Below are 56,940 nucleotides of genomic sequence, written 5' to 3' on the forward strand. Positions count from 1 at the left end.
CGATCAGCTCAGCCTTACGGTGTGTGATTTGAAGCTCAATCAAACCGTTGATGATGTCTGCGCAATAGCGGTTCAGGCTGTGCTCGTCCTGGGCCGGAATGCTGGTCACCGCCAACTCCGACACGAAGCTACGCAGCTGCTCTGGCACCTCATCGCGGATCACCTCGACCCATGAGGTTGCAGAAGCGCCGGCGCTGGAGGCCGCCACGATGCCATCATGCACTGCCGAATGGGCAGGAGCCATAAAACGTGCCTCGAAGAAGGCCTGCCACTGCTCATCGACCAAACGCTGTGGCTGCTGGATGACAACTTCCAGGGCCTGGCGCTCCAAACGCATCACGGGATCACGATGATCCGGGCGTTCAAAGGCAGGGGCTGACACCTGCTGCTCGTTACCCGCCGCCGGAACCGGAACTTGCTGGTCAGCATTTTTAGGTAGTCGGGCGCGCTTAATGGATGCGCCCACGGAACGGTTCACGTCCTCGTTGTTCATCCCTAGCCAGCCGGCCAGTTCTCGCGCGTACGCAGGACGGATCGCCGAGTCCTTGATCGCAGCAACGATCGGCGCGGTCTGCCGCAAAGCCTGCACGCGCCCCTCCACCGTATTGAGGTTGAACTTTTTCAGCTCGGCACGGATCGCAAATTCAAACAGCGGACGCTTAAGCTCAATGAGCTCACGCACTGCCTCATCGCCGCGGTGCAACCGCAGATCGCAGGGATCAGCTCCGCTGGGTTCAACACAGACATAGGTTTGGGCGATAAAACGCTGGTCTTCCTCAAAGGCACGTAGCGCGGCCTTCTGCCCAGCAGCGTCACCATCAAACGTGAAAATCACTTCACCGCCGGTACCATCATCTTGCAGCAAACGACGGGCAATTTTAATGTGGTCGGTGCCAAAAGCGGTGCCACAGGTGGCCACCGCGGTGGTGATGCCAGCCAAATGGCAGGCCATCACGTCGGTGTACCCTTCCACAACCACGATCTGCCTATTTTTGGAGATCTGCTTTTTGGCAAGGTCCAGGCCATAGAGCACTTGAGACTTCTTATATAGGGAGGTCTCCGGAGTGTTCAGATATTTCGGGCCCTGGTCATCGTCGTACAGTTTGCGCGCGCCAAAGCCGATGGTCGCTCCGGACAGGTCGCGGATTGGCCACATGACACGGCCGCGGAACCGGTCGTAAATCCCTCGGTTGCCTTCCGAGAACATTCCGGTCAGCTTCAGTTCCTCATCGGCAAAACCCTTGGAACGCAGGTGCTTAAGCAATGCGTCCCAGCCCTTGGGCGCGTAGCCTACCGAAAATTGTGTGGTGACTTCAGCGTCAAATCCACGACCGGTCAAAAATTCGCGGCCCTTGGCCCCTTCTTCGGTGGCTAGCTGGGCGCGGAAAAATTCTTCGGCGATCTTGTGTGCGTCCACCAGGCGCTGGCGTTTGCCGTAGTCTTCACGGCGCGGGCCTGGACCGCCATCTTCATAGTGCAGTTCATAGTTGATCCGGGCAGCGAGCAGCTCCACGGTCTCGGTGAACGAGGAGTGGTCCATCTTTTGAATGAAGGCGATGACGTCGCCCGACTCACCACAACCGAAGCAGTGGAAGGTGCCTAGTTGCGGGCGAATATGGAAGGACGGGCTACGCTCGTCGTGGAAAGGGCACAGGCCTTTATACGAGCCGATGCCCGCGGATTTGAGCGTGACATAAGATTCAACGACCTCGCGCAAGTCACTGCGGTTGCGCACCTCGTCGATATCTTCACGCTTGATCAGCCCTGCCATGATTCCCTTCTAAAACAGTTGTGCTTCAGGGGCTTCGCCCTTGACCAGATATGAGTGCCACTCGGTGGCTGAAATGTCGGTGAGCGAAGCGACCTGGTCGATCACAACGCGCAGCTGGGCTGCCTCATCGGCCGCATCTTCCCAGTCCGCAGCAAAAATTGGCTCCAGATTATCCCTACCCGTTTCAACAAGCAGTTCTACCAGCTGGGTCAGCAAGGTGCGCTGGTCCAGATACAGCGGCTGGCGTACCTCGGAGGTCATCACGTAGCTGGCGGCGATACCCTTCATCACCGCAATTTCATGCTGGGTTTCTTCGGGCACAATCAAGCTTGCGTTGTAACGGGTGAGGTTTCCGGTGCCGTAGCGGGCGCGCGTGGCATCCATGGCGGCGGCTGCGAAGCGACCAATAAACTGGCTGGTCATATCCTTCAGGCCAGCCATGGATCGCCGGGACCCATCAAAGTGTGAAACCCATTCGTCGCTGGACTCTAACCGGCGCAACGCCGCCTCAATGTCGGCCTCATCGGTCACCGGCAGGTACCAGTCCCTGGTGACCTGCAGGGCGCGTTCGCGTGGCAGATCCTGCTTGAGCCAACGAAGCTGTAGCTGGCCACCAACGATGGCGTCTTCCACGTCGTGCACCGAGTAGGAAATGTCATCGGCGAGGTCCATGACCTGGCCTTCCATGCAGACCACGCCGGACGCAGCTTCGGGCACATTGCGCAGCCAGTTGAAGATCGGGGCATCATCTTCATATACGCCGAACTTCTTGGTCTTTTTGCCGTTAGCTTCCGGCGCATCGGCCTTCAGCCATGGGTATTTGCAGGCCGCATCAAGGGAGGCCCGCGAAAGATTCAGTCCGGCCGAATGCCCGTTGTGCCTGAAGGTTTTTGTTTCCAGCCGGGTGAGCAGGCGCAGAGTTTGGGCGTTGCCTTCAAATCCGCCGATCCCGGCAGCCAATTGATCCAGCGCTACTTCCCCGTTGTGGCCAAAGGGAGGATGGCCTAGATCATGGGCGAGGCAGGCGGTATCCACCACATCCGGGTCGCAGCCCAAGGCCGCCCCGAGCTCTCGTCCCACCTGGGCAACTTCCAGCGAGTGGGTTAGCCGGTTGCGCACAAAGTCATTCTGATTTGGCGCGACCACCTGGGTTTTGGCGCTCAACCGGCGCAGCGCCGAAGAGTGCAGCACGCGGGCACGGTCGCGCTCAAAAGCGGTACGGTAGGACTTTTTAGCTGGCTCGGGCACCCACCGTTGCGAATCAGCTTCGGTATATCCGGGGATCTGAGTCATGTTACCTAGTCTAGTGACATTTTGGCCTGCACACTGCGTTATCCACCAGTGGCGATTAACCGCCGGAAACGTCGAGCTCTGCGGCCTTGATCATTTCGCGATGCGCATCGCTCATCTCGCGGTTATCCAACCAGCCGTCGGGCACGTGAGTCTTCTTGGGGTGACCGGCACGCCCACGGGTACCTTCGGCGGCATCCCCGGGGTATGGCAAGTCAAGATCCAGCTGGTCCAACAGCTCACGAAGCACTGCCAAGGATGGCACCTGGGCCAGCTGCGAACGGATTTCTCCGCCCACTGGGTAGCCCTTAAAGTACCAGGCGATGTGCTTGCGGATATCGCGCATGCCCTTGCCCTCATCCTCGAAGAACTCGCTCAGTAGCTGGCCGTGACGGTACACGGTGTCAGCTACCTTGCGCACGCCGGGACGGAAGCGATCCGCGCGGCCCTCAAAAGCGGCCTGCAGGTCACCAAAAATCCATGGTCGGCCCTGGCAGCCGCGTCCCACCATCACGCCGGCAGCACCGGTCTGTTCGACCATATTGATCGCATCTTCGGCGCTGAAAATATCGCCGTTGCCTAGCACTGGCATGTCATCCATGGCTTCGCGCAGCGTGGTGATTGCGTCCCAGTCCGAGTGGCCGGCGTAGTACTGGCCCGCGGTGCGCGCGTGCAGGGTTACTGCTGCGGCGCCATGATCGCGGGCGATCTTGGCGGACTCCAGATAGGTCAGGTGGTCCTTGTCGATACCGGTGCGTACCTTTACGGTCAGCGGTATATCGCCCTTGGCAGCCTCGGAGGTAGCAGCCTCAATAATCGAGGTGAACAAGTCGGTCTTCCATGGAAGGGCCGAGCCGCCACCCTTGCGGGTCACCTTGGGCACCGGGCAGCCGAAGTTCAGATCCACGTGATCGGCGAGGTTCTCATCCACCACCATGCGCACTGCCGCACGCACGGTTCCTGGGTCCACACCGTAGATCTGGATGGAGCGAATCTCTTCGTCCGGATCGTGCGAAATGATGCGCAACGACTCTGGGTTGCGTTCCACCAACGCGCGGGCGGTCACCATTTCGGTGACAAATAGCCCGCCGCCGTATTCGCGGCACAGCCGGCGGAAGGCGCGGTTGGTCACCCCAGCCATGGGCGCAAGAACCACCGGGGTATTAATGGTGAGCTTGCCCAGCTGCAAAGGTGGCAGCTTCAAAGTTGGGGTGTCATTCGGCGCATCAGTCAGAATCGTCACCTATCCATTATTGCCGATTTCCGCCCCGACGTAACTGAGATCTTCGTCAAGCCCCCAGCAGCACCGCCAAAATCACACTTATGAGCACCACAAGCCACGGGGTCAGCTTGCAAACTGTGAGCAATACAAAACCCAGCAGGGCCAGCACAAAAGCCAGCGAAGTGTGGATCGAGCTGGTGAACACCGGGTCGTACAGCGCGGCGGTGAGAATGCCCAGAACCCCGGCGTTCACCCCGCGCATCATCGCCTGCGCTTTGGGCTTTGCACCTAGTTGAGAGTAGAACGGCAGGACCCCAATCAGCAGCAAAAAACCGGGCAGGAAAATCGCCACTAGCGCGATGACCGCCCCGGCGACCGGTCCAACTCCCCCACTGGTGAACACACCCAAATAGGCAGCAAAGGTGAACAGCGGGCCGGGCATGGCTTGGGCCGCCCCGTACCCGGTGAGGAACGCTTCGTCCCCGATCAGCCCGGGGTCAACCAGCGCGCTGTGCAGCAGTGGCAGCACCACATGTCCGCCGCCAAAAACCAAGGAGCCACTGCGGTAGAACGCGTCGATAAAACCTAACAGTGGTGCGCCGGTGGCTGCGGCAGCCAACGGTAGACCCAGCAACAACAGTGCAAAGAGAGCCAAAGCGAGAATCCCAGTGGACCGCTTATGCGCAAAAACCAGCGTTCCACGTAAGGAACCGGCACCATCGCGGCAGAAAAAGTATCCGGCCACTGCGCCAGCGAGGATCGCTAGGATCTGACCAAGACCCCCACCAAGAAGTAATGCGCCACCGGCAGCCAGTACCGCAATCAGCGCTCGGGTCTTATCCGGGGCCAAGGATTTGGCCATGCCCATCACCGCTTGCGCCACAATAGCCACCGCAACGATCTTTAGTCCCGTTATGACCGAGGCGCCCACAGCGGTGTTAAACGCCGTCGCCCCATAGGCAATCGTGGCCATCAGCACCGCCGAGGGCAAAGTGAAGGCAATAAAAGCGGCCATCGCCCCGCGCCAGCCGGCACGGTGCAGTCCCAATCCAAAGCCCACCTGGCTGGAGGCCGGGCCGGGCAAAAACTGGCTCAGCGCCACCAGTTGCGCGTACGCTGACTCATCAACCCAACGTCGTTTGAGCACCAACTCGTCGCGGAAGTAACCCAAATGCGCCACCGGTCCACCAAAGGAAGTCAGCCCAAGTTTTAAGAAGACGCGGAAAACTTCTGTGGCTGTGCCGGGACTTTCTGCGCTGCATGCATGGATTTGAGCATAGGGCCACCAAGCAAACAGCAGGTAAACCAATGGGACCCAGTTCAAAAACTGGATCCCATCGGTAATACTTGGCTCTAGCCGTCGCTGGCCAAAATATGCGTGGTCGAAATGACCGTCGCCTGCTCAACGCCGGCCAACGCATCAATCAGCGAGGCAAGAATGAACATGGACGAATCCACTTCCAACTTCACCGGATACTGGTGGATCAGCATCGCGACCATATCGCGAACCGCCTCAGCCACTTCATCATCGGACAACGCCGGGTTGTGCCCAACCAGAACATCCGAAGGAGCATCCTCGCGAGCCGGAACGTAGCTGACTGCAAAGGCCAGCGGCACTCCGCCTTCACTCTTAGGCTTATCGCGCAACACCAATGCCCCCTGGGCGCCGGTGTGCTCGTCCAACAGCATGCGCTGGGCCGAACCCACGGTCATCTTGGACGGATCCCACTGCTCATGGACCTCGTTATAGAAGTCCATGACCAGCTTGGTCAGCTCAACGCTACCGGTAGACAGATCCTCGATCACCCGATCGTTGGTGTCGAACACCGGTTCCGCCAAGGCACCTGGCTCCAAGATCACGTCGCGGGACACCTGAATTTCGTTCAGCCCCAGCGCCTTGCAGAAAGCTGCTGCCGCCTCGGCCGGATCGCCCGGGGTCACCGTGTAGCGAGCCTTGAGCTGCTGGGCTTGATCGGCCGGAATCTGCTTGCGCAGCTGCTGAACCAACGCGGTGGCTACACCGCTTCGACGCTGCTCGGAGGCAACTTCGACGTAAAGCCACAAACGCTGTGGGTGCAACGAGGAGGCAAACACCACACCAGCGCCGATGGCCACGCCATCAACGGTGGCTACCAGCGTGCGAGAGAACGGCGCGTCGCTGTTCTCGCGCAGCATGGTGCGGTCCTGATGGGCCTGCGGCGAGCGCGGATCACCAAAAACCTGTAGCAGTTCCAGGTCATCGCCTATGCGCCAGTCACGGAATTCCAGTTCGTTCATCGGGCTCTAGGCTCCGTTCAGACGCTCGGAAAGGTAGGCGGTGACCTGGTCCAAGGAAACACGTTCCTGAGCCATGGTGTCGCGCTCGCGAATGGTCACAGCCTGATCATCGAGGGTATCGAAGTCCACGGTGATGCAGAACGGGGTACCGATCTCATCCTGACGGCGGTAACGGCGACCGATCGCACCGGCATCATCGAAGTCGATGTTCCAGCGCTTGCGCAGCTCGGCAGCCAGTGCCTTGGCCTTTGGCGAAAGGTTCTCGTTGCGGCTTAGTGGCAAGACGGCAGCCTTGACCGGAGCCAGACGTGGGTCCAGCTTCAGCACGGTGCGCTTGTCCACGCCACCCTTGGTGTTTGGTGCTTCATCCTCGGTGTACGCATCAACCAAGAACGCCATCATCGAACGGGTCAAACCGAAGGAAGGCTCGATCACGTAAGGGGTGTAGCGTTCGCCGGTGGACTGGTTGAAGTACGAGAGTTCAGCGCCCGAAGCTTTAGCGTGGCTGGACAGGTCGTAGTCGGTGCGGTTAGCAACACCCATCAGCTCGCCCCACTCTGAACCCTGGAAACCGAAGCGGTATTCAAAGTCGATGGTGCCGGCTGAGTAGTGTGCGCGCTCGTCTTCTGGCACGTCGAACTGGCGCAGGTTTTCTTCCTTGATGCCCAGATCCAGGAACCATGCCCAGCAGTCAGTTACCCACTGGTCGAAGAACTTCGGTGCGTCCTCTGGAGCGGTGAAGAACTCGATTTCCATTTGCTCAAACTCGCGAGTACGGAAGATGAAGTTACCTGGGGTGATTTCGTTACGGAAGGCCTTACCGACCTGGCCGATGCCAAATGGTGGCTTCTTGCGTGAGGCGGTAAGCACGTTGGCGAAGTTTACGAAGATGCCCTGAGCAGTCTCTGGACGCATGAAGGCCAGGCCAGCTTCGGTATCTACTGGGCCCAAGAAGGTCTTCATTAGGCCGGAGAAATTCTGTGGTTCGGTGAACTGACCCTTGGTGCCACAATCAGGGCAAGCAATCTCGCTCATGCCGTCCTTAGCTGGACGTCCCTTCTTGGCTTCAAAGGCCTCAATCAGATGATCCTGACGGTGACGCTTGTGGCACTGGATGCACTCGACCAGTGGATCGGTGAAGGTAGCGACGTGTCCCGATGCTTCCCAGACAGCCTTTGGCAAGATGATCGACGAGTCCAGGCCCACCATGTCTTCGCGTCCGCGGACAAAGTTCTGCCACCACTCGCGCTTGATGTTTTCTTTGAGTTCAGTACCCAGGGGTCCGTAATCCCATGCGGAACGGGAACCACCGTAAATTTCACCAGCCTGGAAAACGAATCCTCGACGCTTTGCGAGGGAAATTACCTGGTCTAGCTTGGACTGTGGCGCCATATCAACTCCAATGGAAATTACGAGGCCGCTGGTTGCGGTCCGTAGAAAAATACATACCGTTCAAGGGTATCGTTTCCACGGCTCTGAGACTAAGCGAATGTGGGTAACGCAAAAGTGAACTTCCCCGCTCTTGGCTTTGTTGGACGGCCGAAGCGTCAGATATAGGGAAGAATAGAAGCCATGAGTGCCAACGAAGCTTTTGACCTAGAAATCCGCGACGAAACCATCCGCTTGGGCCAGCTGTTTAAACTGGCATCCCTCGCCGAAGACGGCATCCACGCCAAAGAGCTTATTTCCGAGGGCGTTGTTACCGTCAACGGAGCTGTTGATACCCGCCGCGGTGCGCAGATCCGCCCAGGCGACGTTGTCTGCGTGAATGGCGAATGTGTAAAGGTCACCTCGCAACAGCAGTAATCTTTACTGCCCGAGTACAACCTTCTTGAGAAACGCGTCTACGTCCTCAAGTTCCTCTTTGCTAACCGAGTGACCGATCTGTGGATAGGTTTCGCTGGTCAGCTCGGTATGCTTCGAGACCCATCCCAAGGTGTATTCAACTTTGTCGCGGGTAATCACCGGGTCGGCGAGATCCCGTCCCCAGAACATCGGGATCGGATTTTCTTGCACCGTTGCGTCGTCAAAGATCTCTAGTCCCTGTGGCTCAACAGCGAATCCTGATAGACCTACGACTGCGCCAATGGCATCTGGCTGGAACCTTGCTAATGAGGTTGCCATGGCCATTCCTTGGGAGAAGCCGAGCAAAGTAACCGACGAGTGCTGCACGCTCAATGGCTCCAACAAAGACCACAGAGCCTGAACGCTTTGTCCTACCGCTTCGGTCGAATAATCGATTTCCTGAGACAGTGGGAACCAGCTGTAGCCGGACCCAGCAGGTAGCGGTGCTCGCACCGATAGATAAGTGAATTCCTCGGGTAAGTATCGAGAGAGTCCCATCAGATCTTGTTCGTTGGATCCGTAGCCATGAAGGAACACCAGCAAAGGTGTGCCGATACGAGAATCGTCGTTGCGAGAAATGATGGCGACCGGCGCAGTGTCTGATGAAGTCATGATTCTAAGACTAACTAACCGATCTGCACATTCAGTAGAGCACCAGTGATTCGTCGGCCTTGGGGAAAGCAGATTGAACCGATGAGGTCGGTTGTGGAATGAAAGAATTTTTCGTTCAGCCATGGTTTTGGGGTGCAGAGAATGTTGTGTTCTCTCAAGAGAATTCCGCAACGTCGTGAGCACTGACGCCGCAAGTTGAACCGCCTGAATTTTCTGCATAGCAGGGCACACCCTGGGCGACAGGAAGATGCCAATGATGCGATGCAACGGGCGACAGGCATCGATTAGTGAACGAAAATTTTTGTCATGATTAGCGCCGGGTGACGTAAGTACACGCTCTAGAATCGTTGACTCAAGATGTAGTGACTGAAAAAATTTTTCATTTGGAGTCGATGGCGGGCATCCCCGAATTCCAAGAGGCTAAATAGCGCAAGAAGGATCTAAGGCGGTCACCTTCAGGACCGTCGTTCGGGTTGAGGCTATAGGTATTGGGTGTTGCTTAGTGACTGAAAATTTTTGTCACTCAAGATTCCGTGCTGCGGGTAGGCCAGTCAGCTACTCTGGGTCGCCGGTTGTCCGGTGTTCATCGGATATCCCAGAACCCGATCTACCTCCGGATTCATTTCCACAAGTGGTAACGGGATTATGTGCGGTCGCTGGGAGCCATGATCATCGAGGTGGTCTCGTCCGCTAGCAATATTGACGCTTTCCGAAGTGACGATAGTGTTCACTCCGTGCGGTGATACCCATGATCTGGTGCCGTCGGGCCTGGCCACGACTTTCCAGCCCAGTGCGTGCTTGAACATTTGATGCTGCTTACAGAGCAGGTGCGTATTTTCCCGGTTCGTGTTGCCACCGTGAGCCCAATCATCAATATGATCAATCTCGGATCGGTCCGCACTACGCCGACATCCTGGGAAGCAACAATGCACATCCCTGAGACGAAGCAGGTCCTTCATCGCCTGCGAGGGGCGGTAATTCCTGCGCTCAACATCGATCACTGCGCCGGTCCATGGATCGGTGAGCACCCTCTGGAATGATGGCGCATCTTTTGCCAACTGCACTGCGAGCCCGACCGGAATGGGCCCGTATCCTTCTAAATCAGCCAATGCTTTGGTGGGATCCACCAACATCTCCAAGGCAGGAATGGTGATAGAGAGTCGAGGCTTCAGCGGTGTACCCTGAGCGCCAGGCCATCCGTTGATCATTGCATCGGCATATACATCCGCCAGGATCTGATCTTGCGTCCGCCCGTCTTTCGGGTCGTTGATCTGATCAGTAGCCCAGCGCAGCGAATGGGTGATCGACTCGATCACGTCGACACGGTGGTAGAGCTTTAGACATCCCATGCCGTTTTCTTCTTCCCACCAAGTGACTTTGCGAGCAGCTTCTGACTTCTTGTGTCGCTCCGCAGCTGCCTCTGGATTCATCCTGTCGTGATAACGGCGAGCTCGCTGATAAACAACATCGTCGTTTGCCGTTCTAGCCACCGGCAAAAGTACACGTTCCATAGTCGCGATCTGATCCGGTGAAAGGTCCTGAGCGAACTTGATGATGTGCTGGGCCGCTTTGCGGGTAATTTCACCCGCGGCCAGTGCGATCAGAGTGTCCTTACAGACGTGCCGTAGCCCCTTAGCAGTAAACATTCGCTTGCTGACTTTACGAGGGCTTTCACGCAGGACAATTGCGGCTTCCGCAATGAAGTTGGAGTTTATGACCTGGTCATCGCTCGGATCAACGCCATAGAATTCCGCACTCCTCTGGGCTTCGCGAACTTCTTCAGGCGAGGCAGCGTACTGGGTAGCCAGCACCTCGGCAAAGCTAGTCCCGACCTGCTCAACCGAGTCGGCTAGTAGCGTTGAGGTCAGCGCATCAAGGCTGCTCTTCAGTCGCTGCACCTTGCCCAGCCGATCCAGCGCATCGCCGGGACCGTTCACGGGCCCGGCATCAAAGAGTTCATTAGCCAACTTCTTCATCGGTCCGTTGTAGAGCTGATGGTCAACATGCTTACCAACGACGGAGTCCAGGTGGGATTCCCTGCGGGTGCCCGCAGGGTGCAACGGGAGACGATGTTCATCGTCATAATCTTCTACAAATTCTGGATTTCTCATGCTTAATTTTCCCACTCAGAGCCGACATTTTGTACTAGTTAATGCCTACCTGTGGATACTCATTAGTATATTTTTACGATTGTTTGCTCTTGCGAACTGAGCGTCCCACCCGGCACTCTCTGCGCCAACGGGCCACCTTCCATCAAGAGGGATGCGCACTGTGCCAAAGAAACCCTCAAGGGCATCAGGGATTCAGATAGGCGCAAGAAATTACAGATCGATAAACATTTCAAAATTCACTCCGCCATACCAAAAACGCGTATTTGACTAGTACAAAAGATTTCATTGCCTCACTGTGAGCGCTTCGCCAGTAGAGCAGATTCAGCCCAACCAGAATTAGGTTCCATGAAAAGTTTCGAAGTAATTGACGAATTCCCCGAGCTCGACACAACCGACACGTCAAGCTTCGGTTTTATAGAAGACTCTTCGTCCAGCGGATCAGGATTTATTGACACCGTATTCGGCGTAATGCCGGTTCTGACCGGTATTTTTGTCGGTCTCTTCCTGGCGGTCGTGGCCTTCATTATCTATTCCCAGGTGCGCAACTACCGCAAGATCAAGAGCGCTGGAATGGATCCACTAACCCTCGAGGCAGACTTGGCAACTCGGTTGGCACAATCAGATTTGCTCGCCCCCAAGAAGTCCCTGGAAGCAAAGTTGAACGAACTTGCCGATCTTCGCACCCGCGGAGTCATCTCCGGGGAAGAGTACGAGCAGGCCCGCCGCGACGCACTCAAGGAATAAATGGCACGGTGTTGCAGATCATCCCTGAGACTGATTGACGGAACGTTACCATACGGTAACAATATAAATTGTGCCTAAAGATTTTGATTTCGAAACCAGCAATTCCACGGAAAAGACGTTCCATCCTTGGCGCCGCTATGTTGCCCTAGGCGATTCGTTCACCGAAGGGATCGGCGATCCAGATCCCTCAAACGCAGGACAGCATCTTGGCTGGGCGGACCGTCTAGCCCAGGAGCTGAGCACCTCAGTCCCGGACTTCGCCTACGCAAACTTGGCGATCCGCGGCAGGCTGATCGGACAAATTGTTGCCGAGCAGTTGGCCCCGGCCGTCGAGCTGAAGCCGGACTTGATTTCACTCTGCGCAGGCGGCAACGACGTACTGCGCCCGGGCGGTGACCCGGATAAGATCGCGGACATTCTTGACGGCGCGGTCTCCAAGCTCAGCGCCACCGGTGCGACGGTGCTCCTTGTTACCGGTCCAGATATTCGCGATACTCCGGTGCTCGGAAGCATCCGCGGCAAGGTCGCGATCTACAACGAGAATGTGCGCGCCGTCGCCGCTCGCTACGACGCGATCGTGGGCGATATGTGGGCCCTGCGTGAACTGCACCAACCGCAGATGTGGGCACCGGACCGCCTGCACTTCTCCCCTCTGGGGCATCAGCGAATCGCCGCCATGGCGCTGGATTCACTCAACGTACCGCACACCTTGGATACCAAAGTGGAGCCGGTGCAGGATCTACGCACCTGGCGCGAGGCACGCTTCGAGGACCTACACTGGGCGCGCGAGCACTTGGCCCCGTGGGTGCTGCGTCGTTTACGCCACCAGTCTTCGGGTGATGGCATCAGCGCAAAGCGTCCGTCGGCCACACCATTTACCGTGGCTAAACCGAACGATTCCCTCGGCGCCGGCGACTGCGCACAGTAGAGGTTAGAAAACAGCAAAATAGTAGGGACAGCATCCACCGAAAACTGGTGGCGGCTGCCCCTACTGTTGTATGGGCTCTTGTATGGGCCGACTTCTTTAGCGGTTAAAAACCGTTGTGCGCAGAACACCATCGAGCTGATGCGCGTCGGTCAAAAAGCATCGTGCCCGATCGGGGAATCGATAAAGTGCACCGGCACCGGTGTTGGCAGTGCCGCGGCTAGCTTGTGCGATTGCTCCGGGAAGTACAGACGGTCCGAGCTCACAGCGACCACCAGTACATTCACATTTTCCAGCCTCGCTAAGGCGGAGCACAGCGAGTCGTGACCGCGAGCCACGTCGTGGCTCATCAGCGCTTCGGTCAGCAGCAGGTAGCTGTTGGCATCAAAGCGGTTGGCCAGCTTCGTGGCTTGGTGGTCCAGGTAGCTTTCAACTTGGTAGCGACCGCGCGGCCCCGAGAGTTTGCCCGTGGGCGCCTCGCCAGGTTGTGCGGTGCGACCAAAGCGCGCTTCAAGTTCAGCTTCCGAACGGTACGTGATGTGCGCCAGACGCCGAGCCAGGCCTAGCCCGGCATGTGGGCGCGCCTCGTTGGCGTAGTAGTCTCCGCCAGCAAAGTTCGCATCCAGCCTGATGGACTGGGTCTGCACTTGAGCGAAGGCGATCTGTTCCGCGGTGGCTTGGGCACTAGATGCCATCACCACCAAGTTTTTGACCTGCTCGGGGAATTCAACGGCGTACTCCAAGGCTCGCGCCCCACCCATGGAACCACCAATCACCGCATGCCAGGAGTTAATTCCTAGCTGCGCGGCCAGGCGCGCTTCAAGGCGCACCGAATCTTTGATGGTGACAAAGGGGAAACGCGACCCATAGGGCACACCGTGTGCGTCCGGCGAAGACGGCCCGGTGGATCCATTACAACCGCCGACCATATTAACGGCGAGAACGAAGTACTTTGTGCTGTCGATCGTGGCCCCGGGGCCGATAAAGCCGTCCCACCATCCGGGTAGGGATGAATGCCCCTGGGCGACATGTGCGTCGCCGGTCAAAGCATGCATCACCAGCACGGCGTTGGAGCCATCGGCGCTCAGCTTGCCCCACGTTTCGTAGGCGAGTTCTACCTGTGGCAGGTAGCCGCCAAACTCAAAGTGGTACTCCCCACAGCGCTACGGCGCGTCATGCCGTCTTGGCCGTGGGCGAGCGGTGTTTCTTCGTTGGTTGCAATGGATGCCATACCTAGAGCGTTTCCTGCAATTCCTTATTCTCAAGGGCTGCCACAGCGTTAAAGCCCAACTGGAGATCGGCCAAAATGTCCTTGATATTTTCTAGTCCGACGCTCAAGCGCACCAAGCCGGGGCTTACGCCCGCGGCAAGCTGATCGGCCTCGGAGAGCTGAGCGTGGGTGGTGGACGCCGGGTGGATGGCCAGCGAGCGCACATCGCCGATGTTGGCCACATGGGAGTGCAGCTCAAGGGCGTTTACAAAGGCTTGGCCTGCCGGCGCACCGCCAGAAAGCTCAAAGGCGAGCACCGATCCGGCGCCGTGCTGGCTGTACTTCTTGGCGCGCTCAAACCACGGTGAGGAGGCTAGGCCCGCATAGGCGACCTGCTGCACTTCATCACGGGCTTCGAGCCAGTTGGCCACTTCGCGCGCGTTTTCACCGTGGCGCTCAACGCGCAGGGACAGGGTTTCTAGCCCCTGGGCGATCAAGAACGCGTTAAAGGTGACAGCGCTGAACCCAAATCGCGCAAGAGCTGGACTCGCGTCTTGAGGATGTAGGCCAGGTTGGCGCCGAGGATGCCGTTCACGCCAAGATCGCGAGCAAAAACCAGGCCGTTGTAGGACTCGTCCGGGGTGTTAAAGCCCGGGAAGCGCTGCGGGTCCTTGGCAAAGTCAAAGTTGCCCGAGTCCACAATCACCCCGGCGATCGCGTTGCCGTGACCGCCCAGGAATTTGGTGGCCGAGTGGATGACGATGTCAGCCCCAAATTCGATCGGGCGGATCAGGTACGGAGTGGCCAGGGTGTTATCCACCAGCAGCGGCACTCCATTTTCATGGGCGATCTTGGCGATTTCTTCGATGTCCAGCACGTCTTGGCGTGGGTTGGAAATGGTTTCGCCGAAGAACGCCTTGGTGTTTGGGCGCACCGCGTCGCGCCAATCCTGCAGGTTATCCGGGTCGGCCACAAAGCTGACCTCGATGCCCAGACGCTTAAGCGTGTGCTTAAGCAGATTCTGGGTTCCGCCGTACAAACTTGGGCTGGCCACCAGGTGATCGCCGGACTCGGCGAGGTTCAGGATGGCCAAGGTGGTCGCGGCCTGTCCGGAGGACAGCAACAGCGCGCCCACGCCGCCTTCTAGATCGGCGATGCGAGTTTCTACTGCGTCGGTGGTGGGGTTGCCGATGCGGGTGTAGATCGGTTCCAGTTCCTGCAGCGCAAAACGGGCTGCAGCACTTTCTGCGCTTGGGAAGACAAAGGAAGTGGTCTGGAAGATCGGTAGTGCCCGGGCACCGGTGGTTGGATCTGGGGTCTGCCCGGAGTGGATCTGACGGGTTTCAAATGACCAGTTATTGCTCATGGTTTCCTCCAAAAATAGTTCTGTGACTTTTGGGGTAGACCACTGAGAAGACACCGACAGAAAGATCCTCATGAAGGCACTTCCAGGGTTACCCGCGCTTGTCCTTAGCAGCTTTTTGCTCCTAAGGGCCAGGTCTTCACCCGGGGCACCCCACCGCGGTTGGAGGGTTGCCGCCCAGTAAGCCGGGGCTTGTTACTGGGACTCATGACCTACTTCCAGTGTGCCCGAAAACCGAAGATTTTTGCAATGTGAGAGTGCAAAGGGGGTAGTAATCGGTCATATTTCGCGCCAGACGCGATTTGGGTGCAGAGAATTCGATCACCGATTAAAAATTAGGCTTGCCTAAGTAGAGACTGTCATCACATGTTGTCATGATGGGCACATGATGAGGTTAGATCACGTAAGTTATGCCTGCGGCCCAGATGGGTTGTTGCCAACCGCGCAGAGAATCTCCGAGGCCTTGGGTTTGGAGTTCGTTAAGGGAGGCGTGCATCCGCGCTTCGGAACACGTAATGTCATCTTCCCGTTGAAGCATGGTCAGTATTTGGAAGTGGTTGAAGTGCTCAACCACCCCGCCAGCGACAAGGCTCCTTTTGGCCAAGCGGTGCGAGCGCGTTCTGAGCTCGGCGGTGGCTGGATGGGCTGGTGTGTTTCGGTGGACGATCTGTCCAGCGCCGAAGAACGGCTGGGCCGCAAGTCGGTTCCGGGCAACCGCAAATTCCCCGATGGTCGCGAGCTGACCTGGCAGCAGATCGGCATTAAGGGTTTGATCGCCGACCCGCAGTGCCCGTACCTGATTTCCTGGGACGAAGAAGCTAAGGATCTGCATCCTTCCAAGGCACTTGAACCGAGCGGCGCGATCAGCGAGATCACCATTGCCGGCTCGCGTGATCGTGTGCTGGAATGGTTGGGGCAACCTGAAAACGTGAATCTGGGCCCAGTAGTCATGGACTATGAGGCACCCAACGGTACCCCGGGAATCATGACGGTGACCTTCGAAACCGATAACGGTCCGGTTGTGCTGTAACAACAACATCTTTCAAAGGTAGGCGGGGACAATGGCGTCCCCACCTACCTCTTTTTATGTGCTGGCATCCAGACGCTTGCCTAGAACCACAACGTTTTGGTCCACAAATCCCAGACGCTCATAGAAATTGAGCACGGCAGCGTTTTCATTACGCACCATCAACTGCACCTTGGGCACACCACGGTCCACTAGCCAGCTTGTTGCGGCCTGAACCATTGTGCTGCCAAGCCCGGTACCCTGCTTGAGCGGATCAACGGCCACATAGTAGAGCCAGCCACGGTGTCCGTCGTGGCCCACCATCGCAGTGGCAACAACTTTGTCTTCCTCGATCACGGCCAGCACCGTGGAAGTTGGGGTATCTAAGGCACGCTGCGCATCGGCGTATGGATCATTCCACGGCCGGGTCAGCCCGGTGGCTTCCCACAGTGCCACGGCTTGTTTTATCTGTTGCGCGGTCAGCTGTGAAATCTGCATGCCTACAGTTTAGGGGTTTAGTTGCCGATCCCGATCGCCGGACCGATCAGGGCATAACCGACAAAGCCGATGGCATCAAGCAGGAAGTGCGCGATCACCAGTGGCATCACTCGACCGTACTTTTGATAAACCCAGCCGAACACCACGCCCATGAGCATATTGCCGATCATCGGCCCCACTCCTTGGTACAGGTGGTAACTGCCGCGGATCACCGCCGAGCCGATGATCGTGGTCCACAATCCTAGGTTCAGCTTCTTTGCGTAGGTGAACAGGAAGCCGAGCATGAGCACTTCTTCCAGAACCGCATGGCGCACCGCCGAGAGTAACAACACCGGTACGCTCCACCAGTAGTCCCCTAGGTTGGCCGCCGAGATCGCGGTGGTGATCCCCAGTGCTCGGCCGGCTGCATAAACGCCTAGGGTGCCAAGCCCCATGGCCAGGAACAGGCCAACACCAAAGAGCGCATCTTTGCCCGGGGTGCGTAGGTCAAAGCCGATCTCGCGCACCCCTCGCCCGGTGCTGCGCTTCATCAGGTAAAGGGCCAGCAGCACCGGCACCAAGGCAAAGAGGATATCGAGTAGCTGGTAGGAGAAGTCAAAAAATTCGCGGTTGCTCAGTTGGTTGTTCAGCGACGTGGTCTGTTCGTGCAACGGTCCGCGGGTGAGTTTGTCGGCGAAGCTAAGAATCGAGTACACCGCGCTTTGACCCAAGGACAAAGCTAGGACCACAACGATCTCAAATTTCAGGATCTTTCGTGTTGGGCTTGGCCCAAATTCTTCGACACTCACGCAATAGATCATAGGCTGATTAGGCTGTGTTTGTGCTGAGGTAACCTAAAGGTAGTGAAGTAAAGGAGCATGTGTGAGTCGTCCTGCCACCAGCGAAGAACTGCGTATCGCCCGCCAATTACGCCCCGATCTTTCATGGGAAGATGCCGGAGTTAATGAGGGCGGCCAGTTCCACAAGGTAGTCATCGCCAATCCGCATTCGGTGATTCGTATGGCCCGCACTCCCCAAGCTAGCGCGCAGATGCCGCGTTCGGTGAAGCTGCTGGAGCAACTTTCCGGTCAACTCGAATATCAGATCCCGGTGGCGACCTCGCAGATTCTGCAGGTTGACGGGCTCAGTTCGGTGGCCATGAGTTTCGTCCCTGGCAGTGCCCACGAACCGCACTATGGGGATCCGAAAGTTTTGGGAAAGCTGGTTAATGATCTGGCTGCTGTTGAATTGGAACCTCTGAGCAAGTATCTGGCCGAGCCCTTTGCTTTCCGCGGTGAGTGGACCGAAAAACGCCAGCAGCAGTGTTTCGACGCCTTGCCCGATCAACTGCGTGGGGCTGCCAGAAGGCTTTGGGCACAGCTAGATGAGCTGGCCCAGGTCCCGCCGGGGTTGGTCCACGGCGATCTAGCTGGACACAATATGCACTGGGTGGGTGAAGAGCTGATCGGCATCCTGGACTGGGATCTTGCCGCGGCGTGGGATCCTGCGCTGAATACCGCGTACCTGAGCCTGTGGCACGGTCTTCAGATGGTGGATCTGATCGCACCGAATCGGGACGAAGCCTATCGAGCAACAATCTGGCTTGGCCTGATGAGTTTGGAGCGGCTCTCCGATACCCTTTTGCGCGCCGATGATCGGAACATCGACAAGCTGATAGACAAGATTGGGCCGCGAATCCTAGAGGCCGCGCAGGCGGTGAAGAACTGATGGTTGAACCTCTGGACCCCTGTCCCAACGAAGCGGCCCAACGACTCGCGCATCGCCGTGGAGCGCACAAACTGAAGCTCATCGGTGAAGGTGTCGAGTTTCTGTTTTTCAGCGCGGCCATCGGGACGCATTATGAAGGCTACCGTGTACCGCGAGCACGTGTTTATGACACCACAAACAATCCAGCTACTCCAGCTTTGGGCCTGCAACATAAGGAACTAGAGCTCAGCGTCTGGGCGCTTGGAACATTTGCGGGGTATCGCGCTGGGATTCCGGAATCTTCCGCACTCTACTGCACGGTCGTTGCTGGAGACCGGCAGCTTCAGGAAGGTTCTACACTCTCGATTGTGAAGAGCCCCATTGATGCGGTTAGAAAGTACTCGGATACCACACGCGTTCAAGGCAGGTTTTACATCTTCAAATGGCGCAAATACGCCTCAGGAATTATGATTTCAAGCGGATCAGAAACGGTGTTCTCTTCAAACGGAATCCAGTTTCGGGTCATAGCTTTCTAAACGAGGGAAATATTGAAACTGAAAGAGGCACTGCCACTCGCTTTCGTTGTAGGCATTTCGGTTGCACTCACAGGATGTTCGGTCAGCGACTCCAACGCTCCGACGCGGAAGAGTTCGGAGACTTTAGAACCGATGCAAAGCCACGAGCTCGTGGCGATCGCCACGACAGTTGAAGATGAGGACCAAAAGATATCTCTTGCTGTTCCACTTCAAGGTGGCAGCTATTCCGTGATACTTGAGTGCTCAGGCGAAAACAACTCGTCTGTCATCACATGGCAAAGCGATAAGAAGCAGAACCATGGCCAAATCACCGTTCCGTGCAACCGTGAAGGCGGAATGGTCCGCGAACAAATCACCCTCGACGGTTATTCAAATTCGCTGACTTTCGTCACGCGCAATTTGGTAGGACATGAACTCAAAGTATCTGTTGCACCGGTCGCATCATAGTTATTGTTGAGGCTGTCGTTACCCCGCTCGAACACGTTTTAGCGAATCAGCGGTTTGTTCGATAACTTCTGGGGAAGCAAGAGGCCCATCCAAACTTGATGTTCGGATGGGCCTCTTGTGCGCATCAGGATTGATGCGACAAGTGATTAGCTCAGTGCTGCGATAGCTGCATCGTAGTCTGGCTCGGTGGTGATTTCCGGAACAACCTGGGTGTAGGTCACCTTGCCGGTTTCGTCCAAGACGATGACCGAGCGGGCCAGCAGGCCAGCCAGTGGACCGTCGATCTGGGTTACGCCGTAATCCGAACCGAAGTCCGAACGGAAGACCGAAGCAGCCGAAACATTCTCGATGTTCTCTGCACCGCAGAAGCGGCCCAGTGCGAATGGCAGGTCAGCAGAAACGCACACAACGGTGGTGTTCTCTAGGCCAGCAGCCAGCTCGTTGAATTGACGAACGCTAGCAGCGCAAACGCCGGTATCAACCGACGGGAAGATGTTCAAGACAACGCGACGGCCAGCCAGCGAATCGCTGGTGAGGTCCGCAAGGTCGGTGTCGGTGAGGGTGAATGATGGAGCCTGCGCGCCTACGGCTGGCAGTTCACCAATGGTCTGTACGGGAGTTCCCTTAAAAGCAGTATTAGCCATGGTTCTTGTTTATCACGAATGCCTATTTGACTGCCAGATTTTCGACAATCCGGCCGGAACAAGTCGTGGGGTTATCGCCTCAGCGCACCAGCTGGCCTGCTTGATAAACACTGTGCGTCAGGTCCATTCCCGGCCGATAAGCCAGGTGTGCAGCCCCGGAGCATCAAGAACGTGCAGGTCTGCACGCTTGCCAACCTCGATGGAGCCCACCTGGTCGGCAATGCCCAGTGCCAGCGCTCCGCCATAGGTGGCTGCCTCGATGGCTTCGGCCAATGACAGGTTCATTTGCAACACCGCGGTAGCCACGCAGAAGTTCATGTTGCTGGTGTAGCTGGTTCCGGGATTGCAGTTACTGGCCAAGGCAATGTTCACCCCAGCGTCCAATAGGTCACGCCCTGGGGCCAGCGGCTGCCTGGTCGACAAGTCGCAAGCAGGCAGACAGGTGGCTACAGTTCCTGGCTTCCCAGAGCGAGTCTGGCGATCCCATTTGCTCCAGCTTCCGGCGAGCGCCTGGATATCCGAGTCGTCTAGGTAATTTACGTGGTCTACCGAATGGCTACCGAATTCGACGGCCAGCTTCACCCCAGGGCCTGCGCCCAGCTGGTTTCCGTGAACTTTGGTCGACAGATTTTTGTCTTGGGCTGCTTGCAGAACGCGACGGGTTTGCTCCTCGTTGAAGGCTCCGCGTTCGCAGAATACATCAACAAAGTCGACCTGCTCTGCCACTGCATCAAGCATGGGACCGGCAACCAGGTCGGTATATTCATCGGCGTCGGAACCGGCAGGAACCAGATGCGCTCCAAGGAAGGTGAGGGTATCAACGATTGGTCCGCCCAAGCGCGCATGACGGATCTCCTCAGTCAGCTCCAATCCGTAGCCGGTTTTGGTTTCCATCCATGTTGTTCCCATGGATAGGGCTTCGGCACGGCGTGAGGTGACTAAATTAGTAAGCTCGTCATCGGTCAGGTTTCTGGTGGCTGAGGTGGTGACCGCAATTCCGCCGGCTGCGTAGGACTGGCCGGCCATGCGGGCAACAAACTCTTCGGCTCGGTCTCCCCCAAAGAGCAGGTGACTGTGTGAGTCGACCCAACCTGGCAGCACGGTTTTTCCCGTAAGGTCGTGAACTGTATCGGCTGTTGGTGCTTCAGCCGCGGCGCCGATCCACTGGATTCGGTCCTCACAGATGAGTACTGCGGCGTTCTGCAACACGCTGCCGGTGGCATCAACGGTGACAAGTTGAGCGATATTCGTCAGCAATGTTGTACCCATGGGCTGGCCCTTCCAGTTATCTGCCGCAGCTCGCCGCGTGCAAGCGATTAACAATTTCCCTACTCTTCTTGAGCCTACGCGGTAGGGATGTGAAGTTTTTGTTCTCGCCCAGTTTCGAATCCGGGATTTCAGACGTGCGTCTCGAAGGGGCAGATATAGCAGCGGCCTCGGTCCCTACTGAGCATCTGCAAGTGATGTTCGGCAGGGACCGAGGCCGTTGGTGAGATGGTGATTCCAGCTTTGCTTTAGCCCTTGGTTGCTCCGGCGAGCAGACCTCGAACGAAGAAGCGCTGCAGCGCAAAGAACACTGCCAGAGGAACGATCATCGAAATGAACGCGCCCGCGGTGAGCAGCTCCCACGATTGTCCGTAAGTACCCGAGAGATCCTGCAACGCTTTGGTAATCGGTAGTTCTCCACCGGAGGTGAAGACCGTTGCCACCAAGAGGTCATTCCATACCCAGAGGAATTGGAAAATTCCGAAAGATGCAATCGCGGGCATGGACAAGGGAAGAACAATTCGCGAGAAGATCTTTCCATGACCAGCACCATCAACTCGGGCGGCCTCGATGACTTCGTTAGGGATTTCCGAAATGAAGTTGTGCAACATGAATATTGCTAGCGGCAAGGCAATGATGGTGTGGGCAATCCAGACCTTGGCATAGGCACCGTCAAGTCCATTGATGCCCAACCCCGGCAGGATATACAGCCCACCGATTTTCACTCCGTCCGAAAATAGCTGGAGCAACGGAACCAACACCATTTGGATCGGAACAATCTGCAGGGCAAACACCAGAACGAACAGCGTATTGCGACCTTTGAAATTGATCCAAGCAAATGCGTAGGCCGCGAGGCTGGCAATGATGATCGGTATAATCGCCGCCGGAATGGTGATGACCAGCGAGTTCAAGAATGCTTTGGACAACGGCAAGCTATCACCCGAAGCGAAGGCCTGAGCGTAATTGTCCAACGTGAATGACGGATTGGACAGGGCCGTCCACCAGCCCGAGGTCTTGATGTCATCTGCTTGCCTGAATGAGGAGACAAAAAGGCCAAAGGTAGGGATGGTCCATACCGCAGCAATGATAAATGCGGCGAGGGTAGCCCCGCGAGAAGTAGTGGCCTTACGCAGCTTCCCGCTGGTTTTTTCGGTGGCCTTGATCAGGCGCCGAGATGATTCGCTGACGGCGCTCATCAGATGCCCCTTTGTTTATTGTGCTGTCGAACGTTGTAGATGATGATCGGCAAAACCAAGATAAACAAGATGACTGCCAACGCCGAGCTGTAGCCGGTGCGGGCACCGAGTTGGAACTGGCGCACCATCTCGAAGGCGAGCACCGTGGTATCTGAACGGCCACCGGTCATCGATGAGACGATGTCGTAAACCTTGAGCGAAGCAATCGAAATGGTGGTCAAGACAACGATCACTGAAGAACGAATCCCGGGAAGAGTGACATTGGCGAAGCGTTGCCATGGGCTTGCCCCATCAAGGTCAGCTGCTTCAAGTTGCTCAGTAGGTACACCCTTGATCGCTGCGGAGAGGATCACCATGGCGAATCCGGCTTGTGTCCAGATCAAGATGATGACCAGGAACAGTGTGTTCCATGGTTCAAGCCCGAGCCAGTCAACAGGTTTAGCACCAAATGCGGTGATGATGGCATTCAGAACACCGATCTGGTCGCCTTGACGGGTGTCGTAGAAGAACTTAAAATGATCGATGCGCCGACAAATGAAATTGCCATTGGCATGAACACCAGAAGTTTGAAGAACTTCTCGCCGCGGCTCTTATCGATGAACACTGCATAGGCCAGGCCGATAATCGTTGACACCACGGGAGCTACCAGTACCCAAACCAAGGTATTGAGCAACGCGGTCACACCATCAGGGCTAGTGAAGACCCAGGCAAAGTTCGAAAGTCCGACAAAGCCGGATCCGTCATTGGCCATAAATGCGCTGAACGCGGTTCTGATGGTTGGGTAGATCAACCCGATGGCGAGCAACAACGCTGCCGGGGCCAAAAAGCCTGTGAGTTGAAGTAGGGAGCCTGCGCCGTGACGTGAGCGTCGGTCCATGAAAAAGAGTATCGCGCCGAGCACGGCAGCAATCGCGGCAACCCACATCACTGAGTTGTACAGCCCTAGGATCAGCAAGATGATGACCGGAACTAGTACGGCGGCGGCAAGCCGAACGATGGTGAAGGCGCGGCCTCGTTTAGTGGCTAGCTCTACAAAAGCCAGAATCACAAAGACCAGCACGCCGAAAACGAGAAGAACTATGGGTATTTGGCCCAGCGGTGGCACACCAGCAAGCCACTGGAAAAATTCAGACATAACAGACAACTCCTACAACGCCGTCAATGGCCGGCAGAACCGGCCATTGACGATGAGTTAATCGGTGACTAAGAGTCATAACCGGACTGAATGTTTTCAAGCACTTCCTTGGTGGACTTGCCATCAACCCAGTCCACTAGTCCCTTCCAGAAGGAGTCGGAACCGACGCTCTTTGGCATCAAGTCCGAACCATCAAAGCGGAAGGTGGTATTTGGATCCTGGAGAAGCTCAACAGCGGAGCGCAACAGGTCGCTGCTGGCATTTTTAGGATCCAGTCCGGAGTTTGCAGAAATGACGCCACCGAGTGAAACGCGGCTATTGGCCCAGTCTGCGCTGGCCAGGTATTCCTGAACCTTGGCGGTGTCTTCATCGTTGGAGAAGGCAGCAACAAATTCGCCACCGCCAACGACGGATACCGGATCATCGGCCTTAGCAGGTGGGGCAACAAACGCCCAGACATCTCCATCTGGTGCAACGGTGGTCTTTTTACCGTCAGCATTCTTGGAGTCCAAAACATAACCTTCCAAGAAGGATGCCTGGTGGGTCAGTGGGCAGGTTCCCTTGGCCACTGCGGTGGACACGTCGCCGAATGCGGTGGAGTTGATCGACTTAACGTCACCATATCCGGCATTCACCTGCTTTGGATCCAACAGGATCTTTCCCACCGATTCGAAGGCACTGGTGACTTCTGGGGAAGTAAATTCTAGATCGCCAGCAACCCACTTGTCGTAGGCTTCGGTTCCGGCCTGACGCAGTACGGCGTCTTCAATCCAGTCGGTGCCCGGCCAGCCTGAGGCTTCACCTGAAGCAAATCCGGCACACCACGCTGGCTCGTTGGTCTTCTTAGAAATCTCGGTGCCAAGGTTGGTCATCTCGTCCCAGGTCTTCGGTACGCTCACACCCCACTCTTCGAACTGCTTTGGTGAGTACCAGACATAACCCTTGACGCTGGCCATCAGTGGAACGCCGTACTGGACGCCTTCAACCTTGCCGTAGTTCTGCCAGTCTTCGGACCAGTTGCTTTGCAGTTGGCTCTGCACTGCTTCGGGAAGTTTTTGTACCTTGCCCTGCGCCACGGTGGCCTGCAGAAGACCCGGCTGCGGGAATACGGCCAAGTCTGGGGTGTCTCCACCTTGGACCTTGATGCCGATCTGAGATTCAAAGTTCTTGTCGCCCGTGTAGCGGATCTTGATGTTGTTCTCCTCGGACCACTTGGCCCAAGACTTTTCCAACAATTTGGCTTCGAGGCCGGTCACCGGACCATAGATGTCAACAACACCATCGGCCTTACCTACTTGGGCTTCGCCTCCGCCACCACCGGAAGCATTAGGGTCATTCGGGTCTGCACCGCCGGAGCATCCTGCCAGAAGCATGCTGATCGCTGCCACTGAAATAAGCGGCGCGAACTTCAATCCGCGTTTTGTACTTTTCATGCTGTCCTCCACCTTGAGTAGCACCGAGCGCGTTAATCCGGCCTGGCGCGAATGATCTCTCTTATAGTGACGTAGATCATCGACGCGCGTCAACACTTGCGCTTAAATGCACAGCAGAAAGTAGATTATGACTTTGGTTTGGGAGCCGGGCCGGAGCTTTGACGGACAGCCATTTCTGGGGAGACTAGCTCTTGAATGACTTGAGGAACCCGGGCTTCAATCCCTTGCACCAGTGCATCAACGGCCTTCTGGGAGATACGTTCGCCAGGGGGTGCCACTGTGGTCAAGGCAGGAGCAACCATCTCGGCTGATCGACCGCTCACGCCCAACGCGATGACCGAAAGGTCCTGCGGAATTTGCAAGGAGGCCATACCTGCGGCGTTCACGAAGCCAGCGGTGGCGAACTCTTTCAGACCCAGTACAGCCGTGGGACGCGAGGCTAATTGCAGGTAGGTTTCCAGCGCTTCGCGGCCACCGCGAGCGTTGTTCTCCACCGGGACTTCAAGCATCGGAATATTTCGCGCCGCCGCTGCTTGGGCGATGGCTCGAGCGGTACGGATGGCCGGGCCGTTGCCGGCTTGTTGATCTTCCACAGACACGTTGATGTACATGATCGATTGGTGACCGAGATCGGCTAGGTAATCCACCGCGATGCGTCCGGCTTCGGCAAAATTATTGTCGACATAGGACAGATCTTCGCTGTCATCGGGACGGCCAATGGAAGCAAATGGGATCTTGGCCCGACGCAGGACATCAAAGCGCGGATCGTTGACCGAGACCTCCATAAGCAGCACACCGGCGACCAGCTTTTGGCCGACCAAACTCTCCAAGCCCATCACATCGGTCGTGGGATTGGACCAGAGCAGCATGTGATAACCCAGCGCACGGGCACGTTCCATGGCCGCGGAGACGTACTCGAACTCGGTGGAGGAATAGCCGTCAACACTGGTGGGAAAGTGCAAAGCCAGGATGCCACGACGCGACCCAGCCAAGCCCTGGGCAAAAGCATCCGGGGTATAGTTTAGCTCCCGCATGGCTGCCAGAACTTTGGCTTTGGTCGCATCGGAAATAGTTCGCCGGCCACTGATCGCGTAGGACACGGTACTGGGAGAAACTCCGGCTAGGCGCGCCACGTCGTCCCTTGTAGCCATTAGTCCTCCGCCTTTGGTTGTGCTGACACGTAGTTCCTATTGAAACACGTCGGCGGGCGTTGTACCGGTTCAGCGGCTGGCGATAAATGCCTGAACGCAGGCTTCAATATCCTGCGCAGAGTGGGCGGCAGAGAGCTGAACACGAATGCGTGCAGCTCCCTTAGGCACTACGGGGTAGCTAAAGGCCGTGACAAATACGCCGCGTTCGAGCATCTTGGCTGCCACGTCGGCGGCCTTGATTGCATCGCCGAACATTACCGGGATGATCGCATGTTCACCGTCGAGCAGTTCGAAGCCCTCTTCGCTCATCCGACGGCGGAAGTGTGCTGCATTTTCGAACAGCTTTTCGCGCAGTTCCCCGGAGTCCACTACCAGTTCCAGGGCTTTGATCGTGGCGGCAACAATTGAGGGAGCCAAAGAGTTGGAGAACAGGTAAGGACGGGCCTTTTGGCGCAGCATTGCCACGATTTCACCGCGTCCTGAGACGTAACCGCCGGAAGCTCCACCAAGGGCTTTGCCAAAAGTACCGGTGTAGATATCCACCCGGTCAGAGACCCCAGCATGTTCCGGGGTGCCAGCGCCGGTTGCGCCCATGAAGCCCACCGCGTGGGAGTCATCAACCATCACCAGAGCGTTGTATCTGTCGGCCAAATCGCAGATGGCTTCTAGTGGTGCAAGGTAGCCGTCCATGGAGAACACACCGTCGGTGACAATGATGGTGCGGCGTGCGCCTTGTCCGTCGTTGAGCTGCGCGGCGGCCTGTAACTGGGTTTCCAGATCGGCCATATCGCGGTTGGCATAGCGGAATCGGGCGGCCTTGGACAGACGGATGCCATCAATAATCGAGGCGTGGTTCAGCGCATCGGAAATGATGGCGTCTTCCTTGCCAAAGAGGGATTCAAAAACGCCACCGTTGGCATCAAAGCAGCTGGAGAACAAGATGGTGTCTTCGGTGCCCAGGAACTGTGAGAGCTTGGCTTCCAGTTCCAAGTGCCCATCTTGGGTGCCACAGATGAAGCGGACCGAGGCCATGCCGAAGCCGCGCTCGTCCATGGCGGTTTTTGCGGCCTGAATGATCTGGGCGTTATCGGCTAGACCTAGGTAGTTATTCGCGCAGAAATTCAGTACCTTACGGGCATCGGTGTCCAAGGAACCGGCCAGAATGGAGGCGGACTGTGCGGAGTCAATGTGGCGTTCGGCTTTGAATAGCCCGGAGGTCTTTAGCTCTTCAAGCTCGGTGCTGAGCTGGTCTTTAAGGTCGGTGTACATGGGTGGTGCTCCTTGTTGATGCGAGTTGTGCTTAGCTAGCGAAAACAGTCCAGTCGAGAACGACTTTGCCGCCGTGGCCGCCCCGGGCTGCTTCGAAGCCCTGCTGCCATTCGGTAGCCGGAACAAAGTCCGTGACTACCGAGGAGATGCGTTCGCGCATAACTTCGGAGCTGGTGAGCATGGCGCTCATGGCGTACCAGGTTTCGAACATTTCGCGGCCATAGATGCCTCTAAGCGTGAGCATGTGGGTGACCACCTTGCCCCAGTTGATATCAATGGAAGAACTAGGCAAACCGAGCATGCAGATCTTGCCGCCGTGATTCATGTTCTCGATCATTTCTGGCAAGGCGCTTGCGTGTCCGGACATTTCCATGCCGTAGTCAAAGCCCTCGACCATGCCCAAATCACGCTGTGCTTGGCCGATTCGAGTGGTTCCTACGTTTACTGTCAGGTCCACACCCATGGATTGGGCCAGCTCGAGTCGTTGATCTGCGATATCGGTGATGGCGATCTTGCGTGCACCCACATGGCGGGCTACCGCGGCGGACATCAGACCGATGGGTCCAGCGCCGGTGATCAGTACGTCTTCGCCAACCATCGGGAATTGCAGCGCGGTGTGTACCGCGTTGCCAAAAGGATCAAAGATTGCGCCGAGCAATGGGGTGATGCGTTCGTCGCGGTGAATGTAAACGTTGCTTTCGGGGATCACCACATATTCGGCAAAGGCGCCATCGCGTTGCACGCCAACCGAGTCCACGTTGATGCACATCTGCTTGCGTCCGGCACGACAGTTGCGACAGATTCCGCAGACCACGTGGCCTTCACCTGATACGCGGTCTCCCACTTTGACGCCGTGGACAAAGGATCCAGTGTCAACAACTTCGCCGTAGAACTCGTGACCTGGCACCAGCGGCGTATTGATCATCGCTTTGGCAGCGTCATCGTAGGCTTCGATATGCAGGTCGGTGCCGCAAATACCGGTGGTCATCACGCGGATTTTGACGTCGTGGACGCCGACTTCTGGCTCGGGGCGGTCCACAAGTTCCAGTCCTGCGTGGGGGCCTGATTTGTACAGTGCTTTCATGCATGATCCTTTGGCGATGGCCGTCGGGATGTGCACTCGACGGACGGTCTTGCTTCAAGTGTCGCACTCAACTCGCACGGAAAACATATTAGAAGAAGATCGATCTACTGATCTATTGCTTTAGCATTTACTTCATGGAATTACATCAGCTACGGATTCTGCGCGAACTCGCGGATCTGGGTAGCGTCAATGCTGTAGCAAAGGCACTTTTTGTCTCTCCCTCTGCAGTTTCTCAGCACCTGGCTCAGTTGCAGCGCGGGTTTCCGGCACCCCTGACGCAGAAGGAAGGCCGTCGGCTGGTGCTGACCGCCGAAGGGAAATTATTAGCTGCGGCTGCCGCTACTGTGGCTTCGACCTTGGCCGAAGCTAATGCGCAAATTCGTACGGTTGATCAAGACCGAGACGTCCCCATTCGCATCGCTGGATTCCACTCGATCGGGCAGACAGTGTTTGCCCCGTTGCTCACCGTTCCGCAAGGACAACTGCCACCGCTGCACTTTTCCGATGAGGACGTTTCGCAACAAGATTTTCCTGCGCTTACCTCAACCTACGATTTGGTTCTTGCCCACCGCATGCCCCACACCGCGCCTTGGCCAGAAGATCGAATCAAGGTCATACCGTTGGCATTTGAACCTTTGGATATTGCCATCCATCAAGATCATCCGCTAGCCAAGTTTGATCAGCTTTCTCCCGCGCAGGTTATCAATGAACGTTGGGTAGTTTCTCGTCCGGGATACTCCCCGCCGATGTCCTGGAGACCATTGCGGCCCTGGCGGGCAAGGCGCCTCGAATTGAGCACCGCGTGAATGACTACGCAACTGCCGCTGCGCTGGTAGAAGCCGGTGATTGCCTTGGGATTCTGCCACGATTCACCGTGCGTAAAACCATCGATCCGTCGGTGACTTTACGACCAATCAAAGGTTTAGATTCCGGTAGACAAATCGACCTTCTACTGCGGGCCGAACATCTGCACCGAAGCACCGTCAAAGATGTCATTGAAGCGATTCGAGAAGCGGTTCAGCGGTTGGTTATTGGTTAGCAAGGCCTGACGCCTCGAACACACAAGGCCCGCACTCAAGCGATCCATTGGGAGCGTGATTCAAAAGATGAGGACAGTGAGCTCCCCTCCTAAAAAAGTATGATTTACAAGATGGATTTAGAAAGTATAGGTTGGTCAGTGCACAACTGTAAAAATCTCAAATGAGGTCCATCAAGTATTTTGCATGTCTACCGGCAAACACCTTGGAAACGCGACAGCCTTTTTGTCGCTTCAGCACTTGAGCACTTGCGATAGGTGTGTCGGGAAGCGCTCACGCCGTAACGCCCCGGATGACTGAGAAGACGATGAATTCGATGGACTCAGCAAAACGAACGACAGCAAATCGTAGGACCCCTTCGCGCCATCGATCAGGTCCCAGAGGAAGTCCTGTTACAAGGCGATGAATAGACACGGCAGGCTTTGGGCGGTGCGCTCGGCGGAATGGTCGCAGAGCTGGTCGGGGTCGCAAAAATCCAAAAAGCATGCCCATAAGTGAAGAGGTCTCTATGAAAAAATCGACTAGAAACATCGTGTTACTACTTCTGGCCATCGCGGCAGGCACACTAATGATAGTTTTCGACAACATGCTTATTGGGGGCATCATTGCCGGCTGGGCGATCCTGTATTGGGGCTGGTCCATTGATGCGAACCAGGAAGTCACCGCCGACGCGCGAGAACTCAATCCTAAAGACATGAAGGAATATCGTCGGCAGCACCCCGACGCGACCATCGTTGATGCAGTCAACGCTTTGGTCCGTACTAAGTAGCCCACGACTTCGGGTGGCACGTGGAGTTGATGACGATCAATTAAAGTTGGAAGCAATGCACAGCGCACCGCATTGAGTTGTCTGACGTCAATGCCATTCCAGACAAGGGGACACAAATCTTATCGTCCTAAATTCGGCGCTCAACCCTTCCTGTGCTGCACATAGCGCGCGTCGATGCGTTTCTTACCAAGCCCTTCCACCCATGATTAGTGGGCGCGAGTCGGCGAGGTAGCTGAATTCCGGATTAAACAGGGATGCTGCCCGCGATTGTGCGCGGGCAGTATCCCTGTTGGCATCTGCAAATTAGCCGTTGAAGGTGTCCGGGTTAGGACCGGTACGACCGTCGCGGTCTAGTGCATCAATGCTTGCCAATTCTTCGCTGGTCAGTTCAAAACCAAACAGGTCAAGGTTGGCGATGATGCGTGATTCGGTGACCGACTTAGGGATGATGACGCGTCCCTGCTGTAGGTGCCAGCGCAAGACGACCTGCGCGGCGCTAATCTGGTGAGCCTCGGCAATTGCCAAGATGGTTTCGTCGGTGAGCATTGCGCCCTGAGCCAGTGGGCTCCAAGCCTCGGTGACGATACCGTTCTCAGCGTTAGCGGCAATCACTTCACGATTCTGCAATGCAGGGTGAAGCTCAACCTGATTTACAGCTGGAACGATAGTTCCTTGTGCAATCAGCTTGTTCAGGTGCTCAGGCTGGAAGTTCGAAACACCGATGGCGCGGATCTTCTTGTCGGCGTACAACTTCTCAAGAGCCTTCCAGGTCTCAACGTACAGTTCCTTTTCTGGAGCTGGCCAGTGAATCAAGAACAGGTCTAGGTAGTCCAGGCCCAAGCGCTCAAGGCTAGCTTCGAGCCCGGCGATGGTCTGCTCGTATCCCATCTCTGCGATCCAGAGCTTGGAGGTGATGAACAGTTCGTCACGGGCAATGCCGGACTGTGCCAATGCCTTGCCGACGCCCTCTTCGTTGACATAGATCGCAGCGGTATCGATGCTGCGGTAGCCAGCCTTCAGTGCCGCTGCCACGGCGGTGGTGGTTTCATCGTTCGGTACCTGGAAGACACCAAAGCCGACCTGTGGCATTTCTACGCCGTTGTTCAGGGTGACGGTTGGGATTGCGGTAGTCATATCTAACTCCTTGAAATTACTTGAGGGACTTGTGAAAATTTTGGATTAGCTAGCTGGAACTAGCTCGGGTGCTGCTGCCGAAGACTTCTTGGCCAGGCCCATAGCAACAAGCACGAGGACCAATGCGGCGAAGGTGATGATCGCGCCGATCCAGATCGGCGAGGTGTAACCCAAGCCTGCAGCGATACCCAGGCCACCGGCCCAAGCACCTAGTGCGTTACCCACGTTGAAGGCACCGATGTTGGCACCTGATGCCAAGGTTGGAGCGTTGCCGGCGTACTGCATGATGCGGCTTTGCAGACCAGGAACGGTACCAAAACCGAAACCACCCATGAGTAGCAAGGCAACGATGGTTGCGATCTGGTTGCTTGCCAAGAAGCCGAAGACCACAAGCACAACGAGCAGGGCTGCGATGAAGAAGAGCAAGGTGCGGTCGATGCTCTTATCGGCCATGCGGCCACCGATCCAGTTACCCACAAAGAGGCCAACGCCGAAGAGCATCAGCAACCATGGCACGGTGGTTTCGTTGAAGCCGGTGATTTCGGTCAGGGTGTAAGCGATGTAGGTGAAAGCACCAAACATTCCGCCGTAGCCCAGGATGGTGACGCCCAAAGATAGCCAGACCTGCAAAGAGGTGAAGGCACCAAGTTCGCGTCGCAGTGAGATTCCTTCTGCTGCGTGCTTGATTGCTGGAACCAAGACGAGGATGCCAATCAATGCAAGAACACCAATAGCGGAAATAGCCCAGAAGGTTGAGCGCCAGCCGGAGTGCTGACCCAGCAGGGTGCCGAATGGAACACCAAGCACGTTAGCGGCGGTCAGGCCGGTGAACATGATGGCAATGGCGCCTGCCTTCTTATTGGCTGGGACCATGTCGGAGGCTACTACTGAACCGATGCCGAAGAATGCTCCGTGACAAAGGGCGGCGATGATGCGGCCAATCATGGCCACTTCGTAGGTGCCTGCCAGTGCGGTGAGCGAGTTGCCGATGATGAAGAGAACCAGCAAACCGACCAGTACCGGCTTGCGTGGAAGCCGAACGGTGGCGGCGGTCAGGCCCAAGGCTCCGACAACCACGCTGAGTGCATAACCGGAAATGAGCCAGCCTGCAGCGGCCTCGCTGACTGCGAAGTCGGTGGCTACGTCTGGCAGCAAGCCCATGATGACAAATTCAGTAAGCCCGATGCCAAAAGCACCGATAGCCAACGCAAGGAGGCCGAGCGGCATAGCGTTACTCCTGATACACTAGAAAAAATAGTTGCACACGCTTGTTATTGCGCGATGAATACTATCGTTGCACGCGCAACTAACCAGCGCAAGCAAGTAATTTGGAGGAAGCCATGGGAATCGCAGATGATGCGGTAGAAATCCGGGCACGAGGATGGCGTACATTGGCGTCATTGCACGGATTAATCGATGCCGCACTAGAAAAAGATCTCACCACTGAGGTTGGCCTGTCTGTGGTCGAGTACACATTGTTGGACGCTTTGAACCGGCAGGATGGTTGGCATATGCGCATGGCGCAGCTTGCTCGCGCCACTGCATTAAGCCCCAGCGCCACCACCCGACTAGTCACCCGGCTAGAAGATCGGAACCTGCTCTCACGCGTATTGTGCGCCGACGATCGCCGCGGGATCTACACCGAGCTGACCCCGTTGGGCCATGAGCTGTATCAGAAGGCCAAGCCCATCCACGATGCCACGCTAGAACGCATCCTGAAGCAAGCCGAAGAACAGCCCGAGCTGGCACCTTTGGCCCGCATTCTTCACGAGTTCTCACTGGCCTAGTCGATCGCCCATTGTGTAGAAGGGGTAGCTTGTTGCGTCCAAAATTCTCTGCCGTCCTCTTTGACTGCGACGGTGTACTCGTTGATTCTGAGTCCATCACCAACGCAGTTCTCCGACAGATGCTCATCGAGCTTGGATGGAACATTAGCCAAGAAGAATGCATCAGCATCTTCATCGGCAAAGCCCTGAAGGACCAGTGGGAACCAATCCTGACTCACACTGGCGTGCGTATTGATGAGCAGTGGATCAGCCAGTTCAGGGAACGTAGAGATGTCGCGTTGCGCTCAAACCTGCAAGCCGTGCCTGGCGCCTTGAACGCAGTGCAGCTGATTTCACGCGTGTATAAAAACAAGATCGCGTGCGCCACGGGAGCAGACCGAGGCAAGGTCGAGATGCAGCTGTCGATTACCGGGATGGCTTCTTCCTTCGGCACTCACGTTTATAGCGGCATGGAATATGCGCACAGTAAACCGGCCCCCGATGTCTACTTGGCTGCCGCCGCTGGACTGGAGATTGATCCGACTCAGGCAGCCGTGGTTGAGGATACCGTTACCGGAGTGACCGCCGGCGTTGCGGCCGGAGCCACGGTCTTTGGATACTGCCCCGGTGGACCGATCAGCAGCACTAAGGAGAAACTCCTGGGTGCCGGCGCTACCGAGGTGTTCATGCACATGGATCAGTTGCCATCACTTCTTACCCAGGCCTAGCTGAGGAAAGAACCCGATAGTCGTCGGGGAGGAACTGGTCAGCCCCAGGGCTCCAAAGCAAAGCCCTTTCCTAACGGACCGCGCCCAGCCAACCAAGCAACTAGCTCGACACGCGCTTGCGGGCTCGCCAATCGTTCGGGAACGGTGGCCAGTAGATTGCCAAGATCCCACGCTACGTAGTCTTCGTTCCACTGGCTTGGCGTATATCCCAGCCCAAGATCAACAAGGTGCATTTGTACTTCACGTAGGCGGTGAGCCGGGCAACCACCGACCCCATAGTGCCCACCTCCCATGAAATCGGAGTTGGGCCAGCCAGCCTGTTCGCTTTGCTCAAGAATTCCATCTAGATGGCGAACACTCGCTTCCAGGTCAGCCAAGATTTCAGCTGCTGAGTCCTTCGCACCGTCCTCAATTTCCTGACGCCGTTGCTCTGGACCGTTCGCGTATTTGGGAACATCCTCACCATTCAAGGCCCCGTCCATACGACGTGCATGTGCATCGGCATTTCGCGCAAGATGCGTCAACACGTGGCCCACCGACCAATCAGGCAAATTACTGTTCTGCCGCATTTCCGCCTCGCTGAGGCCAGCCACATGCTGCAATAATTCCGCGTGGGATTTGAGACATAAACGTGCCGCTATGCTCGGATTTTTCTCGAGATCCATGGTGATCCTCTCGCTGACCAGACCCGACAGTGCTCAGTTGCTTGAATTCAGGTTACGGTCTGAGCTGCCAAGGAGTACTCCCAGGCTCTCGCGTCCGACTACGCCCAGAAGATCATCGGCGCCAAGATCTGCGGTCAGCATGGCATATCGAAGTCCCCAACCACGCGCTCGTTTCCACGTTGGACTGCCAGCTTCAATGCCGTAACTCTCGAACGCACGACTAATGCCCACAGGCGTGAAATGCATCCAGAACATACCTAGATCCGAGGCCGGGTCGCCAACACACAAGTCCCCGTAATCAACGAGACAGACTGACGGATGTGGCAACTCGTGACCAACAACGGTGTTGTATGGATGCGGGTCACCATGCAGCCATACTGGGGCATCTTCATAGTTCTCCGCCTCCAAGGCATCCTGCCAAATTGCCAAAGCATCAGCTTGCAATGCGGCATCCAAGTTTGAAATTTGCTCATGAGTCCGCGCATCAACCAGCGTCAAGGCACAACCACGAAATTCGCTTCGCGGTTCCGGCGAGCTGGCGGGTTGATGCAGAGCTCGCAACAGTTCAGAAAATACTTCCGCGTATTCATCGCGATCTTGGCGTTTGAGTTGAGCTGCGCTATTTCCAGGAACGTAGCGGCAAATCGAAAAGGTAAAGGGGTAGCTGTCAGTCGGCTGACCTTCAAAGATCGCTAGGCCAATATCCACCCCGGTGTCCTTTGCCAATTGCGGAAGCCAACGGCGCTCTTTGACGCCGATCCCCTCCCCATTTGTCTTCGGGGTAAACGGATCAGCAGGGAATCTCCGAGACGATAAACCTCGTTGTCCCAACCGGTGGCAAGATAGCTGATTTCTTCATGAGCCCACTGTGGCGCTTGCGTTGCTATCAGCCCTCGAACCATTGCCAGATCGATGGCGACTTCTGCCTCGGGCATGACGGACTTCTTAGCTGGCGGGTTGCTCATCGCTCAATACTAATCTTTCGCTTGGAATGGACCGTACTCTGACTCCTCGAAGCGAACTCAGAATTGGGACCGGCCTGCCGTCAAGAATTGATTTGGGAGCCGACCCTGATGGCAAAATGATGATCAAAAGCCACTTAGATTATTGAGGAAGCTGACCTCTATGCAGGCACTGCCCGTCGTTCGCTACGCAGATCTTTCGGCACAGCCGTGGAAGAACGGCAAGGGCGTATCGCGCACTGTCCTTAGCGATTCAGATGCCCGTGGGGCGTGGTCGTGGAAAGTTAGCGTAGCGGAAATTTCTCAGGCTCAGCCCTATAGCCAATACCCTGGAATCCAGCGGATTCAGGTCGCCCTAGGCCCTGGCGAGATCGACTTGAATATTGGTGGCCAAGCCCATCGTCTTCACGCAGGTGAACAGGTAGCGTTCGCTGGTGAAGATGAAGTTTCAGTTGCGCCACTTGGCACTGGATTCTTGGCCCTCAACCTTATGTTCGTCGGCGAAAAGTGGGAGGCCAAGGTGTCGACTATCGGCGCTGCCAGCCTCAGGGCAACAAGTGGGGAAGGGAAAATCCTTGTTGCACTAGATGAGTATTGCCGGGCTGACGGCGAGCCTCTGGCTCGGCTGGATGCACTCATAGTTCCCGCAGAATCGCAGGTCACCACCGCGGGTCATTTTTATCTGGTGGCCTTCACCCCTTTAGCCAAGGTCAGTGACTCCGAGGCCTGAACTCGTTAGCGATGCGTCCCGGTCAAGTACCTTTGGATGGTCGGGCCGACCTCAGCGACGATCTCCTCATGAGTCCGCGAGGAAATGTCCGGGAGTTGGATGACATAGCGGGTGAAGCCAATGCCGAGCATGTGAGCGGCGGCCAGGGCAACTCGCTTACTTTGATCCGGATCAGCTTCGGAGAGCTGCGGAACGCCCCGCATTCGTGATCCGAGGACCGTCTTGAGCATATCCGCCGCGCTATTTGAAGTGGAAGCGGACCGAACTAGTGCCAACATGATGTGGCGAGTTTCCTCTTCTTCCCAAAGGTGAAGGTAGGTATCGACCACTCGGGAACCTATATGGGCAGGATCACCAAGAAAGGCATTTCCTAGTCGCTGTGGGATGGTTGTGTGCTCAGTCAAGGTTGTCGCAAATAGGGTCGCCTTGTCCCCAAAGAAGTGGCGAATCAGTGCGGGGTCAACACCGGCTGACGTGGCAATAGTTCTAATTGACGTCGAGTCATAACCCCTCTGCGAAAACAGTTCTCGCGCAGCATCCAGAATTGCTTCCTTCGTGCCACTGTCACCGGAACGGCGTCCAGTGGGGCGCTTATGGAGGGGCTGCTCGTCTTGATCACTCATATTTCCAGTATACTTCTACACCTGAGGAATTCCTCAGGTGTAGAGTTAATGATCAAGAGCCATGACATCTCGAAAATCTGACTCTGCGTGGAGAAGCCCATTCGAGACCCAACAGTTCTCGGCGAAAGCCACTCTCCGCCATAAAACTTCCCTCAAGAAGACCGTCGGTCGCAGATTTTACCTTTCTGCCACTGCCCGCCCTCGTGCTGAAATCAACGGAGGAGTCAGCCATGACATCCCAAGTAACCACCCCAACACCACATACAAAATGGCCAGTCGCGGTGGTCATCGGAGCCCTAGCCTCACTCGTGCTGGCAGTTGTTGTGCTCGCCTTCCTCTGGCCCGGCAAAACCGCGCAGGCAGAAAATCTGCCGGTCAGCATTTCAGGCGATCAGGCCAAAGTATCCGCTCTCCAAAGTGCCATGGGCCAGAGCAATACCTTTGAGTTCGTCACGGCACAAGATCGCGCGGATGCCGTGGACCAAATTGAATCCCAGCAGACGTACGGAGCCATCGTCCTGGGTTCAGGCGCCGAAGTTCCTGAGGTTTTGACTGCTCCCGCAGCAAGCCCGGTATCAGCTCAGATGCTAACTGGCGTAGCTACCCAGTTGCAGGCTCAGGTGTCACAGCAAGTAGCTAAAGCTGGCGGCGACCCAGCGTCCGTGAAGGTCGCGGTCACCCCAGTGGTCCCCTTCTCCGAGCATGATCCAAATGGTTCCGGGCTTGCTTCAGCGTCCTTCCCGATGGCCATCGGCGGCATGATTGGCGGCGTACTTATTTCATTGCTGATCACCGGCCCAGTGCGGCGTTTGGTCGCCGTAGCTAGCTTTGCAATTTTCGCAGGGCTCGTTATCGCGTTCATTATGCAGACCTGGTTCCAGTACCTTCAGGGTGAATTCTTGATGAATTCCCTGGCCATGGGACTGACAATGATGGCAACCGCATCCTTCATCGTTGGCTGCACCTCACTGATTAGCCGGGCAGGTATCGGAATCGGCGCCGTACTGACGATGTTTATCGGCAATCCCCTGTCGGGTGCAACCATGCCGTGGCAATTCTTGGCTGCCCCATGGGGTGCGATCGGACAGCATCTGGTCCCAGGCGCTTCCGGATCACTCATTCGATCGCTGAGCTACTTCCCTGAAGCTTCTACCGCTGGTCAGTGGTGGACTCTTGGCGCATGGGTCTTGCTCGGTGTCGTATTAACTTTGATTGGGCATTTCCGTGCCAAAGAATCAATGCACATGCCAGAAAGCACGCTGGAAACAGCCCATGCTGGGAAGCACGCTTCCTAATTTAGCTGGGCCGTCAACTTGTTGATGGCCCAGTTGACGTGCTTCTCAATAGAACACTTTTCAAGAGCACGGACGGATCTGATCCGCCGTGCTCTAGAAGTAGACTCTGGACTAGTCGCTTACCTATCCAGATAAGGAACTGTCCTCAGGATCCGGTCTAGAATCATGGCATGAGTTCATCGGCAGCCAGCGAACAAATTCTCGTTCAACTTATCCTTGAAAAGTTTGACCAGCTCTATAAAACTGTCGATGACATTCCGGAGGAATTGATCAATAGATGCTTGCCTATCGAAGGCAGCAATTCGCCGGTGCAAATCTTGTTGCACTGTTGTGGCATGACGCGTCGCTGGTCTTCAACGGTCAACCTCGGCATCGCAGTCCCCCGCGACCGAGACGCTGAGTTCAACGCAAAAATGGTGAAGGCGGAAGCGTTGATGTTGGCTTCCGAAGCCCGAACAGCATTCGTTGCAGATATCTCGCGCACCGAGTTACAGCAGCCTCCCGCCGTTATGCCACCGGGTCGTGATGTCGAATATTGGATGGCCACCTGCGAAGGCGTCCTCATGCATGTGCACAAAGAGCTTTGCCAACACCTGGGCCATCTAGAAATCACTCGTGATTTCTTGTGCCACCCCGCTAAATGAGATCTTGATCAGCGAAGTCAGACTTGCAAGTCGTTCCAGTCGAACCGGGTAGTTTCACCACTCTCCCAGTCCTGACGGAGAATTGCGTAGGCGACTGACGCCATTCTTGTACCGTCATCGGCGGGCCAACTCATCCGGTAGTGGGCCTCCTTGAGGAAACCTGCTTTAACGAAAGTTTTACGCATCGCAAGATTGTCTTCTCTGGTTTGGCCCTCGAATCGCAGAGTCTCAGGGTGGTCATTAAAAACCTTGTCGGTTAATTCCTTCAGCACTAGGACACCCAGACCTAATCCCCGATAAGTCCCCGCCAAGCGCAGGTCAAACATTGGGGTGTCGTCTTCCAGGTCTTCCAGCACTGCCATTCCGAGGCATTCGCCGTCGCCAATGATCCAAAAACCCTGGCTCTCGTTGTTCCAATATCTTCCGCCATCGACTACCCCTGTTAACTCCACTTCTGTCCATTCTCGACGAACGTGGAACGGGAAGTTGTTGGTAGATAAAAACGTGACGATGGCGTTGCTGTCTTCCGGTCCCATCGACGTAAACGAGATCTTCATGGCGCCAGCCTACACAAACCATGTCGGTCTTGATTACCCTATTCATGAATGCAGGTGTCAATCTCGCTCTAGAAAATGGCCACTGTCATGTCATACCTCTGTCAATGAACTCAAGACGTCCTGCGTGGAAACCACCTTAGCAAAGCCACCTCCATGCAGATTCGTCGCCGTAACCTGCATGAGAGTGGCTGCCGAAATTACGGTGCCATCGGGTCCTGCCAGATCAAAAGTTCGGGTAGCGTCGAGCGGCACGATGACATCGAACCCAAGATTGCCTCCCATGCGAGCGGTCGTTTCTACACAAAAGTTGGTTTGGATTCCACAGACCACAATCTGATTGATCTGCCTAGCTCTAAGCCACTGTTCCAAATCCGGAGCACCATAGAATGATGAGTTCACCGTTTTGGACACCAATAGATCAGGGATGACTGCCTGCACCGATTCTTGAAGTTCATTTCCGGGCCCTTGGACGTACAAGGGCGAATCCGAATTTCGACTATCGTGCCTAACTATGACTATCGGCATTTGCTTTGAGGACCAAGCCTTTAGCAGTTGCTCAACGTTGTTCTCGCATGCGGGGTAATTGATCGTTGGACCCCATGAGGCATCGTAAAAACCATGCTGCATATCAACCACAATCAATGCTGTCTTTTCATTTCTAATCATGTCTCTAGTTCACCAGTGTTCAAAGGACTCAACCAGTGGCAGGAATGACAGTGTTCGATAAGATTGCGCCATGACCAATGTGGGAATTTTAGTTGGACCGGGACGCCGTGCGTTTGATCTTGCGGTTGTGCGCGAGGTGTACGATGACCGCTCGGATCGAGGGCTCCCTCGGCCGACGGTGCGAATCCTTGCCGCCAGGGCAATCACTGATCTTGATCCGCTCCACTCGATACGCCGCACCCATGGTCTGGATACGGTGGAGGAGCTCGACATGCTTGTGGTTCCTGGAAGTGAGGACCCACTCGCGGAACTTGATGCTCGGGAAGTTTCAACGGTTGCACGGGCCGCATCAGCCGGCGTTCTTGTAGCATCGTTATGCACCGGGGCATTCACGCTGGCTGCCGCCGGACTTCTTGATGGACGACAGGCAACGACGCACTGGCGTTATGCCGATGAACTAGTCCGACGCTACCCAAGAATTCACGTCAAAGCGCGCGATTTATATTGCGGCGAAGACAAAGTATGGACTTCGGCCGGTGTCACCGCTGGAGTTGATCTCTTATTGCAATTGGTTCGTCTGGACTGGGGAACCAGCGCCGCAGAGACTGTTGCAAAGGCTATGGTCACCCCAGTTTTTAGGCCGGGTACTCAAGCTCAATACGCGGATACGAACACTCCAACAAGCTCAGCGCCATCAGTCGAAAACCTGCATTTTGAGGTTAGAGCAGATCTTCAACGACCGTGGAGCGTCAAAGATCTCTCAGCAATTTGCGCAATGTCTCCCCGGACTTTTCACCGTTGGTTCTCTGCCACTGTAGGAACAACACCGGTCAGATGGCTCAATGATCTACGAGTGCAAGAGGCTCAACGGCTTCTTGAACAAACTGGCTTGTCGGTTGGTGCCATAGCTCGCGAGGTCGGCTTCGCATCAGACGATCTACTACGAAAGCACTTCACCGCCAGGCTGGGGATCACACCAACCAGTCACGCATCGACGTTCCGTCAACCACGTCCTTGATGAACTGAGACTTTCTGCTCGTATAGGCAAGGCGGTCGCTTCCAACGCTCTTGGCCAATCCCAGTTTCAGATTTACGTAGCAATGACCAAAGTTGCCTCTGTTCTGAGTCGGTCTCGAAACGCCATATGATCTTGTTCCCACTTTGATCCAGTCTCACACACGTGAACATGCACGGTTCGTGGTTTCCCCGCAGGCGGGCGAAAGAGACGATGATCGGTTTGTCGATGTCGCACCACCGGGCTCAGACCTTCAAGGGCACTACGATGCACAGACGCGTCTGCGATATCTGGAATGCCAAATATTGATGCTCAGCGAACGCTTGAGCTCGATCAATTCACGTTTCGCCGACGAGCAGATGACATTTTTCCTTACAGGTGGCTCCACTCATCCAAAAGGACTATAGAAAATCACTTGACGTGAGCATAGTGTTAAAGCCGACTAGAAAATACCATTTGCACCGCGTTGAAGCTTGGTGCCGCTCATGCTGAAGGGAACGTGGGGCTTTTGCTGGCTTGGCTAGGGTTAGACGGTAAATCCAAAAACGAATCGGTGCCACTTTGGAACGGTGTCAGCGAAAAGGCCAAATGGGGTTCGCTTCTGGTGTGTCTAGGAATATCGTTCCTGACTTTCGCCATCACGCGTTGGTTATTCAATGACTACACAGAAGTACTGGGCTTTGTTCCTTGGATTTCCGGTGCCGGCGTCTTGCTCATTTCGTCGCTCCTCGTCGAGCGATCCCTTACCAGAGCCTCATTGACCTCACGCACTCCAACTGATGACAAACTGCAGTTCGCATTTGTTCCATAAATACCTCCAGTAAAATACTGGAGGTATTCTTGTATTACACACCCTAGCTTGCGCTAAATAACCAGATCACTCGATCAATCGTCGTTCATTATTGGCAGTCGCATGTGCTCCATTTGGAGTGGAGCTTAGCTCCGGGGACCATATCCAAGCCGTCAAACAATCGTTTTAGTGCGGACCGGACAACATGCCGGAGTAACGCACTACCCGACTGGTTTCCCGTTTTCACCCAACACCGCTTGACCGTCAGTATGCAGTGGGTTCTTGGTCGTTGGTATCCAGGCGCAACGAGCCTGCATGCCCGATTCCGCTTGTTCATCCCTGATCATCACGGAGCCTAGTGACCACTGTCCATCTTCAGTTACTTCACCGACAGCATCTGGTCCGGCCATGTAGCCCATCATTGCTTGAGGCTTCAGAGGCATCTTGCTCTTGGCATTCGGGGCAGAATAAATCGGGATTGAAACCGCGATAGTCTCACCCTTTGCCTCCGGATGACAGTAACCGCCATATCCCCCAGGCTGGTCCGTACGCACAAGATGGTACTGGTCATCGCCAGCAAACTTTTGGACGCCTACCGTTCGTTCCTGCTTCAGCGGGCCATTTTCAGAACACGCAGTATCTTGGAAGTTGCTGCGTAGATATTCAGTGATTTTGATGCCTCGTTTGGCAGGGACAACACTGCGAACTGTTGATCCGCAATTATGCGTATAAGCGATCTCGCCGGGAACCTGAACAGGTCCCTGTTTGGTAGCTACCCACGCAATATAGTGTTGCCAATAAGCGTTGCCGGAAGTGCTCGTAAACGCTGCGACGGCATCGTCCACGCCGTCACCGTTCAGATCCGCATAAACAATCTTGCCAAGCTCAAAACTGCTGAATTCGTCACTGGCTTTCGAGTCAACAAGCTTTACTTTGCTGTCTTTCTCCGAAGCAGCCAACGGGTCAATCCAAGTCTTATTTCCAAGATCTGCATCTCGTAGAGACTTGATCGCAGGCGCCGTTTTACTTGGCGAGGGCACAAGTGTGGGCGTAGTAGTCTTCAGCTCAGAATCGGGTGAACTACAGCCAGCAAGCAGTAGGACCAGAGTTGCGACAAAGCCGAAAATCTTTACTCCACGAGATGCATTGATCATGCTCAGATTTTATCCGAATATCAAAATGCCTCATAAAACCATGAGTCATCAACATGACATCATTACGGCTTCGGTTAAAACGCTGGCCCCGGACTTCCCAAAGGGAACTCCGGGGCCAGCACGACCTAGCTGAAGTGTTAGGACTAGAGTCCCAGCTTCTCCATCACGATTTCACGAACGCGGCCGGCGTCGGCCTGTCCGCGGGTAGCCTTCATGACAGGGCCCATCAGCGCACCGATGGCCTGCATCTTGCCGCCCTTGATCTTCTCGACGACATCAGGCATCGCAGCCATGGCATCATCCACGGCCTTGCCCAGTGCGTCATCGTCGTTCACGACAGCCAAGCTGCGCTTGTCAACGATTTCGCTTGGGGTGCCTTCGCCAGCAATGACAAATTCCAGTACCTGGCGAGCGATCTTATCGTTGATCTTCTTGCCCTCAATGAGCGAGTTCAGTTCAACGATGGTCGCAGGAGTAACGCCCAGAGCAGCGATGTCCTTGTCCGCAGCCTTGGCCAGACGAGCGATCTCGCCCATCCACCACTTACGGGCTACAGCAGCCGAGGCACCAGCAGCAATGGTTGCTTCGATCTCGTCGAGCACACCGGCGTTGACGACGTCGCGGAATTCCTTGTCCGCGTAGCCCCACTCAGCCTTCAGGCGCTTGCGACGCTCGGCCGGTGGTTCTGGCAGACGGCCGCGCAGCTCTTCGATCCACTCAACGGTGGTGACGATAGGCACCAGGTCAGGCTCTGGGAAGTAGCGGTAGTCATCAGCATCTGACTTTGGACGACCCGAGGTGGTGCTACGGGTATCTTCATGCCAGTGGCGGGTTTCCTGAACGATCTTGGCTCCGGAATCCAGCACCGCTGCGTGACGCTCGATCTCGAAGTGCACTGCGTGCTCAACGGCGCGCAAGCTATTGACGTTCTTGGTTTCGGTACGGGTACCGAACTTCTCGGCGCCCTTGGGCATCAGCGAAACGTTGGCGTCGCAACGTACGTTGCCGCGTTCCATCTTGGCGTCCGAAACACCCAGGTTCTTCACGATTTCGCGCACTGCAGCCACGTAGGCCTTGGCCAGTTCTGGTGCGCGCTTGCCAGCACCAGTAATTGGCTTGGTGACGATCTCGACCAGTGGCACACCTGAACGGTTGTAGTCCACCAGCGAGTAGTCAGCACCCTGAATACGACCGGTTGCGCCACCCATGTGGGTCAGCTTGCCGGCGTCTTCTTCCATGTGGGCACGTTCAATCTCAACGCGGAAGATTTCGCCATCTTCCAGCTCAACGTCCAGGTAGCCGTCGTAGGCAATTGGATCTTCGAACTGGGAGGTCTGGAAGTTCTTTGGAGTGTCCGGGTAGAAGTAGTTCTTCCGGGCAAAGCCGCACTTCTCGGCGATCTGGCAGTTCAGTGCCAGGCCGATCAGGATGGAGTACTCGACGGCGGTCTTGTTGACCACTGGCAGTACGCCGGGCAGGCCCAGGTCTACCGGGGTGACGTTGGTGTTCGGCGCATCGCCAAAGGCGTTAGGTGCGTCGGAGAACATCTTGGTCTTGGTGTTCAGCTCGACGTGGACCTCAAAGCCCAGTACCGGATCGTAGCGATCCAGTGCTTCGTCGAAGTCGACCAATTCATCGGTGTAGTTGCTCATGATCTCTAGGCCTCCTGCGCGATCGAAGCGGTGTCAATGGCTGGTGCCTGCGAGATCAGCGACTGACCCCACTGCTTTTCCAGCAGGGTTTCCAGTGCGGCGCCGGCACGGTACAGACGTGCGTCTTGGAAGGCCGGAGCCAGGAACTGGATGCCTACCGGCAGGTTCTCGGACAGGCCGCCAGGCACGGTGATGCCTGGGATGCCAGCGAGGTTAGCCGGGATGGTTGCCACGTCGTTGAGGTACATGGCCAGCGGGTCATTGTCGTTGGCGCCCAGCTCAAAAGCTACGGTTGGAGCGGTTGGCGAAATCAGTACGTCAGCCTGCTCAAACGCGGCGTCAAAGTCACGCTGAATCAGGGTGCGGACCTTCTGCGCTGAACCGTAGTAGGCGTCGTAGTAGCCGGCGCTCAGTGCGTAGGTACCTAGGATGATGCGGCGCTTAACCTCATCGCCAAAACCAGCGGCACGGGTGGAACCCATAACCCGCTCGATGGTCATCGGACCCTCTTGTGGAAGCACACGCTTGCCAAAACGAACACCGTCGAACTTGGCCAGGTTGGAGGATACTTCCGAAGGCATGATCAGGTAGTAGGCGCCCAGCGCGTACTTAAAGTTCGGGCAGGAAACCTCAACGATTTCTGCGCCGGCAGCCTTGAGCAGTTCCAGCGACTCGTTGAAGCGTGCCTGCACGCCTTCCTGGTAGCCCTCGCCCTGCAGTTCCTTGATGACACCAACACGCAGCCCCTTCAGGTCTCCGGTGGCGCCAGCCTCAGCGGCAGCAACCAGACCTTCAAGGTCCTTTGGCAGTGAGGTGGAATCCTTCGGATCGTGTCCGCCGATCAATTCCTGCAGGTAAGCCGAGTCCAGCACGGTACGCGATACCGGGCCGATCTGGTCCAGCGAGGAAGCCATAGCGATCGCACCGTAACGCGATACCGCGCCATAGGTTGGCTTCACGCCAACGGTGCCGGTGACAGCACCTGGCTGGCGGATGGAACCACCGGTGTCGGTACCCAGTGCCAGTGGAGCTTCAAAGAAGCCACTGCAGCAGCCGAGCCGCCGCCGGAACCGCCAGGAATGCGGTTCAGGTTCCAAGGGTTGCGAGTCACACCGTACGCGGAGTGCTCGGTGGAGGAACCCATGGCAAATTCATCGAGGTTGGTTTTGCCAAGCATTGGCAGCTTGGCAGCACGGATCTTCTCGATCACGGTTGCGTCGTACGGGCTCATCCAGCCTTCGAGCATCTTTGATGCTGCGGTGGTTGGCTGGCCCTTGGTGACGATCAGGTCCTTGATGGCGATGGGCACGCCGGCCAGTGGGTGCAGTGCTTCTGCGTCGGCGCCGCCTGCGGCACGGATGGCGTCAACTTCTGCTGCTACGGCGAGCGCCTCTTCGGCGTTCACGTGCAGGAAGGCGTTGAGCGCGCCGTCCACTTCAGCAATGCGATCCAGGTGCGCCTGTACTGCCTGCACGGAAGTGACTTCGCCAGCGCGCAGCTTGGCGGCCAACTCGGTGCCGGAAAGCTTAATCAGTTCGTTCATGAAATTATTCACCGTCCAGAATTGCTGGGACCTTAAAGCGGTCCGAATCAGAATCTGGGGCGTTGAGCAGAACTTCGTCGATGCTCAGCGTCTGCCCCACCGTGTCTTCGCGCAACACATTGGTCAGCGGGATTGGGTGGCTGGTGGCTGGGACGTCGGAGGAGGCGACTTCGCTGACGGACGCAATGGCACCGACGATAGCGTCGAGCTCACCGGTCATTTTGTCCAGCTCTGCGCCGCTCATCTCGATGTGGGCAAGGTGTGCCAGATGCACAACGTCCTCACGGCTGATGGCAGACATGTATCTCCCTTAAATGGCGGTTTGGTTTCATAGACAAGTCTATCCCTTACGCGCCGACCATCAGACCTTTATGTGCCCGGTTCGTTATGCTGTGCGCAATACCAAACCAGTGAGTTCTTGGCCCAGCGCGTTCTCCCAGTAGCCGATGACCCCATCAGCGCTGGAAGCGCCGGATACTGGCTTGCGGATGATCGCGGCCTCTTTGCCCGCAGGGTTGCCGTTGACCTTGATCCGTGGATCATCGGTGAATGACTCACTATGGTGCTGGGGTGCGGTCTTGCCAGCGAGCAATTGACGCGCTTGGGCGGCAAAGACCGGGTCGCCGGCAGCATCGTAAATGTAGCGCGGACCTAAAATGGCGTGCTCGCTGATGCCGATCAGATGCTTTTCTCCCCGGGCAAGGGTGCACCACGGTAGGTGAGCGGCAGGTGGTAAACCACGTCAGAAGTGTCCGAATGGTCCGCGTAGATACGTAGTTCTATCCCAACTTCACCTTGCGGGTCTTCTAAGCGGAAACCGCCGATGTGCTGAAGTTTTGGGGTGCCTTTACCCGTATAGAAGTTCTGCTTGGGCAGCCAAGCGGAAACCAACTCGTTTTTGGTTGGCGACATACTGGTGTTGTAGACAATTCCCATGCGCTTAGTCTGTCAATTGCATCATTGCGACACAAGTCCTGAGCAACGTTCCTTGACTGCGTCCTGCTTTACTACTTAGCTGCTGCTTCAAGCATGGACTTGACCAGCGGGCCAGCGCTTTGCGCGCCACCGTCACCATCTTCAACAAACGCCGCAACGGCCAAGTCGCCTTGGGCAACGATGGCCCAGGCGTGAGCGTTGCGCTCGCTGTCATATTCTGCGGTGCCGGACTTGCCGATGATCTTTGCCCCGCTCAAGGAGTTCAGATCCTTCAGGGTTCCGTGATCAATGACCTCGGCCATCATGTCGGAGAGTTGTTTGGCTTCATCTTCGGTGAGAGCTGAGGCTGCCTTGGCTGGGGCCTTGGGCTCAGGTGAAGTTACCAGCTTAGGCTGGACGGTGGACTTGGCCTGGACCGAGGCGACCACGGTGGCCATACCCAGTGGCGAAGCTTCCACTACGCCCTGACCAATCATGTTGGCCGCCTGAGTGGTTCCTTCTGAATCATCGGGCACCGAGCCGAGCACTGCGCCAACACCGGTTCCGTCTTCGCCGGTCAATCCTAGGGCTGCGGCAGCTTCAGAGAGCTTCTTGCCGCTGATTTTTGAACCTTCATTGATGAAGACGGTGTTGCAGGATTGAGCAATGGCTTCGGACAGTGGGATGGTTCCAAGCTCGGCTGCTGGATAGTGGTCATAGTTCTTGAATGTTTTGCCGTCCACGGTGGTGCTGGCGGTGCACTCGACCTTGGTATTTGCGGTGGCCCCGTCACGAACCATTGCCAGCGCACTGATTACCTTGAATGAGGAGCCAGGTGCGTAGGATCCCTGAAGCGCGGTGTTCAGTCCGGAGCTCACCGGGCCTGAGGAAGCAGCGAGAACACTGCCATCTGATGGGCGGATCGCAACAATACCGGAATTTGAATCCGCGTCGGCGATGAGCTTATCTGCAGCCTTTTGCAGATCCATGTCCAAGGTGGTTTCCACATTTTTGCCGGCCACCGGCTTGGTGGTGAACAGCTCCGCCTGGGCCTCGTTGGCTTTGTTGTAGCGCGAAACCTTGATGCCGTCGGTGCCCGAAAGAGTGTCATTGTAGGCCGACTGCAACCCGGAGGTACCAACCTGGTCACCGCTCTTGATCTTGCCGTCAGACTTCTTGATGATTTCTGCGGTTGCTTCGCCCACGGCGCCTAGGAGCGGTCGGGCAAATTCGCGAGTGGGAGCCAACGGAATTTCATCGTTGGTGAAGGTTGCGCCCTCAATCGCCTTGATCTCGTTGTCGCTGACCTCACGACTGGAATCATCGCGTAAGACGATCGCTGGCACCCAGGCCTTGTCGCCAGCGGCCAGCACGGTGCTCACATACTGGTCTTCGTCAATGTCTACGAGCTTGGCTAGTTTTTTAGCCGAGGCTTTCCAGTTGGCTTTCTCGGTGCGGGTCTTATCCAGACCCACACGGATTACTGGCCGGTTGGTGACGATCTTGTCGCCACCGGCGGCAGTGATGCTGCCGCGGTCCGCTACTTCCACAGTGGCTTTGAGGTAGTCCCCTGCCTGCAAGTCCGGGGCAAGCACTGCTGGGTCGAAGCGCAGCTTCCACGCGTCGGCGTCTTTATCAAATTCCCAGACGGCTTTGGTGGTGTAGCTGAAGTCTTTGTCGGTGTCATCAACGTCCCACACGGTGGTGATATCGGCCGTCGCGGTTTTGATGCCGTCCGTTTCTTCCTCGTCCTTGGCCACTGAACTCACGGTGCTGCTGTGCTTAACTTCGCCCATGGAACCAAAGGCGGTCTTTTGTTCACTGGCCGCAGCTTGTGCATCGGAGCTTGCGAACTGGACGTCGCTGAAGTCACCGGAGTTGATTGCCGAAGCTAGGGCGTCGGCGGACGGTGCTGGGTCCGGTGTTTTTGCGCTGCACGCACTGAGGGAGCCCAAGGCTAGGGCGGCAACTGACAGGGCAACAACACTACGACGAAGAGCACTCATGGAGCCATTCTATTCATGCTGACAGGCCGGTTCACAATAACCTGTCGGTCTGCCTCAGATTATTTCTTTCGAGTAGACCACCAGCTTGATATCGGTACCGGGCACCGTCCAGTCGCGCTGTGAATCGTGCACAAAACCCATAGATTCATACAGGGCTCGAGCTGTATTCCAGCTCAGCCCAGTAGTCAGGCTCACCGCGCTGATATTTGGCAGACTGCGAGCACGATCAATGCTGGCTTGAACCATGGCTCGGCCCACTCCGCTGCGCTGCGCCGAAGGGTCAACACTGAGCATGCGGATCTCCAATTCGCCAGGACGTGCAATGTCCGCGTAGTCGCTGCCTACTTGGATAAGAGTCATGGAGCCAAGGATCTGAGCATCGCGGCGGGCAACATAAATTTCGGTTTGCTCGGCACGCTCTGCGACCTTTTGTGCAAATTTCAGATACTCGTGGTCGGGACTGTCAAAGTGTCCGGCGGCAAAATAGGAGCTCGCGGTCAGCTCCCCCACCCGCTGGTAATCCTGGGGCGTGGCCAGTTCTATGAGTATTCCGCCGTGGACGCTTGTGAAAGTTTCTGCCTCATTCATGGTGCTTCAAGTGTGCCACGGTCTGCGCAGAATTAGACGAGAGAAATATTGACTCCGGGCCTTGCACAAAGGTTTGTTAATAGAGTTAACTAACCTCATGAGCTCCGAAACTGTCTTACGTCGCGACGGGACCTTTCTGTCGCACGGTGGCGCCGTCTTGCCGGCGCACGGCAGGGAGCAGAACTTGTCCCTGGTGTTACAGAACTTAATGGAGCGCGGAGCGCTAAGCCGAGCCGAGCTTTCTCGCGCCACCAAACTCACACGAGTCACCGTCTCAGAATTAGTGGCAGAACTTTTGCTCCGGGGCCATGTCATTGAAACCGGTCCTAAAGAAGGAAAACGCCCGGGCAAGCCAGCAACACTGGTGGATCTCAACCGCCCTGGGCTGCGCATTATCGGCGTGGATCTTTCCGGAATTCTCCCGTTCCGCGCCGCCATCATGGATCTTGATGGCACCCTTCTTCAAAGCTTCACCTTGGACAGCCATGAGCAAGGAGCCACCGGCGAGACTGCAACTGCCCAGCTGTTAGAACTCGTGAATCAGGCCCTGGCTCAGTGCACGGAGCCAGTAGTAGGAATTGGCATTGGCACACCCGGCATCGTGACCGAGCAGGGTGTGGTCCGATTAGCCGAAAAGTTTGACTGGGTCGACTACGACCTACGCAACAAAATCCAGCAAGCTACGAACACGAGAACCCATGTTCTTAATGACGCTGACTGCGCCACCCTTGCTGAGCACACCTTCGGGCACGGCAGCGAACATATGCTACTGCTTCGCCTTGGACGAGGTGTGGGTTGCGGCGTGATCACCCACAACACCTTGGTGCGCGGTTCGAAATTTGCCGCCGGCGAACTCGGCCACGTTAAACAAGATCCTACAGCGAACAAGCCCTGTAGCTGCGGTGAGACAGGTTGTTTGGAAGCCTACGCGTCAGTGCCCGCCATCCTGCAAGCAATAGCTTCTGGGCAGTCTGCCGAAGAAGTCGGGCAACAAGCGAGCGTTGCTCTAGCCAACGCGTTGGCGCCACTGATCTCGGTGCTCGATATCCGCAATGTCATTTTCACCGGACCGCCAGAAGTAGTTAATCCGCAGATGGCTCAATGGTTGTTAGACGCCCTTGCCGAACGTTCACGGACCGCGCGTGGCGAAGATTTCCAACTGAACATCAGTGATGACCCCGAGCACCTGGTGTTACGCGGTACAGCAGTGAACGTACTATTCCACGAACTAGGCATTTCATAACCAACAACAGAACGGAGAGTACACATCATGCGCGTGCTCGTAGGTGAATCAGCACAAGAGGTAGCAAAGATCGCTGCCAGCAGTGTCCTTGAGGGTCTGGCCAACCATGGCGCTGGACGGAAACCGGTCCTTGGCTTGGCCACCGGCTCCTCTCCCCTAGGTCTGTACCAGCAGCTAGCTGCTGCAGTTAAAGATGGCCGCGCTGACTTTTCGCAGGCTCAAGGTTTTGCACTCGATGAGTACATCGGCATTCCCGATACACATCAGCAGTCGTACCGACAGACGCTGATCAATGAAGTCTGCAATGTGATTGGCTTGCCAGCCCAGTCACTACACACCCCTGTGGGCCTCGGCGAATCATTGGAAGCTATTGAATCCGACGCATCAAACTACGACGAGTCGATTGCCGCCGCTGGAGGCGTCCAGGTGCAAATTCTTGGCATTGGTTCCAACGGGCATCTGGGGTTCAACGAACCCGGATCCGCACTACGTAGTCGCACCAGAGTTAAGCGACTGGCAGCCAAGACCCGTCACGACAACGCTCGGTTCTTTGACGGAATCGACGGTGTACCCACCCATTGCGTCACCCAAGGTCTAGGCACAATCCTCGAAGCCGGACGGTTGGTTCTTGTAGCCACCGGGGCTGGCAAGGCCGAAGCCATCGCCGCTGCCGTCGAAGGACCACTGACAGCTTCCTGCCCCGGATCGGTTCTGCAGCTACACCCCGACGCGGTAGTTGTACTAGATGAAGAAGCTGCAGCTGGACTAAAACTTCGCGAATACTATGCTGATGCCGCTGCTGGACTCTCCGATATACAGTTACGCCTGCAATAGAACGGGCCCTGATGTGCCCTAATGTGGCAGACTGACAGGCATGGCCGTGTATTTTGAATGTTTCACCAAAACGGAGATGACCCGCGAAGAGCTCTTCGAAAAATCGTTGAACATCGATGCTCACTCTGGTTCCATGGCCGAATCCGGGGAGCGGGCAGTTGATGGTGTAGTTACCGGACAGATCGCACTGGGTGAGCAGGTCACCTGGCAGGCAAAGCATTTTGGTCTGCCAGTTCGAATGACCTCAGAAATCCTTGAACTGGATGCCCCAAGAACATTCACCGATCAGCAGGTGTGCGGACCATTCAAAAAGTTCCATCATGTCCACGAATTTTTTGAGAGTACAACGGGCACCCTCATGGTGGATCAGATCCATTTTGAAGCCCCGTTGGGCCCGCTTGGTTGGCTGGCCGAACGGCTGGTGCTCAGCTGGTATCTGCCGAGACTGATCCGCATGCGCAATGCGTATCTGATCAATTCCGAACACTAGAATTTCAGGTGTGCCCTTGATCAGCACTTCCCTACACCAGCAAGGCTTTTAGACTTTGACGCAGATCGCTTCGCCATCCAGCGCATTGGTACGCAAGATCGCTTTGATCGTTTCCCACGTACTTTCACCGATTATTTTGGCGACATTGTTGCTGTTGCTCACGCCGCTGCGTGATGCCTCGATTGCCTGGAGCGAAGCCGTTCTTGCCGCAGTATTTACCACGATCATTCCGTGGCTAATCCTGGCGCTAGCCAAGCGGCGCGGCGCAGTTACCGACATGCATGTCACCGTACGTCATCAGCGTCATCTGATTTACGCGATGACTGCCACAATGATCATTATCGGTCTGATCATCTTGTGGCTGGTCAATGCCAGTGCCGGAATTTTCCGCGAAGTGTTCTGCATCTTGCTCGGCTTGTTTACCGTTGCGATCATCAATATTTGGTGGAAGGTTTCGGTCCATCTGGCAGTGGGCACCTACGTCATCTTGCAGTTGGCCAGCCAGAGAGCGGACCTACTACCTGCGGTCTTGCTCTTTATCGCGGTGCTCTCGTGGTCCCGGCTTCGAAGCTTCCAGCACACCGCCACACAGGTGTGCGGCGGTGTAGCCGTCGGCATCCTCATCCACTATGCCCATGAGGTCATGGCGCTGTTCGTGAACTAGCTGCGAATTACTAGCTTGTTGGCTCAGTGAGCTTAGCTGGATCCACCAGTCCGGCGTACTGCCAGCCCGGATAGGTTGCAGGCCTACCCACAGCGCATCCAGCTTCTTCAGCAATCAGTGCGCCAGCAGCCCAGTCATACTCTTGGGTGCCGTATTCGGCGTAGGCGTCCAAGGACCCCTGAGCGACGAGGCATAGGTCAAGGGCGGCAGAACCAATGCGCCGAACGTTGACGTAATCGGCAAGCATTTCTTCCAAGACGCGAGCTTGGAATTGACGACGCTGCGCGTCATAACCAAAACCGGTGCCCAGAATCTTGGCCGGTGAATCTACCGGGCCAGTGAGCTTGGTCAGCTTGCCGGTGCGCAAGTCCTGCTTCCAGGCGCCCAATCCCTTGCCCGCGAAGTACTCCACTTGCAATGCCGGGGCGACAATCGCCGCGGCGACCCACGTTTCGGTTCCGTCTTCTTCGAGCTGGCAGGCACCCACTGATGAACAGTAGTAAGCAATGTTGCGTACGAAGTTGATGGTTCCGTCCAACGGGTCAATGCTCCAACGCACGCCGCTGGGATTCAGTGGTTTAGCGCTCGGGTACTCTTCGCCGGTGAGCTCATCGCTAGGTCGCGAGGTGGTGATGGTGGCTCGAATTGCTTCCTCCGAGGCCCGATCAAAATCGGTCACCCAGTCCCCAACGGCAGACTTATCACTGATGTTAAATTGGGATTCGTCACGGCCAGCTAGTACTTCAGCACCGGCTGCTGCGGCCCGTCGGGCCACCAGCACCAGTGGATCGTGAGTAATTGCTTTGTCCATCGTTAGCCTTCCGTAGGTGCGGCGAGGGCTACCTCGCGCGCTGCATCTGGTCCTTGGTCAAGGAGCACAACAAATCCGGCTTCATCCAGCACTGGCACACCCAGAGACTGCGCCTTATCTAGCTTGGACCCGGCAGCTTCGCCGGCAACTAAGAAATCGGTCTTCTTCGAGACGCTACCGGTCGCTTTACCACCACGCACGATGATGGCTTCCTTCGCGGTATCGCGCGAGAAATTCTCCAAAGTTCCGGTCACCACGATGGCCAGAGACTCAAGATTTTTAGTGATGTTTGCGTCCTGCTCGTCTTTCATCTTCACCCCGGCTGCTTGCCAGGAGGAGACGATGTCTCGATGCCAGTCGACTTTAAACCAGTCCACTAAGGCTTCGGCGATAATCGAGCCGACAGAGTCAATGTCGCTGAGTTCAGCTTCAGCATTACCTGAATCCAAGACTTCTAGCAGCGCGTCCATCGATCCGTATCGAGTGGCAATTGCACGCGAAGCATTGGGTCCGACGTGCCGGATGGACAAGGCCACCAGTACGCGCCAGAGCGGATTTTCTTTGGCTTTCTCCAGCTCATCAAGCAGTTTCATGGTGCTGCGGGTGGGTGCCGAAGGCTTCTTGGCGGTGGCTTTGGAGTAGAAGTACGGGACCAGTTCAAACTTTCCGGTGCCTTCGCCCTTCACTCGCTTTTCGCGCCAGACCATTACCTCGCCGAGCTCTTCGAGCTTGTCTTTGAGATTGAATAGCTGCGCTTCATTGTGCAACGGACCCGGACCAGCAGGCAGGATTACCCCGCCTTGGGTAGCAGGGTCTTCGCCCGGACCGCTGGTCAAAGCGGCCGCAGCTTCGTAGCCCAAGGCTTCAATATCTAGTGCACTGCGACCCGAAAGGTAGGCAACACGCTCAGTGAGCTGTGCAGGGCAAGATTCTGCATTGAGGCAGCGGATGTCCACGTCGCCTTCCTTGGCTGGCGCCAAAGGTTCACCGCACGATGGACAGTGAGTGGGCATCACAAAATCGCGTAGTTCAGTATTGCCTTCACGTAGCGGCAAGACCGGGCCAACGATTTCTGGGATGACATCTCCAGCTTTGCGTAGGATCACCGTGTCGCCGATTTTCACGTTCTTGGCAATGACCACTTCTTGGTTATGCAAAGTTGCACGGGCCACGGTTGAACCGGCCACAAGTACTGGCTCCATGACACCAAAAGGAGTAACACGTCCGGTGCGTCCAACCTGAACCTGGATGTCCAACAGTTTGGTGTGCACTTCTTCTGGTGGGTATTTGTAGGCTACGGCCCAGCGTGGCACACGAGAGGTGTAACCGAGCTGTTCTTGGGTGGCCAGGTCATTAACCTTGATGACAATGCCGTCAATGTCATGAATCAGGTCATGACGTTTTTCCCCATGTTCGGCAATGTAGTCTCTAGCCTCAGCTCGGCTATCAACTACCCGGCCATACGGTGAAACGGGAAGGCCCCAGCCACGCATGAGCTCATAGGCTTGGGACTGCTCGGTCATGTCGAAGTCGCGGCTGCGTCCTAGCCCGTGGACAAACATTCTCAGCGGGCGCTTTGCCGTTTGTTCTGGGTCCTTTTGGCGTAGGCTTCCGGCCGCTGCGTTGCGGGGGTTAGCCAATGGCGCTTTGCCCTGGGCAATCAACATTTCGTTATAAGCGTTGAAGTCATCGGTGGCAATGAATACCTCACCACGTACTTCAAATTCTGCGGGCCACCCTGAACCGGTCAATTCTTGGGGAATATCGCTGATGGTCAAGGCATTGTGAGTGACATCTTCACCGGTGGTGCCATCACCACGGGTGGCTGCGCGGACCAACTTACCGTCTCGGTAGGTCAGGTTCAGTGCCAGTCCGTCGATCTTGACTTCGCACAACCATTTAATTGGGCTTTGTGGGTGCAGGCGTTCGGCGTTGAGCTGGGCTCGTTCAAGCCATGCTTCGAGTTCGTCGAGCGAAAAAACGTCTTCCAGCGAGTACATGCGGCTGGCGTGAGTGACCGAGGCGAAGGCGGCAGAAACTTCGCCACCAACTTCTTGGGTGGGTGAATCCTGTCCGGCCAAGATCGGGTATTTCGCCTCGAGTAGCTGCAGCTCATGGAACTGCGCGTCGTACTCAACGTCGGAAATCAGCGGGGCATCATTTTGGTAGTACGCATCGCGGTGCCCGCGAATCTGTTCAACCAACTGTTCGTAGCGGGTCTTTTCAGCTTCCGGCGGAGCATTGGTGGTCTCAACTGGGGTTACGGAATTTTCACTCACATATCCAATTGTGCCCCACTCAATGCCAGAAGCGCAGACTTGACCTGTTAGTTTTCGGCCGCCAACACATCAATGACGATGACTGCGATATTGTCTCGTCCACCAGCTTCAAGCGCTGCCCCGGTCAAGACCTTGGCTGCTTCAGCACGGTCCTTGAAGTTCACCAGAATGGTCTGCAAGATGTCTTCGGTCAGTTCGCCGGAAAGTCCATCACTGCACAACAAATAGCGATCCCCGATGCGCGGTTGCAACACGGTGACATCCGGCTGGCTTTCCGCTCCGGCGCCCAGGGCGCGAGTGATGAGGTTGCGATGCGGGTGGTTGCGCGCTTCAAGTTCGGTGATCTGCCCAGCATCAACCATCTCTTGGACGGCCGAGTGGTCACGGGTGAGCTGCTGCAATGCTCCGTCGCGCAACCGGTAGCCACGCGAGTCCCCCACGTTGACCAGCAAGAGGTTTGGGATGTCTTCGCTGAGTACCGTCAATGGTGCGGTGCTCGGGGTCGAATTGGTGCGGTGGTTTTTTAGTAGCTCCGGAGTAATCTTTGAAATCACGTCGGTATTGATGTTCATGGAAAAACTTGAAGTCCATGGTGGCACGGCCGCAACCGGTGCGGTGACATTATCTCGGCCCTGGTCTGGGGCCTTAATCTGAACCAG

The 56,940-nt window shown here is 56.2% G+C and carries 56 protein-coding genes, 4 pseudogenes and 1 riboswitch (2 of these 61 running past the window's edge); of the genes and pseudogenes, 19 read left to right on the forward strand and 41 right to left on the reverse strand.

Annotated features, from left to right (window positions below):
• The 6 genes from dnaG to N6V40_RS15385 all read right to left on the reverse strand — a co-directional run.
• A protein-coding gene (dnaG, locus tag N6V40_RS15360; RefSeq protein ID WP_131090063.1) for a DNA primase crosses the window boundary here: on the reverse strand, positions 1-1,771 show its 5' portion. It extends 107 nt beyond the left edge of the window; 1,771 of the gene's 1,878 nt are visible here — the first part of the coding sequence; its start codon is at positions 1,769-1,771; its stop codon lies beyond the left edge, outside the window.
• A gap of 9 nt (positions 1,772-1,780) precedes the next feature.
• Positions 1,781-3,064, reverse strand: a complete 1,284-nt coding sequence (locus N6V40_RS15365; RefSeq protein WP_131090064.1) for a deoxyguanosinetriphosphate triphosphohydrolase — start codon at positions 3,062-3,064, stop codon at positions 1,781-1,783.
• Between the two features lie 55 nt (positions 3,065-3,119).
• Entirely contained in the window at positions 3,120-4,304 is a 1,185-nt protein-coding gene (gene dusB / locus N6V40_RS15370) for a tRNA dihydrouridine synthase DusB (RefSeq protein ID WP_131090065.1), read from the reverse strand.
• Between the two features lie 46 nt (positions 4,305-4,350).
• Entirely contained in the window at positions 4,351-5,553 is a 1,203-nt protein-coding gene (gene chrA, locus N6V40_RS15375) for a chromate efflux transporter (protein ID WP_262199758.1), read from the reverse strand.
• Between the two features lie 83 nt (positions 5,554-5,636).
• Positions 5,637-6,560: a GNAT family N-acetyltransferase gene (locus N6V40_RS15380; protein ID WP_262198149.1), complete on the reverse strand. Its 924-nt coding sequence runs from the start codon at positions 6,558-6,560 to the stop codon at positions 5,637-5,639.
• A 6-nt stretch (positions 6,561-6,566) separates the two neighbouring features.
• Complete coding sequence (locus N6V40_RS15385; protein WP_131090068.1) at positions 6,567-7,952, reverse strand: glycine--tRNA ligase; 1,386 nt, start codon at positions 7,950-7,952, stop codon at positions 6,567-6,569.
• A 180-nt stretch (positions 7,953-8,132) separates the two neighbouring features.
• Between N6V40_RS15385 and N6V40_RS15390 the strand changes: the two genes are divergently transcribed.
• Positions 8,133-8,366 carry an RNA-binding S4 domain-containing protein gene (locus N6V40_RS15390; RefSeq protein ID WP_262198150.1) on the forward strand — a complete coding sequence of 78 codons (234 nt, stop codon included), beginning with the start codon at positions 8,133-8,135 and terminating at the stop codon, positions 8,364-8,366.
• A gap of 3 nt (positions 8,367-8,369) precedes the next feature.
• Here N6V40_RS15390 and N6V40_RS15395 read toward each other — a convergent pair whose 3' ends face one another.
• Positions 8,370-9,017: an alpha/beta hydrolase gene (locus N6V40_RS15395; protein WP_131090070.1), complete on the reverse strand. Its 648-nt coding sequence runs from the start codon at positions 9,015-9,017 to the stop codon at positions 8,370-8,372.
• Positions 9,018-9,568: 551 nt separating this feature from the next.
• The gene (locus N6V40_RS15400; protein ID WP_131090071.1) at positions 9,569-11,128 is read right to left on the reverse strand and encodes an HNH endonuclease signature motif containing protein; all 1,560 of its coding nucleotides are present in this window, start codon (positions 11,126-11,128) and stop codon (positions 9,569-9,571) included.
• Positions 11,129-11,473: 345 nt separating this feature from the next.
• On the opposite strand from N6V40_RS15400, the gene N6V40_RS15405 reads away from it, so the two are divergent.
• Positions 11,474-11,872, forward strand: coding sequence for an SHOCT domain-containing protein (locus N6V40_RS15405; RefSeq protein ID WP_262198151.1), 399 nt, complete (start codon positions 11,474-11,476; stop codon positions 11,870-11,872).
• 70 nt (positions 11,873-11,942) lie between these two features.
• On the forward strand, positions 11,943-12,800 hold the full coding sequence (locus N6V40_RS15410) for an SGNH/GDSL hydrolase family protein (RefSeq protein ID WP_262198152.1): 858 nt from the start codon (positions 11,943-11,945) through the stop codon (positions 12,798-12,800).
• Positions 12,801-12,949: 149 nt separating this feature from the next.
• On the opposite strand, the gene N6V40_RS15415 is transcribed toward N6V40_RS15410, so the two are convergent.
• Positions 12,950-13,924: a homoserine O-acetyltransferase MetX gene (locus N6V40_RS15415; RefSeq protein WP_315973813.1), complete on the reverse strand. Its 975-nt coding sequence runs from the start codon at positions 13,922-13,924 to the stop codon at positions 12,950-12,952.
• A gap of 106 nt (positions 13,925-14,030) precedes the next feature.
• Positions 14,031-15,373 (reverse strand): annotated as a pseudogene (locus tag N6V40_RS15420) (bifunctional o-acetylhomoserine/o-acetylserine sulfhydrylase).
• Positions 15,374-15,462: 89 nt separating this feature from the next.
• A riboswitch (SAM riboswitch) is annotated at positions 15,463-15,583 on the reverse strand.
• Positions 15,584-15,755: 172 nt separating this feature from the next.
• Here N6V40_RS15420 and N6V40_RS15425 point away from each other — a divergent pair.
• The gene (locus N6V40_RS15425; RefSeq protein WP_262198153.1) at positions 15,756-16,400 is read left to right on the forward strand and encodes a VOC family protein; all 645 of its coding nucleotides are present in this window, start codon (positions 15,756-15,758) and stop codon (positions 16,398-16,400) included.
• Positions 16,401-16,454: 54 nt separating this feature from the next.
• On the opposite strand, the gene N6V40_RS15430 is transcribed toward N6V40_RS15425, so the two are convergent.
• Entirely contained in the window at positions 16,455-16,874 is a 420-nt protein-coding gene (locus tag N6V40_RS15430; protein WP_262198154.1) for a GNAT family acetyltransferase, read from the reverse strand.
• Positions 16,875-16,891: 17 nt separating this feature from the next.
• A complete protein-coding gene (locus N6V40_RS15435; protein ID WP_262198155.1) occupies positions 16,892-17,662 on the reverse strand; it encodes a CPBP family intramembrane glutamic endopeptidase in 771 nt (256 codons plus the stop codon).
• A 73-nt stretch (positions 17,663-17,735) separates the two neighbouring features.
• On the opposite strand from N6V40_RS15435, the gene N6V40_RS15440 reads away from it, so the two are divergent.
• Genes N6V40_RS15440 through N6V40_RS15450 form a run of 3 tightly spaced genes read left to right on the forward strand, consistent with a single transcriptional unit; the run spans position 17,736 to position 19,543 of the window.
• Positions 17,736-18,581, forward strand: a complete 846-nt coding sequence (locus N6V40_RS15440; RefSeq protein WP_262198156.1) for an aminoglycoside phosphotransferase family protein — start codon at positions 17,736-17,738, stop codon at positions 18,579-18,581.
• Complete coding sequence (locus N6V40_RS15445) at positions 18,581-19,096, forward strand: hypothetical protein (protein WP_262198157.1); 516 nt, start codon at positions 18,581-18,583, stop codon at positions 19,094-19,096. The genes N6V40_RS15440 and N6V40_RS15445 overlap by 1 nt, the downstream gene beginning before the upstream one ends.
• 12 nt (positions 19,097-19,108) lie before the next feature.
• A complete protein-coding gene (locus tag N6V40_RS15450) occupies positions 19,109-19,543 on the forward strand; it encodes a hypothetical protein (protein WP_131090081.1) in 435 nt (144 codons plus the stop codon).
• Positions 19,544-19,689: 146 nt separating this feature from the next.
• On the opposite strand, the gene tpx is transcribed toward N6V40_RS15450, so the two are convergent.
• From tpx to tdh, 9 genes and pseudogenes are all read right to left on the reverse strand, one after another.
• Positions 19,690-20,187, reverse strand: coding sequence for a thiol peroxidase (gene tpx, locus N6V40_RS15455; protein WP_131090082.1), 498 nt, complete (start codon positions 20,185-20,187; stop codon positions 19,690-19,692).
• A gap of 79 nt (positions 20,188-20,266) precedes the next feature.
• A pseudogene (gene hutI, locus N6V40_RS15460) lies at positions 20,267-21,456 on the reverse strand (imidazolonepropionase).
• Positions 21,457-21,701: 245 nt separating this feature from the next.
• Positions 21,702-22,649 (reverse strand): carbohydrate ABC transporter permease, encoded by a 948-nt coding sequence (locus tag N6V40_RS15465; RefSeq protein WP_131090084.1) that lies wholly within the window; start codon positions 22,647-22,649, stop codon positions 21,702-21,704.
• Positions 22,649-23,185, reverse strand: coding sequence for a carbohydrate ABC transporter permease (locus N6V40_RS15470; RefSeq protein ID WP_315973814.1), 537 nt, complete (start codon positions 23,183-23,185; stop codon positions 22,649-22,651). The genes N6V40_RS15465 and N6V40_RS15470 overlap by 1 nt, the downstream gene beginning before the upstream one ends.
• Positions 23,116-23,784 (reverse strand): ABC transporter permease family protein, encoded by a 669-nt coding sequence (locus N6V40_RS15475; protein ID WP_262198158.1) that lies wholly within the window; start codon positions 23,782-23,784, stop codon positions 23,116-23,118. The genes N6V40_RS15470 and N6V40_RS15475 overlap by 70 nt, the downstream gene beginning before the upstream one ends.
• A 68-nt stretch (positions 23,785-23,852) precedes the next feature.
• On the reverse strand, positions 23,853-25,217 hold the full coding sequence (locus N6V40_RS15480) for an ABC transporter substrate-binding protein (RefSeq protein WP_131090086.1): 1,365 nt from the start codon (positions 25,215-25,217) through the stop codon (positions 23,853-23,855).
• 125 nt (positions 25,218-25,342) lie between these two features.
• Positions 25,343-26,368, reverse strand: a complete 1,026-nt coding sequence (locus tag N6V40_RS15485; protein WP_131090087.1) for a LacI family DNA-binding transcriptional regulator — start codon at positions 26,366-26,368, stop codon at positions 25,343-25,345.
• Positions 26,369-26,437: 69 nt separating this feature from the next.
• Positions 26,438-27,637, reverse strand: coding sequence for a glycine C-acetyltransferase (locus N6V40_RS15490; RefSeq protein WP_131090088.1), 1,200 nt, complete (start codon positions 27,635-27,637; stop codon positions 26,438-26,440).
• Positions 27,638-27,668: 31 nt separating this feature from the next.
• Positions 27,669-28,721, reverse strand: coding sequence for an L-threonine 3-dehydrogenase (tdh, locus tag N6V40_RS15495; protein WP_131090089.1), 1,053 nt, complete (start codon positions 28,719-28,721; stop codon positions 27,669-27,671).
• A gap of 134 nt (positions 28,722-28,855) precedes the next feature.
• Between tdh and N6V40_RS15500 the strand changes: the two are divergent.
• A pseudogene (locus tag N6V40_RS15500) lies at positions 28,856-29,760 on the forward strand (LysR family transcriptional regulator).
• Positions 29,761-30,266: 506 nt separating this feature from the next.
• Positions 30,267-30,527: a hypothetical protein gene (locus N6V40_RS15505; protein WP_165477358.1), complete on the forward strand. Its 261-nt coding sequence runs from the start codon at positions 30,267-30,269 to the stop codon at positions 30,525-30,527.
• A 303-nt stretch (positions 30,528-30,830) separates the two neighbouring features.
• On the opposite strand, the gene N6V40_RS15510 is transcribed toward N6V40_RS15505, so the two are convergent.
• Positions 30,831-31,661 (reverse strand): aldo/keto reductase, encoded by an 831-nt coding sequence (locus N6V40_RS15510; protein WP_262198159.1) that lies wholly within the window; start codon positions 31,659-31,661, stop codon positions 30,831-30,833.
• Positions 31,662-31,706: 45 nt separating this feature from the next.
• Entirely contained in the window at positions 31,707-32,888 is a 1,182-nt protein-coding gene (locus tag N6V40_RS15515) for an MFS transporter (RefSeq protein WP_131090093.1), read from the reverse strand.
• A 113-nt stretch (positions 32,889-33,001) separates the two neighbouring features.
• Here N6V40_RS15515 and N6V40_RS15520 point away from each other — a divergent pair, with 113 nt between their 5' ends.
• Positions 33,002-33,448 (forward strand): MarR family winged helix-turn-helix transcriptional regulator, encoded by a 447-nt coding sequence (locus N6V40_RS15520; RefSeq protein WP_131090094.1) that lies wholly within the window; start codon positions 33,002-33,004, stop codon positions 33,446-33,448.
• A gap of 29 nt (positions 33,449-33,477) precedes the next feature.
• Positions 33,478-34,155, forward strand: a complete 678-nt coding sequence (locus N6V40_RS15525) for an HAD family hydrolase (RefSeq protein WP_262198160.1) — start codon at positions 33,478-33,480, stop codon at positions 34,153-34,155.
• Positions 34,156-34,193: 38 nt separating this feature from the next.
• On the opposite strand, the gene N6V40_RS15530 is transcribed toward N6V40_RS15525, so the two are convergent.
• Genes N6V40_RS15530 through N6V40_RS15540 form a run of 3 tightly spaced genes read right to left on the reverse strand, consistent with a single transcriptional unit; the run spans position 34,194 to position 35,785 of the window.
• Positions 34,194-34,820, reverse strand: a complete 627-nt coding sequence (locus N6V40_RS15530; protein ID WP_262198161.1) for a maleylpyruvate isomerase N-terminal domain-containing protein — start codon at positions 34,818-34,820, stop codon at positions 34,194-34,196.
• Positions 34,821-34,853: 33 nt separating this feature from the next.
• A complete protein-coding gene (locus N6V40_RS15535; protein ID WP_262198162.1) occupies positions 34,854-35,528 on the reverse strand; it encodes a phosphotransferase in 675 nt (224 codons plus the stop codon).
• A complete protein-coding gene (locus N6V40_RS15540; protein ID WP_262198163.1) occupies positions 35,513-35,785 on the reverse strand; it encodes a hypothetical protein in 273 nt (90 codons plus the stop codon). The genes N6V40_RS15535 and N6V40_RS15540 overlap by 16 nt, the downstream gene beginning before the upstream one ends.
• Positions 35,786-35,945: 160 nt before the next feature.
• Between N6V40_RS15540 and N6V40_RS15545 the strand changes: the two genes are divergently transcribed.
• Positions 35,946-36,512, forward strand: coding sequence for a HutD/Ves family protein (locus N6V40_RS15545; RefSeq protein WP_262198165.1), 567 nt, complete (start codon positions 35,946-35,948; stop codon positions 36,510-36,512).
• Positions 36,513-36,517: 5 nt separating this feature from the next.
• Here the strand turns inward: N6V40_RS15545 and N6V40_RS15550 are convergent, their stop codons facing one another.
• Positions 36,518-37,135, reverse strand: a complete 618-nt coding sequence (locus N6V40_RS15550) for a TetR/AcrR family transcriptional regulator (protein ID WP_262198167.1) — start codon at positions 37,133-37,135, stop codon at positions 36,518-36,520.
• A gap of 230 nt (positions 37,136-37,365) precedes the next feature.
• On the opposite strand from N6V40_RS15550, the gene N6V40_RS15555 reads away from it, so the two are divergent.
• Both N6V40_RS15555 and N6V40_RS15560 read left to right on the forward strand, forming a co-directional pair.
• Positions 37,366-38,430, forward strand: a complete 1,065-nt coding sequence (locus N6V40_RS15555) for a hypothetical protein (protein ID WP_262198168.1) — start codon at positions 37,366-37,368, stop codon at positions 38,428-38,430.
• A gap of 170 nt (positions 38,431-38,600) precedes the next feature.
• Complete coding sequence (locus N6V40_RS15560) at positions 38,601-39,074, forward strand: mycothiol transferase (protein ID WP_131090100.1); 474 nt, start codon at positions 38,601-38,603, stop codon at positions 39,072-39,074.
• Between the two features lie 17 nt (positions 39,075-39,091).
• Here N6V40_RS15560 and N6V40_RS15565 read toward each other — a convergent pair whose 3' ends face one another.
• Together N6V40_RS15565 and N6V40_RS15570 are read right to left on the reverse strand one after the other, a co-directional pair.
• Positions 39,092-39,631, reverse strand: a complete 540-nt coding sequence (locus N6V40_RS15565; protein ID WP_131090101.1) for a GNAT family N-acetyltransferase — start codon at positions 39,629-39,631, stop codon at positions 39,092-39,094.
• Positions 39,632-39,721: 90 nt separating this feature from the next.
• On the reverse strand, positions 39,722-40,297 hold the full coding sequence (locus tag N6V40_RS15570) for a cysteine hydrolase family protein (RefSeq protein ID WP_131090102.1): 576 nt from the start codon (positions 40,295-40,297) through the stop codon (positions 39,722-39,724).
• 70 nt (positions 40,298-40,367) lie between these two features.
• Between N6V40_RS15570 and N6V40_RS15575 the strand changes: the two genes are divergently transcribed.
• Entirely contained in the window at positions 40,368-41,315 is a 948-nt protein-coding gene (locus N6V40_RS15575; protein WP_262198169.1) for a GlxA family transcriptional regulator, read from the forward strand.
• Between the two features lie 72 nt (positions 41,316-41,387).
• Here the strand turns inward: N6V40_RS15575 and N6V40_RS17795 are convergent, their stop codons facing one another.
• The 9 genes and pseudogenes from N6V40_RS17795 to N6V40_RS15615 all read right to left on the reverse strand — a co-directional run bounded on the left by N6V40_RS17795 (position 41,388) and on the right by N6V40_RS15615 (position 49,960).
• On the reverse strand, positions 41,388-41,618 hold the full coding sequence (locus N6V40_RS17795; RefSeq protein ID WP_131090371.1) for a GrpB family protein: 231 nt from the start codon (positions 41,616-41,618) through the stop codon (positions 41,388-41,390).
• A gap of 705 nt (positions 41,619-42,323) precedes the next feature.
• Positions 42,324-43,256, reverse strand: a complete 933-nt coding sequence (locus N6V40_RS15580; RefSeq protein ID WP_262198171.1) for a hypothetical protein — start codon at positions 43,254-43,256, stop codon at positions 42,324-42,326.
• A 143-nt stretch (positions 43,257-43,399) separates the two neighbouring features.
• Entirely contained in the window at positions 43,400-44,908 is a 1,509-nt protein-coding gene (gene gatB, locus N6V40_RS15585; protein ID WP_262198173.1) for an Asp-tRNA(Asn)/Glu-tRNA(Gln) amidotransferase subunit GatB, read from the reverse strand.
• Positions 44,909-44,913: 5 nt separating this feature from the next.
• Positions 44,914-46,451, reverse strand: a pseudogene (gatA, locus tag N6V40_RS15590) (Asp-tRNA(Asn)/Glu-tRNA(Gln) amidotransferase subunit GatA).
• A gap of 4 nt (positions 46,452-46,455) precedes the next feature.
• Positions 46,456-46,752: an Asp-tRNA(Asn)/Glu-tRNA(Gln) amidotransferase subunit GatC gene (gatC, locus tag N6V40_RS15595; protein ID WP_022875011.1), complete on the reverse strand. Its 297-nt coding sequence runs from the start codon at positions 46,750-46,752 to the stop codon at positions 46,456-46,458.
• A gap of 84 nt (positions 46,753-46,836) precedes the next feature.
• The gene (locus N6V40_RS15600) at positions 46,837-47,043 is read right to left on the reverse strand and encodes a hypothetical protein (protein WP_262198177.1); all 207 of its coding nucleotides are present in this window, start codon (positions 47,041-47,043) and stop codon (positions 46,837-46,839) included.
• Between the two features lie 86 nt (positions 47,044-47,129).
• The gene (locus N6V40_RS15605; protein WP_262198178.1) at positions 47,130-47,387 is read right to left on the reverse strand and encodes a maltokinase N-terminal cap-like domain-containing protein; all 258 of its coding nucleotides are present in this window, start codon (positions 47,385-47,387) and stop codon (positions 47,130-47,132) included.
• A 71-nt stretch (positions 47,388-47,458) separates the two neighbouring features.
• The gene (locus N6V40_RS15610) at positions 47,459-49,372 is read right to left on the reverse strand and encodes a penicillin-binding transpeptidase domain-containing protein (protein ID WP_131090108.1); all 1,914 of its coding nucleotides are present in this window, start codon (positions 49,370-49,372) and stop codon (positions 47,459-47,461) included.
• 54 nt (positions 49,373-49,426) lie between these two features.
• Complete coding sequence (locus N6V40_RS15615) at positions 49,427-49,960, reverse strand: GNAT family N-acetyltransferase (protein WP_262198179.1); 534 nt, start codon at positions 49,958-49,960, stop codon at positions 49,427-49,429.
• A gap of 97 nt (positions 49,961-50,057) precedes the next feature.
• Between N6V40_RS15615 and N6V40_RS15620 the strand changes: the two genes are divergently transcribed.
• The 4 genes from N6V40_RS15620 to N6V40_RS15635 are packed head-to-tail and all read left to right on the forward strand — an operon-like array spanning position 50,058 to position 53,191.
• The gene (locus tag N6V40_RS15620; protein WP_131090110.1) at positions 50,058-51,203 is read left to right on the forward strand and encodes an ROK family transcriptional regulator; all 1,146 of its coding nucleotides are present in this window, start codon (positions 50,058-50,060) and stop codon (positions 51,201-51,203) included.
• A 27-nt stretch (positions 51,204-51,230) separates the two neighbouring features.
• The gene (locus N6V40_RS15625) at positions 51,231-52,037 is read left to right on the forward strand and encodes a glucosamine-6-phosphate deaminase (RefSeq protein ID WP_207306524.1); all 807 of its coding nucleotides are present in this window, start codon (positions 51,231-51,233) and stop codon (positions 52,035-52,037) included.
• 40 nt (positions 52,038-52,077) lie between these two features.
• The gene (locus N6V40_RS15630) at positions 52,078-52,527 is read left to right on the forward strand and encodes an SRPBCC family protein (RefSeq protein WP_131090112.1); all 450 of its coding nucleotides are present in this window, start codon (positions 52,078-52,080) and stop codon (positions 52,525-52,527) included.
• A 55-nt stretch (positions 52,528-52,582) separates the two neighbouring features.
• Positions 52,583-53,191, forward strand: a complete 609-nt coding sequence (locus N6V40_RS15635; RefSeq protein ID WP_131090113.1) for a hypothetical protein — start codon at positions 52,583-52,585, stop codon at positions 53,189-53,191.
• Between the two features lie 10 nt (positions 53,192-53,201).
• Here N6V40_RS15635 and N6V40_RS15640 read toward each other — a convergent pair whose 3' ends face one another.
• The 3 genes in view from N6V40_RS15640 to N6V40_RS15650 are tightly spaced (at most 47 nt apart) and all read right to left on the reverse strand, a layout consistent with a single transcriptional unit that may run on beyond the window.
• The gene (locus N6V40_RS15640) at positions 53,202-54,002 is read right to left on the reverse strand and encodes an inositol monophosphatase family protein (RefSeq protein WP_131090114.1); all 801 of its coding nucleotides are present in this window, start codon (positions 54,000-54,002) and stop codon (positions 53,202-53,204) included.
• A 2-nt stretch (positions 54,003-54,004) separates the two neighbouring features.
• Positions 54,005-56,281, reverse strand: a complete 2,277-nt coding sequence (gene ligA / locus N6V40_RS15645; RefSeq protein WP_262198180.1) for an NAD-dependent DNA ligase LigA — start codon at positions 56,279-56,281, stop codon at positions 54,005-54,007.
• A 47-nt stretch (positions 56,282-56,328) separates the two neighbouring features.
• Positions 56,329-56,940, reverse strand: partial view of a PP2C family protein-serine/threonine phosphatase gene (locus N6V40_RS15650; protein WP_131090116.1) — the 3' portion only. 321 nt of this gene lie beyond the right edge of the window; 612 of the gene's 933 nt are visible here — the last part of the coding sequence; the start codon falls outside the window, past its right edge; the stop codon is at positions 56,329-56,331.

The organism is Glutamicibacter sp. M10 (genome assembly GCF_025452055.1).
Classification (GTDB): Bacteria; Actinomycetota; Actinomycetes; order Actinomycetales; family Micrococcaceae; genus Glutamicibacter.

Coding starts and splice junctions, on each gene's coding strand:
- N6V40_RS15405 (WP_262198151.1), top strand. CDS start 11,474: ATGAAAAGTTTCGAAGTAATTGACGAATTCCCCGAGCTCGACACAACC.
- N6V40_RS15575 (WP_262198169.1), top strand. CDS start 40,368: ATGACCAATGTGGGAATTTTAGTTGGACCGGGACGCCGTGCGTTTGAT.
- N6V40_RS15630 (WP_131090112.1), top strand. CDS start 52,078: ATGGCCGTGTATTTTGAATGTTTCACCAAAACGGAGATGACCCGCGAA.
- N6V40_RS15565 (WP_131090101.1), bottom strand. CDS start 39,631: ATGAAGATCTCGTTTACGTCGATGGGACCGGAAGACAGCAACGCCATC.
- N6V40_RS15480 (WP_131090086.1), bottom strand. CDS start 25,217: ATGAAAAGTACAAAACGCGGATTGAAGTTCGCGCCGCTTATTTCAGTG.
- N6V40_RS15430 (WP_262198154.1), bottom strand. CDS start 16,874: ATGCAGATTTCACAGCTGACCGCGCAACAGATAAAACAAGCCGTGGCA.
- N6V40_RS15520 (WP_131090094.1), top strand. CDS start 33,002: ATGGGAATCGCAGATGATGCGGTAGAAATCCGGGCACGAGGATGGCGT.
- N6V40_RS15445 (WP_262198157.1), top strand. CDS start 18,581: ATGGTTGAACCTCTGGACCCCTGTCCCAACGAAGCGGCCCAACGACTC.
- N6V40_RS15555 (WP_262198168.1), top strand. CDS start 37,366: ATGACATCCCAAGTAACCACCCCAACACCACATACAAAATGGCCAGTC.
- gatC (WP_022875011.1), bottom strand. CDS start 46,752: ATGTCTGCCATCAGCCGTGAGGACGTTGTGCATCTGGCACACCTTGCC.
- N6V40_RS15380 (WP_262198149.1), bottom strand. CDS start 6,560: ATGAACGAACTGGAATTCCGTGACTGGCGCATAGGCGATGACCTGGAA.
- N6V40_RS15620 (WP_131090110.1), top strand. CDS start 50,058: ATGAGCTCCGAAACTGTCTTACGTCGCGACGGGACCTTTCTGTCGCAC.
- N6V40_RS15485 (WP_131090087.1), bottom strand. CDS start 26,368: ATGGCTACAAGGGACGACGTGGCGCGCCTAGCCGGAGTTTCTCCCAGT.
- N6V40_RS15640 (WP_131090114.1), bottom strand. CDS start 54,002: ATGGACAAAGCAATTACTCACGATCCACTGGTGCTGGTGGCCCGACGG.
- N6V40_RS15550 (WP_262198167.1), bottom strand. CDS start 37,135: ATGAGTGATCAAGACGAGCAGCCCCTCCATAAGCGCCCCACTGGACGC.
- N6V40_RS15505 (WP_165477358.1), top strand. CDS start 30,267: ATGAAAAAATCGACTAGAAACATCGTGTTACTACTTCTGGCCATCGCG.
- N6V40_RS15390 (WP_262198150.1), top strand. CDS start 8,133: ATGAGTGCCAACGAAGCTTTTGACCTAGAAATCCGCGACGAAACCATC.
- tpx (WP_131090082.1), bottom strand. CDS start 20,187: ATGGCTAATACTGCTTTTAAGGGAACTCCCGTACAGACCATTGGTGAA.
- N6V40_RS15540 (WP_262198163.1), bottom strand. CDS start 35,785: ATGAGCAACCCGCCAGCTAAGAAGTCCGTCATGCCCGAGGCAGAAGTC.
- N6V40_RS15530 (WP_262198161.1), bottom strand. CDS start 34,820: ATGGATCTCGAGAAAAATCCGAGCATAGCGGCACGTTTATGTCTCAAA.
- N6V40_RS15560 (WP_131090100.1), top strand. CDS start 38,601: ATGAGTTCATCGGCAGCCAGCGAACAAATTCTCGTTCAACTTATCCTT.
- N6V40_RS15625 (WP_207306524.1), top strand. CDS start 51,231: ATGCGCGTGCTCGTAGGTGAATCAGCACAAGAGGTAGCAAAGATCGCT.
- N6V40_RS15465 (WP_131090084.1), bottom strand. CDS start 22,649: ATGAGCGCCGTCAGCGAATCATCTCGGCGCCTGATCAAGGCCACCGAA.
- N6V40_RS15615 (WP_262198179.1), bottom strand. CDS start 49,960: ATGAATGAGGCAGAAACTTTCACAAGCGTCCACGGCGGAATACTCATA.
- tdh (WP_131090089.1), bottom strand. CDS start 28,721: ATGAAAGCACTGTACAAATCAGGCCCCCACGCAGGACTGGAACTTGTG.
- N6V40_RS15510 (WP_262198159.1), bottom strand. CDS start 31,661: ATGACTACCGCAATCCCAACCGTCACCCTGAACAACGGCGTAGAAATG.
- N6V40_RS15605 (WP_262198178.1), bottom strand. CDS start 47,387: ATGGGAATTGTCTACAACACCAGTATGTCGCCAACCAAAAACGAGTTG.
- N6V40_RS15475 (WP_262198158.1), bottom strand. CDS start 23,784: ATGTCTGAATTTTTCCAGTGGCTTGCTGGTGTGCCACCGCTGGGCCAA.
- N6V40_RS15570 (WP_131090102.1), bottom strand. CDS start 40,297: ATGATTAGAAATGAAAAGACAGCATTGATTGTGGTTGATATGCAGCAT.
- N6V40_RS15545 (WP_262198165.1), top strand. CDS start 35,946: ATGCAGGCACTGCCCGTCGTTCGCTACGCAGATCTTTCGGCACAGCCG.
- N6V40_RS15515 (WP_131090093.1), bottom strand. CDS start 32,888: ATGCCGCTCGGCCTCCTTGCGTTGGCTATCGGTGCTTTTGGCATCGGG.
- gatB (WP_262198173.1), bottom strand. CDS start 44,908: ATGAGCAACTACACCGATGAATTGGTCGACTTCGACGAAGCACTGGAT.
- N6V40_RS15385 (WP_131090068.1), bottom strand. CDS start 7,952: ATGGCGCCACAGTCCAAGCTAGACCAGGTAATTTCCCTCGCAAAGCGT.
- N6V40_RS15400 (WP_131090071.1), bottom strand. CDS start 11,128: ATGAGAAATCCAGAATTTGTAGAAGATTATGACGATGAACATCGTCTC.
- N6V40_RS15425 (WP_262198153.1), top strand. CDS start 15,756: ATGATGAGGTTAGATCACGTAAGTTATGCCTGCGGCCCAGATGGGTTG.
- N6V40_RS15395 (WP_131090070.1), bottom strand. CDS start 9,017: ATGACTTCATCAGACACTGCGCCGGTCGCCATCATTTCTCGCAACGAC.
- N6V40_RS15610 (WP_131090108.1), bottom strand. CDS start 49,372: ATGAGTGCTCTTCGTCGTAGTGTTGTTGCCCTGTCAGTTGCCGCCCTA.
- N6V40_RS15580 (WP_262198171.1), bottom strand. CDS start 43,256: ATGATCAATGCATCTCGTGGAGTAAAGATTTTCGGCTTTGTCGCAACT.
- N6V40_RS15490 (WP_131090088.1), bottom strand. CDS start 27,637: ATGTACACCGACCTTAAAGACCAGCTCAGCACCGAGCTTGAAGAGCTA.
- N6V40_RS15365 (WP_131090064.1), bottom strand. CDS start 3,064: ATGACTCAGATCCCCGGATATACCGAAGCTGATTCGCAACGGTGGGTG.